The organism is Methylocystis sp. H4A, from assembly GCF_015709545.1.
GTDB classification, from domain to species: Bacteria; Pseudomonadota; Alphaproteobacteria; order Rhizobiales; family Beijerinckiaceae; genus Methylocystis; species Methylocystis silviterrae.
Genome location: NZ_JADNQY010000027.1, coordinates 95,867 through 150,837, shown reverse-complemented (window position 1 = coordinate 150,837; position 54,971 = coordinate 95,867). Strand labels below are relative to the sequence as shown.

At 62.3% G+C, this 54,971-nt stretch carries 59 protein-coding genes, 1 tRNA gene and 1 pseudogene (1 of these 61 cut by a window edge); 43 read left to right on the top strand and 18 right to left on the bottom strand.

Annotated elements, in window-relative coordinates; translation table 11 throughout:
* From IYW40_RS15355 to IYW40_RS15250, 22 genes are all read left to right on the top strand, one after another.
* Positions 1 to 382 carry the 3' portion of a phage virion morphogenesis protein gene (locus IYW40_RS15355; protein ID WP_196401186.1) on the top strand. The gene continues 104 nt to the left of window position 1, outside the view, so 382 of the gene's 486 nt are visible here — the last part of the coding sequence; the start codon falls outside the window, past its left edge; it ends in the stop codon at positions 380 to 382.
* Positions 379 to 900 carry a hypothetical protein gene (locus IYW40_RS15350; protein WP_196401185.1) on the top strand — a complete coding sequence of 174 codons (522 nt, stop codon included), beginning with the start codon at positions 379 to 381 and terminating at the stop codon, positions 898 to 900. Before IYW40_RS15355 ends, IYW40_RS15350 begins: the two co-directional genes overlap by 4 nt.
* Positions 897 to 1,553: a hypothetical protein gene (locus IYW40_RS15345; protein ID WP_196401184.1), complete on the top strand. Its 657-nt coding sequence runs from the start codon at positions 897 to 899 to the stop codon at positions 1,551 to 1,553. The genes IYW40_RS15350 and IYW40_RS15345 overlap by 4 nt, the downstream gene beginning before the upstream one ends.
* An 11-nt stretch (positions 1,554 to 1,564) precedes the next feature.
* Positions 1,565 to 1,798 (top strand): hypothetical protein, encoded by a 234-nt coding sequence (locus IYW40_RS15340; RefSeq protein ID WP_196401183.1) that lies wholly within the window; start codon positions 1,565 to 1,567, stop codon positions 1,796 to 1,798.
* Between the two features lie 11 nt (positions 1,799 to 1,809).
* On the top strand, positions 1,810 to 2,208 hold the full coding sequence (locus IYW40_RS15335; protein WP_196401182.1) for a GPW/gp25 family protein: 399 nt from the start codon (positions 1,810 to 1,812) through the stop codon (positions 2,206 to 2,208).
* Between the two features lie 49 nt (positions 2,209 to 2,257).
* Positions 2,258 to 3,184, top strand: coding sequence for a baseplate J/gp47 family protein (locus IYW40_RS15330; protein WP_196401181.1), 927 nt, complete (start codon positions 2,258 to 2,260; stop codon positions 3,182 to 3,184).
* A complete protein-coding gene (locus IYW40_RS15325; RefSeq protein ID WP_196401180.1) occupies positions 3,181 to 3,828 on the top strand; it encodes a phage tail protein I in 648 nt (215 codons plus the stop codon). Before IYW40_RS15330 ends, IYW40_RS15325 begins: the two co-directional genes overlap by 4 nt.
* A gap of 1 nt (position 3,829) precedes the next feature.
* Complete coding sequence (locus tag IYW40_RS15320) at positions 3,830 to 6,097, top strand: hypothetical protein (RefSeq protein WP_196401179.1); 2,268 nt, start codon at positions 3,830 to 3,832, stop codon at positions 6,095 to 6,097.
* Positions 6,098 to 6,109: 12 nt separating this feature from the next.
* Positions 6,110 to 6,325, top strand: a complete 216-nt coding sequence (locus IYW40_RS15315) for a hypothetical protein (protein ID WP_196401178.1) — start codon at positions 6,110 to 6,112, stop codon at positions 6,323 to 6,325.
* Positions 6,303 to 7,535 carry a hypothetical protein gene (locus IYW40_RS15310; RefSeq protein ID WP_196401177.1) on the top strand — a complete coding sequence of 411 codons (1,233 nt, stop codon included), beginning with the start codon at positions 6,303 to 6,305 and terminating at the stop codon, positions 7,533 to 7,535. Before IYW40_RS15315 ends, IYW40_RS15310 begins: the two co-directional genes overlap by 23 nt.
* Positions 7,536 to 7,603: 68 nt before the next feature.
* Entirely contained in the window at positions 7,604 to 8,035 is a 432-nt protein-coding gene (locus IYW40_RS15305; protein ID WP_210327315.1) for a DUF4376 domain-containing protein, read from the top strand.
* On the top strand, positions 8,032 to 9,036 hold the full coding sequence (locus IYW40_RS15300; protein WP_196401175.1) for a hypothetical protein: 1,005 nt from the start codon (positions 8,032 to 8,034) through the stop codon (positions 9,034 to 9,036). Before IYW40_RS15305 ends, IYW40_RS15300 begins: the two co-directional genes overlap by 4 nt.
* A complete protein-coding gene (locus tag IYW40_RS15295; protein WP_196401174.1) occupies positions 9,033 to 9,515 on the top strand; it encodes a hypothetical protein in 483 nt (160 codons plus the stop codon). Before IYW40_RS15300 ends, IYW40_RS15295 begins: the two co-directional genes overlap by 4 nt.
* 1 nt (position 9,516) lies before the next feature.
* Complete coding sequence (locus IYW40_RS15290; protein WP_196401173.1) at positions 9,517 to 11,211, top strand: hypothetical protein; 1,695 nt, start codon at positions 9,517 to 9,519, stop codon at positions 11,209 to 11,211.
* A gap of 112 nt (positions 11,212 to 11,323) precedes the next feature.
* Positions 11,324 to 12,598 carry a hypothetical protein gene (locus IYW40_RS15285; protein WP_196401172.1) on the top strand — a complete coding sequence of 425 codons (1,275 nt, stop codon included), beginning with the start codon at positions 11,324 to 11,326 and terminating at the stop codon, positions 12,596 to 12,598.
* Between the two features lie 23 nt (positions 12,599 to 12,621).
* The gene (locus IYW40_RS15280) at positions 12,622 to 13,152 is read left to right on the top strand and encodes a phage major tail tube protein (RefSeq protein WP_196401171.1); all 531 of its coding nucleotides are present in this window, start codon (positions 12,622 to 12,624) and stop codon (positions 13,150 to 13,152) included.
* Complete coding sequence (locus IYW40_RS15275; RefSeq protein ID WP_196401170.1) at positions 13,149 to 13,592, top strand: phage tail assembly protein; 444 nt, start codon at positions 13,149 to 13,151, stop codon at positions 13,590 to 13,592. Before IYW40_RS15280 ends, IYW40_RS15275 begins: the two co-directional genes overlap by 4 nt.
* Positions 13,593 to 13,636: 44 nt before the next feature.
* Positions 13,637 to 13,780, top strand: a complete 144-nt coding sequence (locus tag IYW40_RS15270; RefSeq protein ID WP_154451532.1) for a hypothetical protein — start codon at positions 13,637 to 13,639, stop codon at positions 13,778 to 13,780.
* Positions 13,781 to 13,841: 61 nt separating this feature from the next.
* Positions 13,842 to 16,037, top strand: a complete 2,196-nt coding sequence (locus IYW40_RS15265) for a phage tail tape measure protein (RefSeq protein ID WP_196401169.1) — start codon at positions 13,842 to 13,844, stop codon at positions 16,035 to 16,037.
* A gap of 2 nt (positions 16,038 to 16,039) precedes the next feature.
* Positions 16,040 to 16,453, top strand: coding sequence for a phage tail protein (locus IYW40_RS15260; RefSeq protein ID WP_154451528.1), 414 nt, complete (start codon positions 16,040 to 16,042; stop codon positions 16,451 to 16,453).
* The gene (locus IYW40_RS15255; protein ID WP_210327314.1) at positions 16,450 to 16,656 is read left to right on the top strand and encodes a tail protein X; all 207 of its coding nucleotides are present in this window, start codon (positions 16,450 to 16,452) and stop codon (positions 16,654 to 16,656) included. The genes IYW40_RS15260 and IYW40_RS15255 overlap by 4 nt, the downstream gene beginning before the upstream one ends.
* A 9-nt stretch (positions 16,657 to 16,665) precedes the next feature.
* Positions 16,666 to 17,682 carry a contractile injection system protein, VgrG/Pvc8 family gene (locus IYW40_RS15250; RefSeq protein ID WP_196401168.1) on the top strand — a complete coding sequence of 339 codons (1,017 nt, stop codon included), beginning with the start codon at positions 16,666 to 16,668 and terminating at the stop codon, positions 17,680 to 17,682.
* A gap of 53 nt (positions 17,683 to 17,735) precedes the next feature.
* Here IYW40_RS15250 and IYW40_RS21420 read toward each other — a convergent pair whose 3' ends face one another.
* On the bottom strand, positions 17,736 to 18,398 hold the full coding sequence (locus IYW40_RS21420; RefSeq protein ID WP_210327313.1) for a hypothetical protein: 663 nt from the start codon (positions 18,396 to 18,398) through the stop codon (positions 17,736 to 17,738).
* A 181-nt stretch (positions 18,399 to 18,579) separates the two neighbouring features.
* On the opposite strand from IYW40_RS21420, the gene IYW40_RS15245 reads away from it, so the two are divergent.
* From IYW40_RS15245 to IYW40_RS15230, 4 genes are all read left to right on the top strand, one after another.
* A complete protein-coding gene (locus tag IYW40_RS15245; protein ID WP_196401167.1) occupies positions 18,580 to 19,392 on the top strand; it encodes a DNA adenine methylase in 813 nt (270 codons plus the stop codon).
* A gap of 156 nt (positions 19,393 to 19,548) precedes the next feature.
* A complete protein-coding gene (locus IYW40_RS15240; RefSeq protein ID WP_196401166.1) occupies positions 19,549 to 21,063 on the top strand; it encodes an AAA family ATPase in 1,515 nt (504 codons plus the stop codon).
* Between the two features lie 83 nt (positions 21,064 to 21,146).
* Positions 21,147 to 21,893 carry an HNH endonuclease signature motif containing protein gene (locus tag IYW40_RS15235; protein ID WP_196401165.1) on the top strand — a complete coding sequence of 249 codons (747 nt, stop codon included), beginning with the start codon at positions 21,147 to 21,149 and terminating at the stop codon, positions 21,891 to 21,893.
* Between the two features lie 1,141 nt (positions 21,894 to 23,034).
* The gene (locus IYW40_RS15230; protein ID WP_196401164.1) at positions 23,035 to 23,388 is read left to right on the top strand and encodes a RidA family protein; all 354 of its coding nucleotides are present in this window, start codon (positions 23,035 to 23,037) and stop codon (positions 23,386 to 23,388) included.
* A 66-nt stretch (positions 23,389 to 23,454) separates the two neighbouring features.
* On the opposite strand, the gene moeB is transcribed toward IYW40_RS15230, so the two are convergent.
* The 3 genes from moeB to IYW40_RS15215 form a co-directional block, all read right to left on the bottom strand.
* The gene (gene moeB, locus IYW40_RS15225) at positions 23,455 to 24,237 is read right to left on the bottom strand and encodes a molybdopterin-synthase adenylyltransferase MoeB (RefSeq protein WP_196401163.1); all 783 of its coding nucleotides are present in this window, start codon (positions 24,235 to 24,237) and stop codon (positions 23,455 to 23,457) included.
* Positions 24,238 to 24,340: 103 nt separating this feature from the next.
* Entirely contained in the window at positions 24,341 to 25,441 is a 1,101-nt protein-coding gene (locus IYW40_RS15220) for a glycosyltransferase family 1 protein (RefSeq protein WP_281432886.1), read from the bottom strand.
* Positions 25,441 to 26,274 carry a UDP-2,3-diacylglucosamine diphosphatase gene (locus tag IYW40_RS15215; RefSeq protein ID WP_196401420.1) on the bottom strand — a complete coding sequence of 278 codons (834 nt, stop codon included), beginning with the start codon at positions 26,272 to 26,274 and terminating at the stop codon, positions 25,441 to 25,443. Before IYW40_RS15215 ends, IYW40_RS15220 begins: the two co-directional genes overlap by 1 nt.
* Positions 26,275 to 26,535: 261 nt before the next feature.
* On the opposite strand from IYW40_RS15215, the gene IYW40_RS15210 reads away from it, so the two are divergent.
* Positions 26,536 to 27,153 carry an XRE family transcriptional regulator gene (locus tag IYW40_RS15210; protein WP_196401419.1) on the top strand — a complete coding sequence of 206 codons (618 nt, stop codon included), beginning with the start codon at positions 26,536 to 26,538 and terminating at the stop codon, positions 27,151 to 27,153.
* 57 nt (positions 27,154 to 27,210) lie between these two features.
* Here the strand turns inward: IYW40_RS15210 and bfr are convergent, their stop codons facing one another.
* The 3 genes from bfr to IYW40_RS15195 form a co-directional block, all read right to left on the bottom strand.
* On the bottom strand, positions 27,211 to 27,690 hold the full coding sequence (gene bfr, locus IYW40_RS15205) for a bacterioferritin (RefSeq protein ID WP_123174254.1): 480 nt from the start codon (positions 27,688 to 27,690) through the stop codon (positions 27,211 to 27,213).
* A 27-nt stretch (positions 27,691 to 27,717) separates the two neighbouring features.
* Positions 27,718 to 27,954, bottom strand: a complete 237-nt coding sequence (locus tag IYW40_RS15200; RefSeq protein WP_014891379.1) for a (2Fe-2S)-binding protein — start codon at positions 27,952 to 27,954, stop codon at positions 27,718 to 27,720.
* Between the two features lie 286 nt (positions 27,955 to 28,240).
* Positions 28,241 to 28,588, bottom strand: coding sequence for a hypothetical protein (locus IYW40_RS15195; protein WP_196401162.1), 348 nt, complete (start codon positions 28,586 to 28,588; stop codon positions 28,241 to 28,243).
* Between the two features lie 96 nt (positions 28,589 to 28,684).
* Here IYW40_RS15195 and glpK point away from each other — a divergent pair, with 96 nt between their 5' ends.
* Entirely contained in the window at positions 28,685 to 30,181 is a 1,497-nt protein-coding gene (glpK, locus tag IYW40_RS15190) for a glycerol kinase GlpK (protein WP_196401161.1), read from the top strand.
* A gap of 19 nt (positions 30,182 to 30,200) precedes the next feature.
* Here the strand turns inward: glpK and IYW40_RS15185 are convergent, their stop codons facing one another.
* Together IYW40_RS15185 and IYW40_RS15180 are read right to left on the bottom strand one after the other, a co-directional pair.
* Positions 30,201 to 30,467 (bottom strand): Imm74 family immunity protein, encoded by a 267-nt coding sequence (locus tag IYW40_RS15185; protein WP_018406673.1) that lies wholly within the window; start codon positions 30,465 to 30,467, stop codon positions 30,201 to 30,203.
* 22 nt (positions 30,468 to 30,489) lie between these two features.
* Entirely contained in the window at positions 30,490 to 31,554 is a 1,065-nt protein-coding gene (locus tag IYW40_RS15180; RefSeq protein ID WP_196401160.1) for an A/G-specific adenine glycosylase, read from the bottom strand.
* 62 nt (positions 31,555 to 31,616) lie between these two features.
* Here IYW40_RS15180 and IYW40_RS15175 point away from each other — a divergent pair, with 62 nt between their 5' ends.
* Positions 31,617 to 32,192 (top strand): DciA family protein, encoded by a 576-nt coding sequence (locus IYW40_RS15175; protein ID WP_196401159.1) that lies wholly within the window; start codon positions 31,617 to 31,619, stop codon positions 32,190 to 32,192.
* 60 nt (positions 32,193 to 32,252) lie between these two features.
* Positions 32,253 to 32,329, top strand: a tRNA-His gene (locus tag IYW40_RS15170).
* Positions 32,330 to 32,724: 395 nt separating this feature from the next.
* On the opposite strand, the gene IYW40_RS15165 is transcribed toward IYW40_RS15170, so the two are convergent.
* Positions 32,725 to 33,303 (bottom strand): DUF308 domain-containing protein, encoded by a 579-nt coding sequence (locus IYW40_RS15165; protein WP_123174260.1) that lies wholly within the window; start codon positions 33,301 to 33,303, stop codon positions 32,725 to 32,727.
* A 361-nt stretch (positions 33,304 to 33,664) separates the two neighbouring features.
* Between IYW40_RS15165 and IYW40_RS15160 the strand changes: the two genes are divergently transcribed.
* Together IYW40_RS15160 and IYW40_RS15155 are read left to right on the top strand one after the other, a co-directional pair.
* Positions 33,665 to 34,705 (top strand): MBL fold metallo-hydrolase, encoded by a 1,041-nt coding sequence (locus tag IYW40_RS15160; protein WP_196401158.1) that lies wholly within the window; start codon positions 33,665 to 33,667, stop codon positions 34,703 to 34,705.
* Positions 34,706 to 34,808: 103 nt separating this feature from the next.
* Positions 34,809 to 35,711: an aspartyl protease family protein gene (locus tag IYW40_RS15155; RefSeq protein WP_196401157.1), complete on the top strand. Its 903-nt coding sequence runs from the start codon at positions 34,809 to 34,811 to the stop codon at positions 35,709 to 35,711.
* A gap of 66 nt (positions 35,712 to 35,777) precedes the next feature.
* Here the strand turns inward: IYW40_RS15155 and IYW40_RS15150 are convergent, their stop codons facing one another.
* The 3 genes from IYW40_RS15150 to IYW40_RS15140 are packed head-to-tail and all read right to left on the bottom strand — an operon-like array spanning position 35,778 to position 40,611.
* Positions 35,778 to 38,000 (bottom strand): TonB-dependent receptor, encoded by a 2,223-nt coding sequence (locus tag IYW40_RS15150; RefSeq protein WP_246720834.1) that lies wholly within the window; start codon positions 37,998 to 38,000, stop codon positions 35,778 to 35,780.
* A 14-nt stretch (positions 38,001 to 38,014) separates the two neighbouring features.
* Positions 38,015 to 39,313, bottom strand: coding sequence for a di-heme oxidoredictase family protein (locus IYW40_RS15145; RefSeq protein WP_196401156.1), 1,299 nt, complete (start codon positions 39,311 to 39,313; stop codon positions 38,015 to 38,017).
* Positions 39,310 to 40,611 (bottom strand): extracellular solute-binding protein, encoded by a 1,302-nt coding sequence (locus IYW40_RS15140; protein ID WP_196401155.1) that lies wholly within the window; start codon positions 40,609 to 40,611, stop codon positions 39,310 to 39,312. Before IYW40_RS15140 ends, IYW40_RS15145 begins: the two co-directional genes overlap by 4 nt.
* A 370-nt stretch (positions 40,612 to 40,981) precedes the next feature.
* Here IYW40_RS15140 and IYW40_RS15135 point away from each other — a divergent pair, with 370 nt between their 5' ends.
* From IYW40_RS15135 to IYW40_RS15120, 4 genes are all read left to right on the top strand, one after another.
* A complete protein-coding gene (locus IYW40_RS15135; RefSeq protein ID WP_196401154.1) occupies positions 40,982 to 41,851 on the top strand; it encodes a xanthine dehydrogenase in 870 nt (289 codons plus the stop codon).
* 74 nt (positions 41,852 to 41,925) lie between these two features.
* Positions 41,926 to 42,717 carry a TOBE domain-containing protein gene (locus tag IYW40_RS15130; protein ID WP_196401153.1) on the top strand — a complete coding sequence of 264 codons (792 nt, stop codon included), beginning with the start codon at positions 41,926 to 41,928 and terminating at the stop codon, positions 42,715 to 42,717.
* A 102-nt stretch (positions 42,718 to 42,819) separates the two neighbouring features.
* Positions 42,820 to 43,152: an acid-activated periplasmic chaperone HdeA gene (gene hdeA / locus IYW40_RS15125; RefSeq protein WP_196401152.1), complete on the top strand. Its 333-nt coding sequence runs from the start codon at positions 42,820 to 42,822 to the stop codon at positions 43,150 to 43,152.
* A 32-nt stretch (positions 43,153 to 43,184) separates the two neighbouring features.
* Positions 43,185 to 43,334, top strand: a complete 150-nt coding sequence (locus tag IYW40_RS15120; protein ID WP_196401151.1) for a lmo0937 family membrane protein — start codon at positions 43,185 to 43,187, stop codon at positions 43,332 to 43,334.
* On the opposite strand, the gene IYW40_RS15115 is transcribed toward IYW40_RS15120, so the two are convergent.
* Positions 43,331 to 44,995: an adenosine deaminase gene (locus IYW40_RS15115; protein WP_246720833.1), complete on the bottom strand. Its 1,665-nt coding sequence runs from the start codon at positions 44,993 to 44,995 to the stop codon at positions 43,331 to 43,333. The two genes, IYW40_RS15120 and IYW40_RS15115, sit on opposite strands and share 4 nt — an antisense overlap.
* Before the next feature lie 167 nt (positions 44,996 to 45,162).
* Between IYW40_RS15115 and IYW40_RS15110 the strand changes: the two genes are divergently transcribed.
* The 5 genes from IYW40_RS15110 to IYW40_RS15090 all read left to right on the top strand — a co-directional run bounded on the left by IYW40_RS15110 (position 45,163) and on the right by IYW40_RS15090 (position 49,443).
* Positions 45,163 to 46,320 (top strand): SGNH/GDSL hydrolase family protein, encoded by a 1,158-nt coding sequence (locus IYW40_RS15110; protein ID WP_246720832.1) that lies wholly within the window; start codon positions 45,163 to 45,165, stop codon positions 46,318 to 46,320.
* A 101-nt stretch (positions 46,321 to 46,421) separates the two neighbouring features.
* Positions 46,422 to 46,838 (top strand): SxtJ family membrane protein, encoded by a 417-nt coding sequence (locus IYW40_RS15105; protein ID WP_196401149.1) that lies wholly within the window; start codon positions 46,422 to 46,424, stop codon positions 46,836 to 46,838.
* 12 nt (positions 46,839 to 46,850) lie between these two features.
* Complete coding sequence (locus IYW40_RS15100; RefSeq protein ID WP_014891398.1) at positions 46,851 to 46,997, top strand: DUF5989 family protein; 147 nt, start codon at positions 46,851 to 46,853, stop codon at positions 46,995 to 46,997.
* Positions 46,998 to 47,003: 6 nt separating this feature from the next.
* Positions 47,004 to 48,839, top strand: a complete 1,836-nt coding sequence (locus tag IYW40_RS15095; protein WP_196401148.1) for a carbamoyltransferase — start codon at positions 47,004 to 47,006, stop codon at positions 48,837 to 48,839.
* Positions 48,840 to 49,119: 280 nt separating this feature from the next.
* A complete protein-coding gene (locus tag IYW40_RS15090; protein ID WP_196401147.1) occupies positions 49,120 to 49,443 on the top strand; it encodes a hypothetical protein in 324 nt (107 codons plus the stop codon).
* 87 nt (positions 49,444 to 49,530) lie between these two features.
* Here IYW40_RS15090 and IYW40_RS15085 read toward each other — a convergent pair whose 3' ends face one another.
* Positions 49,531 to 50,469, bottom strand: coding sequence for an isoaspartyl peptidase/L-asparaginase family protein (locus IYW40_RS15085; RefSeq protein WP_196401146.1), 939 nt, complete (start codon positions 50,467 to 50,469; stop codon positions 49,531 to 49,533).
* 67 nt (positions 50,470 to 50,536) lie between these two features.
* On the opposite strand from IYW40_RS15085, the gene IYW40_RS15080 reads away from it, so the two are divergent.
* Positions 50,537 to 51,019: a cupin domain-containing protein gene (locus IYW40_RS15080; protein WP_196401145.1), complete on the top strand. Its 483-nt coding sequence runs from the start codon at positions 50,537 to 50,539 to the stop codon at positions 51,017 to 51,019.
* A 497-nt stretch (positions 51,020 to 51,516) separates the two neighbouring features.
* Positions 51,517 to 52,107, top strand: coding sequence for a response regulator transcription factor (locus IYW40_RS15075; protein ID WP_246720831.1), 591 nt, complete (start codon positions 51,517 to 51,519; stop codon positions 52,105 to 52,107).
* Here IYW40_RS15075 and IYW40_RS15070 read toward each other — a convergent pair.
* The 3 genes and pseudogenes from IYW40_RS15070 to IYW40_RS15060 form a co-directional block, all read right to left on the bottom strand.
* A complete protein-coding gene (locus IYW40_RS15070; RefSeq protein WP_196401143.1) occupies positions 52,100 to 53,917 on the bottom strand; it encodes a S8 family serine peptidase in 1,818 nt (605 codons plus the stop codon). The two genes, IYW40_RS15075 and IYW40_RS15070, sit on opposite strands and share 8 nt — an antisense overlap.
* A gap of 62 nt (positions 53,918 to 53,979) precedes the next feature.
* A complete protein-coding gene (locus tag IYW40_RS15065; RefSeq protein ID WP_175093991.1) occupies positions 53,980 to 54,225 on the bottom strand; it encodes a hypothetical protein in 246 nt (81 codons plus the stop codon).
* Positions 54,226 to 54,329: 104 nt separating this feature from the next.
* A pseudogene (locus tag IYW40_RS15060) lies at positions 54,330 to 54,971 on the bottom strand (hypothetical protein); the annotation flags it as partial.

The window sequence follows — 54,971 nt, the reverse complement described above, 5'->3', positions numbered from 1 at the left end:
GATCGTGCAGCTTGGCGAAAACCAGACGCGCAAGCGCATCGAGAGCGGCGGGCCAGGTCCTGACGGCACGAAATGGCCGCCGAATAAGGAAGGCACGCCAATCCTTTTTCGCACCGGCCGCCATCTGCATGACAGCATCGCTTCCACCTCATCGGGAACGAGCGGCGAATGGGGCGCGGCCTGGGAATTTGCGCATGTCCACCAAGACGGCGCGGTCATTACGCCAAAAACCGCCGGCCGCCTCGTCTTCATGCTCGGCGACAAGCGCGTCTTCGCCAAGAAGGTGACGATCCCGGCGCGTCCCTTCGTTGGCGTGTCGGCGGAAGACGCCGAAGAGATCAAGGAGCTTGTCACTGATTATTTCGGGAGGCTCCTGCCTTGACGACGCTCACCCGCGCCGAGCTTCTAGCCAATGCCCGCGTCAAGGGATTGCGCGACGCGATCGTTTTGAGGCTTAAGTCGCGCTTCGTCGATCTCGACGTGAAGTCGCATCTCGGCAAGCTCGACATCAGCGACGTGCTCGAAAAGGGAATTTTCAATCCGCCCTCGATCGCCGTCGCGGCGACGCGCACGAGGCCCGATGGGCGACTGTCTGGCGCTGACGATTTCGTCGTCGACCTCACCGCCTATGTCGTCACCGAAGATCTGCTCGTCGGCGGCCGGCGGGTCGAGCGCGACGAAATGGCGCTCGCGATCTGCGAAGGCCTGCTGCTGTCGCTGACCGATGACGACTTCACGCGTTGGAACGTCGAGGACGTCGGGCCGCCCGAAGACGCCGAGGGCAAGCCGCTCTTCACCATCAAGGCCGTCGCACAAGGCGTCGTCTATTACGCCGTGACCTGGAAGCAGACGCTCTTCCATGTCGCGCCGGCGAACTTCTTCACTGGAGGCGACACGTGAGCCTTTACGCCTCCGAGATCCGCCGCCTGCGCCGAGAGTCGGTGCGCGTCAATCGTCGCCTGGCGCTCGCTCATGTCGAGGGACATGTCGCCGAGCGCGACGAAGAGAAGTGGAAAGTGCGGCTCGAACTCGGGACCGACGAGGAAGGCAAGAAGATCCTGTCGCCCTGGGTCAAGCCGCATTCCAACTCTTCGGGCGCCTATAAGAATTCTCCGGCGTTGCCGGCCGTCGGCGACCGCATGCGGCTGCATTCGCCTTCCGGCATCATCGGCGCGGCGTCCTATGCGATCCCTTCGGCCTTCGACGACGAGCTGAAGCGGCCGGACGGCCAGGGCAAGGACGAGGCCGTGCACGAGTTTGGCAAGACCCGCGTGTCGCAGACGCAAGAAAATCTCACGCGCAAGACCGAGAAAACGAGCGTTGCGCAGACGAAGGAAAAGATCACGTCAACGACCGAGAAGACGAGCGTCGAGCAAAGGAAGGACGAGATCTCGATCAAGGGCGATAAGAAATTCGAAGCTGAGGCCGACGAAGCGCGAATTAAGGGCAAGACCACCCGCATCCATGGCGAGAGCATCCAGAATATCAAATTCGTCGCCGGCGACATGACTTATTACATCAACCCGCTCGCGCTCATCGAGACCAGCGCGTGAAGGAGGAGAGGATGAAAAATCCGCAAGCGCCCGAAGAGTCGAAGACCTATGTCACCACCGAACGCGCCGGCTTCGTCGTCGCCGGCCGCCGCATTCCGCCTGTCTATGAGCAGGGCGTACCCGCGCGGCCGACGGTCGGCTTTGAGCTGAAGCTCCTCGACGCCGAGGCCGAGTATGAGCTGGCGCAGAGAACGATCGCGCTCAAGAAAGAACCCAAAAACCCGAAGGCTGAAAAGACCTCTTAAAAGGTGTTCGCATGGTTCGCTATCGGAACGGGATCGACGCGAGAACAGGCAGGCCGCTTTCTGGCCGCGCCCATCTCGAGCAATCGATTATCAAGATCGTCATGACGATCCCGACCGAGCGCGTCATGCTGCTCGACTTCGGCATGAATCCGACGCACCACATCGGCCGCAATATCTCAGCGGCGCTGGCGGCGCGCTTCTACCGCGACGTCATCGTCGCCGTGCACGCCTACGAGCCGGAATATCGCATCCGCCGTCTGCAGCTCGTCGTGCTCGACCGCGTCGGCGCTCTCGGCGTGCTGTTCGAGGGGTCCTATTACCCAGAGGGCCGTTTCGGCAATTACGCGATCGTCGAAGGCGTCGATCTCAACCTGCCGCTGTCCGTCGCCGAATTGCGAGGGGTGGCCTAATGCGCATGGCCTCATCTCAAAACCGCTACGCACTTTTGAGGACCATGCGATGATTGTCCTCTCCGCCGGAACGATCGACCTCTCCCGCCTTCCGGCGCCGGACGCCATCGAGCCGCTGGACTATGGAACGCTGCAATCGGCCTTCTTGGAGCGTTTCCTCACGGTCTGGGCCGCCGCGCGCGCCATCGATCCGAGCCTGCCGCAATATGACGTCCAGACGCTCGAAACAGATCCGGCCGTCATCACCAGCGAGGCGTGGTCATATCTGCGCCTGCTTGATCGCGCGCGCGTTAATGACGCAGTGCGGGCGGTGCTCGCGCCGCTCGCCAAAGGCGACGATCTCGACAATGTCGTAGCGCGCGTCAATATCGCGCGTCTCACCGTCATCCCGGCGAACGAGTCTACACCCGCGGTGATGGAGTCCGACGAACGGCTCCTCCTGCGCTATCTGCTCGCCTTTTCGCGCCCGGCGGCCGGCACGCGGGAGCGTTATCTTTTTGAAGCCTATACGGCGCTCCCGATCCTGCATCACGCCGCCGTCAATGGCCGCGCCGTTCATGGCCGTCGCGGCGACATCGACATCGTCCTCGCCGGGCCCGACGGGCGCGATCTTACCGACGAGGAGATGTTTACCGTTGGCGATCGCCTGCTCGCGGAGGACGTGAAGCCAGAGGCCGTCTCCGTCATTTGCCTGAGAGCCCAGCGCAGGCTCTATGATTTCGCCGGCGCCCTCGTCGTCGCCAAGGGGCCTGATCTGACGGCGGTCACGAGCGAAGCCGAGGCGCGCATTCGCGCCAGCGCCAAGGAGCGCATGAAGATTGGCGATTTCGTGCCGGTCAATTCGCTCGCCGGCGCCGCCTATGGTCCCGGGGTCCTGCGCGCCAGCGCGACGGCGCCGGCCGCCGACGTCTCCGCGAATCCCTATGCAATCCCAATCCTGCGCGACGTCGCTCTCGATGCGGAGGCGCAGACATGAGCCAAAGCATGAGTTCCGTCGGCGATCTCCTTCCAGGCGCGCGCGGACTCTTTGAAGAGGCCGTCGCCGCCGGCATGTCCGACGTTCTGCCGGTTCCGATCGAAGACATCGTCGAAGCGGCGCGGACGCCAGTCGCCTTCCTTCCCTGGCTTGCCGTCCACTATGGCGTGCGGCTGTGGTTTCCCGATTGGCCGGAAGCGCTCAAGCGGTTCGTGGTGGAAGAAGCGCCGGCGGTCAGTTTCACGATCGGGACGCGCGCCGCCGTTCCAGTTTTGCTCGCCTATGTCGACGCCACGCTCATCGACGCCAAGGCCTATCCGCAACGCTTCGTCTTCGGTAGCGCCGTGATCGGCCGCACATCGGTGCGCCATCCGGCCTTCATGGCGCGATATCTCATTCACGTCGAAACGTCGACGCCGCGCATGGGCTTCGTCTACGGCCGCGCCGTTCTCGGCCGCCACGCCGGCCGCGCACCTTCGCGTGAGAAGTTCAAACGGGCGCGCGCGGCGCTGCGCGCGGCGAAGGCGCTCGAGACCGAATATCGCGTCAGTTTCCAGACCAAGCGGCAAATCACCGTCGCCGACGCCATCCCGCTCGACGGGACATATGCGCTCGGCCAATTCATCTCGCGCACGAGGCTTTGACATGGATGTCATGAAATTCAACGAGGCGGAAGTCGCCGAACCGGACGATTGGACGAATATCGGCCTCAGCGCGAGGGCATCTGAAGACGCGCTCGTCGCCGGCGCGATCGACTATCCGGCGCATTGGGCGGACTTCACCGTCTCCAATCCTAATGCGCTCGAACTGATCGTTTCGCCAGGCACGCTCTTTTCCGACGGCGCGCTCTACCGCAACGCCGCGCCGACGACGATCAACATTCAGCAATATCTGCCGATCGTCGCCGGCGACAATCGCTTCCTCGCCCTTCTCGCGGACGGCGCCGTGGAAACGACGACTGAGGAGCGCCTGTTCGAGACGGACGCCGAGACGGAAGCAACCATCTCGCAGCAGGCGCCGAAGGTCGAAAAGCGCAAGATTGATTTCACGATCGCGTTCGGCGCGACATCGCCCACGCCTCTGAAGCCGGCGGTTCCGGCTAATCGCTGCTGCATCGCCTGGGTCGAACTGTCGACGGTCGGCGTCGCCGCGATCGAGCCCAATCACGCCGCGCGCGTGAAAACGCTCTACGAACATGAAGGACGGCTTGTCAGCGTCGAAGGCGAGATCGGCCAAATCTCGGCCTCGGTGCGCACGATCAAAACGGACATCGCCAATATTCAGGCGCGGCTCGGCGACATTCCGAGCCCTGCGATCGTCCGCCAAATGAAGCGATCAATCGCGCAGCTCCTGATCGAGTCCAACGTGCCGCCGGAGGCGCTCGCCTATGATTATGATCCAGGACTCCTCGGCGACAAATGGGATCATCTGCACGCTTCATGGCTTGCGCGCGTCCGCGAGGGCGTGCGTTTTGCCTACGCCGCGGAGAGGGACATGCAGCTCGCGCTCATCGACGACCAGGCGTCGAACATTAAGAAGAGCGGCAATCTCTTGCTGCCGGAATGGACCGAGGAAACGCGGCTCGAGGTCTCCGGCGACGGTGGATCAGTCAATATCGCAGGCGCCGCGCATACGATCGTCACCGCGGTCCAAAGGACGCTCTCGCGGACCGTCACGGAATATGGACCAACAATTACAGGCTGCACTAACGCACAGGAGTGGGCGCGTTACGCGGCGAGTCTGGGCATCGGGGCGCTTTTCACCCTGAACGGCGAGACGTTTGAGGTTGTTTCGTTCTATAACTACGGTCATGGCGGTCATCATTGGGTCGACGCCCGTAAAATCACAAAGCGTCAGGTCACGGAGACCTATTGGGAATACATAACCTCGACGGTCGGACTCAATGGCTCGATCTATGGACAGACGTGGCTGAACACGCAGCCGTCAGTGATCACCAGCATCGATCTTAACTTCACGCTGGCGTCCCTCACCGGTCCTGTGCATTTGCTCCTGTGCGAATGTCTCGAAAACGGCGCGCCGGATTTCAATTACGTCATTGCCCGCGTCGAAAAGCAGCCCGAAGACCTCGTCGTCGGCTGGAACAAATTCGCGCTCGCGCCGACCCTGCTCGACGGCGGCAAGCGCTACGCGTGGGTGACGGTGACGACCGGCAATCATGCGCTCGCCACGGTTTCCGGGAACGTTTTCGCGCAAGGGTCGCGCTTCGTTTGTTCCGACGGCGCCTGGGCGCAGCCGTCTATCGACAGCGATTTTTCCTTCCGCCTCAATTGCGCGAAATTCGCCAGAACGCGCACGACTGTCGACTTCCAGCCGCTCACGCTCGATGACGGCATGACCGAGATCAGGCTGCTGCACGCCGGTTGGGAGGCGGCGGGGACGAATCTCGTCTGGGAGATCAAGGTTCCGTCGATCCCCGACGCGCAATGGCGCCCGCTCACTTTCGACAACGCCGATGGAGCCGACGATCTCAACGGCCTGCCGGCGCTCGTCCAGATTCGCGCCGTCTTCATGGGCACAACCGATTTGCAGCCGGCGATCGTGCTCGACGCCTATGCGCGGGGCATGACCTTCCGCAATCGCGGCGATTATGTCGCGATCGGCGAAATCATCGATTTCGGCGTCGCGACGACGACGGTGCAGACCGACTCGGTGATCGACGCCTTCGATCCGGTCAAGCACACGGCGGCGCCGAAGCTCGTCGTCGGCGCCGTGGTCTACACGCCGGGCGTCGTCACGATAACCGACGAGGAATCGGACAATGGCATTCGGCGGCGTATCCTCGCGACCTTCACCGTCCCCTCGACGTCCCAGGCGCGCTACCGCCTCGATATGACGACGACGGAAGTGACCGACGTTCCCTTCCTCCAGAATCGCGCGGTCTACGCGCTGTAAGGAACCTCGCCCATGGCAAAACAAGCGCAAAGCACGGACGCAGCCTCGCCCGAGAGCGCGAGCATCTATGAGCCCGAGAGGATTTACGACGTGCGCCTGTCGCGCGCCGTGAAGGTCGGCCGCGCCACGATCAAGCCGATGGGCGTCCATCAGATGACGGGCGCGGCGCTCATCGACATCGTAGCGCGCGAGGGAGAAGACGCCATTGTCTCTGCCCAGCCCAAATAACGACTATGCCGCTCCGGCCAACATGACGCTGAACAAGGCGTCATGGGACGCTGCGATGACGTCGATTGGCGAGCGGCTCCGTGCGCGGGAAGAGCTCGAAGCCTCGTTCCAGAACCTAATCAGTCTTGGCGTCGGTCAGGCGATCGCGGCGGTCCAGAACGAAATCGCGCCGACCGCCGCCCAGGCGCAGGCCCATGCCCAGCAGATTGAGACGCTTCTCGACATTCTGCTTGCGACGTCCATTCCGGCGACGTTGATCTCCGTCACGCCATCGATGCGCTTTACGTCGGACGCTGAGATGGCGTCCAAGGCGTCCGCCTCCGGCCTCACCGATCTCATTGCGGCCGTTGCGCTCAAAGCGCCGCTCGACTCGCCTGAGTTCAGCGGCGTTGCGACGGCGCCGACCGCCGCGCCGGGCGCGAATACGCAGCAGGTCGCCAACACGGCTTTCGTTCACGGGGAGATCGCGGACCTTCTCGGCGGCGCGCCTGGCGCGCTCAATACGCTGAACGAGCTGGCCGCCGCGCTCGGCGACGACGCCAATTTCGCCGCGACGATGACGATGGCGCTCGCCGCGCGCCTGCGCTTCGATGCAGCGCAGTCGCTTAGCGCGGGCGAGAAGACGCAGGGGCGCGCAAATCTCGGTTTGGGGTCGCTTGCGACGCAGAGCGCGGTGAATGCAGCCGATCTACCGGCCGGCGCGCGCATCCTTTTGGCAACGCTCACTGCGTCAAATTCCGCAGCTCTGTCCGACTCGTCACACTTCACCTCTGACTATGACGACTATGAGATAATCATCGACGATATTTTGCCGGCGACGAACGCTGTGAGCCTCGAATTGCAAGTTCACTCAGGCGGCACATACAAGGGCAGCGCTTATTATGCGGGAGGGACCGTGTCCTATTCCAACGCATCTGGGTCCGCTGTAGCCACGAACAATGGCACGAGCGCGGGATTAACGATCGCAAATATCGCCAATACGCGAGGCGGCGTTTCTGGATTGATCCGCTTGCATAAGATCAATCAGACGGCCAACCCGAAGAAAATTGAATCCATGCTTTCGTTCGCCGCAGGCTCAACCGTTGGGTCCGGAGTTTGCCAAGTTGGCAGCTTCTGGGATGGGAATGGAGCGGTCGACGGCATCCAGCTTTTCATGAACAGCGGAAACATAACTAGCGGCTCAGCGCTCATTTACGGGATCAAAAAGTGACCTATAAATCTCGCCCTGGATCAATATCAGTCATTCGAGAATCTGACGGCTTGATCATCGGACCCGAGATGACGAATGATTGGTCCGAATATCAGGCTTGGGTCGCGCTCGGCAACACGCCGGCGCCCGCGCACACGCTGGCCGAGCTCATCGACGCAGCGCTGAAGGCGCTCGCCGATCGTCGCTGGCGCGCCGAGACAGGCGGGGTCAGCGTCAACGGTTCGCCTGTCGCGACGGATGACAGATCTCAGGCGAAACTCGTTGGCGCATGTCTCGCGGCGACGCTCGACGCCAGCTATTCAATCCAGTGGAAGATCGCCGACCGCGGCTTCGTGACGCTCGATCGCGATCAGATCATCGCGATCGCACAGGCCGTCCGAACACATGTGCAGGGGTGCTTCGATCGCGAGGCGGCGCTCGCCGAAGAGATCCAGGCGGCGCCAGACGAACAGGCGCTCGCGACGATCGATATCGAAGGGGGCTGGCCGTCGTGGGCATGAGACGCATCTACCTCTCCAACAATGAAGCGATTTCCCGAAGCTGCGTGGTGCGCATGCCTGGCTACGCCATGCCGCCAACTGGCGAATGGAAGATGGAGCTGCGGCGCAGGACGATCGCGACAGGCGCGCCGGCGTTCGCGTTTTCGAGCGAGACGGGCAATCTACGCGTCATCGCCTATAACGCGCCGGCCAGGAAGGCGGTTCTCGCCCTGCTTGCGCCGCAGCAACTCATCGCCGATCTGACCGACAGCTATTTCGCCGATCTCGTTTATGTCGAGGACGGCCTTCCCAAAAATCTCGGACAGTTCGTCTTCAACTTCAGGCGCGGCGTTTCGCAGGTCGGGTTGCCAGGACCGGCGCCGGCTTATGAGGATCTCGCCTCATGGGAGCCGATAATTGACGTTTCCGGCAACGACGCCGCGACCGTTCTCAGCATGGTCGAGCGCGGACTGCCAGGCGCCGCCGCCGTTCTGCCCGCGGGACCATGGATCCATCTTGCGACATTGACCGCAGCGGACGTCGCTGAGCTAACGGATGCGACCCATTTCACTTCCGACTTCGACGAGTATGAGATTGTCCTCGAAAATCTCGTTCCGGCGGCCGATGGCGCCAACTTGAAGTTGGAGCTGCAGATCGGCGGCTTCTGGATGATCGACGGCTATTCCAGCTTGGCGCGCTTGACGAATTCTGCCGGCTCTGTCGCCTCGCATCAGACAACGTATATCGACCTCTCCGGCGCTACGAGTCCGCGGTTGAAAAACAGTGGGGGCGCAGGGCTAAGCGGCTTTCTTCGCTTCTTCAATCCTGCCGAAACGGCGAATGTGAAGCGTATCGTTGGACAGACGGGCTTTGGCGATTATTCCGACAGCGGGCAAAGCGCCGTTGTCGACGTATCCGCGTCGAGAAACACGACGACGGACCCCGTCACCGGCATGAAGTTCTTTGTCGACAACGGCAATCTGGCGACGGGCAAAATCCACATTTTCGGCCGGAAGAAATGACGGCGAAATCGATCGCGCAAATAAAGGCGGACATCGACGCGCATCTTCAGGCGCATGGCGCGTCGATCGATCCCTCGCCGGTCCTGCGCAAGACGCTCTTCGACATCCTCGACTCGCTGAAGGCCTATAATGCACCGGATCCGCATTTGATCCGGCTGACCTACCCTGGCATTCCCTCGCCGAATGCGCTGGTGCTTGGCGAAGTCTTCGTCGTCGACGTGGCGTTCCCTGCAAATTTCGCGGGATCGCAGTTTCGCTGCCTCGTCGCCCCGCACGAGGCTTACATGCTCCGCATCCTCAAAAACGGCGACGAGGTTGGCGCAATCGAGTTCGCGGCCGGTCAAACAAGCGCGACGATCTCGACCAGCGACGGCGAGAGTCTGCAGTTCGCGCCAGGAGACATTCTGCAGCTCGTCACACAGGCGAGCCTCGACGTGATCTTAGGCCTATTCGGCGCGCTCGCCGGAACCCGCGTCTGACATGCGTCGCTTTCAGCCAGAATATTGGACTGTTAATTCCAACATCGAGGCGTCGACGACGCTGACGACGCCCGCGCAGGACGCGCTAACGGTCGCTCTGATCTTTCGCTCGACCAATGACCTCGTCGGACTCATCTGGGAATGCGACGACACGATCTCGCATCCGCTGTGCCGCTATGAGAGCGCCCACGATTTCAGCGGCGCCGCTCTCGAGTTCGATTTCGAGATGGCTGGCGTCGCTTCCATGCTCTCAGAACGCCCGCCAACCTTCACGGTCGAGCACCTCGACGGATCGGTGAGCTATGTGCGGCCGGCGGCCTATGCGACGGACATGGCCGACGACGGCATGTCCGGACATATCAAATTGGAGTTCTCGCAGGTCGGCGGCGGCTGGGAAGGGACGGAGCCTGTCGACTGGACAAGCGTCAAGCGGATGTTTCTCTCGCTCATCCCAGAGGATTTCGAACTCCCGGCCGATCCGCCGGTGCTCACGCCGCTCTCAAGCGGCGAGGTCGTCGCGTATTTCTCCATGACCAACATCGGCGTCGAAGGTCCTGATCTCTTCAAATGGCGCGCTGGGGTCGCGCCGCATAGGCTCGGCATGACCGACGGCTATGACGACTCCTATCATCTCGCGCCAAAACGCATCGTCGATGCCGCTCATGATCTCGGCTATCGCGGCTGGTATAACGTCTATATTGGGCTCTCGCACCATCACGCGGTCGCCTGGTCGGAGAGCGAAGAGCGCTTCATCGTCGATATAGGCAAGCCGGTCATCCATTCGGCGGCCCGCGCCTGGTGGGATGATCTCGTCGTCAACTTGGTCGCCAAAGGTTTCGAGAAGATTGTGGTCTCGGTCTCCTATGAGATCATCCATTATTTGATGCCAACCGACTGGTATCAGCGCGATCATGCCGGCGCCCCAGGGGAGTCCGGCTGGGACCCGCCAAGCCGGTTTATCTCGCCGTGCAGAACCGATGCACTCGACTATTTGGCAGGCGTCGCGAACTATCTGGTCGGACGCATCATCGCGCTCGGCGGCGAGGCCTATTTCCAGATCGGCGAGCCGTGGTGGTGGGATAACTCCTATGTCGAAGGCGGCGGCGGACCATGCTTTTACGACTACGCCACGCTGCTCGCCTATAACGCCGATACGGGGCTCTATGCTCCGATGCCTTATCTTACGAGCGTGACGGCGGATTTCAGCTCGCCAGAGCAGACGGCTTTCGTCAATTGGCTGGGCGACAAGCTCGGGCAATCGACCAATTACATCCGCGACGCCGTGAAGACCGCGCATCCAGCCGTCAAAACGGCGATCCTGGTCTACACGCCGCAGGTGTTTTCGCACCCGATGCTCGAGATCGTCAATTTGCCAATCTCCTATTGGGAGGCGCCGGAATACGACGTGCTCCAGATCGAGGATTACGATTGGGTCATCGGTCGGGACTGGGCCCGTCACGCGACGACCTGGGACACCGCCTTCACGACGCTCGGCTACACGCCGGAGACGACGCAGTTTTTTAGCGGCTTCAACAAGGACGCGATCAACGCCAGCACGGTCTGGCCGGCGATGTTCGTCGCCATCCGCGAGAGCTACCAAAAATGCTCGCAGACTTACGTCTGGGCGCGCCCGCAAATCTGGCGAGACCGGATCATTTGGCAAGACGCCGAGATGATCACCGTCCAGGGCGACTAGGCGTCGTCCTTCCTCTCATGAAAAATTTCGTGGCCAAGAGCGACGGCGAGCCCTCGTAGGGTGCGGCGCGTTTGATCGGGCGTCAAGCGAGGTTTTGCAAGCGAGGTTTTGAATGCCTGCGACCACCCCCAATATCGGCGTGAGGACGTTCCTCGACCGGGGCGACAAGGCTCCTTTTCTCATCGCCGACATGTCGACGATCGGCGGCGTCTTCACGCCGGGCACGGGCATCGACCGCTCGAAATTTCCCGTCGACACGCCGGTGCATTTCACGACGAGCGACACCGAGATGGTCACCGCGGCCGGCACCGGCACGCTGAAGCAGGCCATCGAGGCTTGCAATTACTCCGGCATCGTCGCTTCGATCGTCGCCTGCGTGCCCGATATTCTCGTCGGCGACACCGACGATCAGAAGATGACGAAGATGGTCGGCGACTCGGTCGCCAAGACCGGCGCCTGGGCGATGATGGCGGCGCAGGCCGAGACCGGCGTCGTTCCCGATCTTCTCATCGCGCCCGACTTCGCGCATCTGCGGCCGGGCGACGCCGCCAATCCGATCGTCGCAGCCTTCGACGCCATCTGCGAGCGCCTAATCACGCCGGTCGCGATCGCCGACACGCCCTCGGCCAACAAGACCGTCGCCGTCGAATGGGCGGCGGACTGGGCCGATACGCTCAACGTCATCTGCTGCGGCCAGGGCGCGCGCGTCTCCGAGGGCGGCGTGCCGGTCACCCGCGCGAGCGCCCCCTATATCGCCGCGCTGATGGCGAAGACCGATAAGCAGATGGGCGGTCCCTACTACAACCCCGGCAATCGGCCGCTCGGCATTCTCGGGCCGTCGCGCGCCGTCGAGTGCAATTACACCGACCCGGACAGCGAGCATAATTGGCTGGCGCAGCGCGGCGTCAATTCGATCGTGCAGTTAGAGAAGAACCGCACCTCGCGCAGCGTGAATTCGCCGCAGGGCAAGATGTTCTGGGGCTTCTTCAACACGTCGAATGATCAGCTGTGGCGGCTGATCAATGTCGTTCGCACGCGCAAAGCGGTCCGTGAAGTCATTCCGCGCACGCTCGTGCGCTACCTCGGCCAGAATGTCGGGACCAATCTCGTCGTCACGCTGCGCCAGTCGGTGATGGATTTCCTCGGCGAACTGGCGACACTGCCCGAGCCGGCGATCCTGCCCGGCTTCGACGTGATCTGGGATCGCGATCAGAACTCCAATGCGGTGATGCGCGTCGGCGGCCTCATCTTCAACGCTTATTGGGAAGAGAGCCCGGCGCTTGTCGATCTGCAGCTCTACACCGGCCGACGCGAGCAGAGCTTCGACATTCTCGCCTCTGAAATCCAAGCGGCGATGGCGCAATACAACGTGTCGGGAACGCTCTGACCGCGCGCGAAAGGACGTGAGAGATGGAAAATATCGTTCGCGGCGGCAACTGGTTTTTCGGCCAGCTCAACGCTTGGCGTGTGCTCGACGAAGTGACCTTGCCCGAGCTCACCTTTTCGACCGAGGATTTCACGCCGGGCGGCCACATGATGGGAGTGGACTGGCCGGAAGACATGCAGCCCTTGAAGGCGACGATCAAACTCAAGAGCGACGATCCGCGCGTCCGTTCGCTCTGCGGCAAGCAGCCGGGCGATTACGTGACGGCGACCTATTACGAAAATCTGCGCTCCTTCCGCACCGGCGCCAACAAGGGCCGCATCATCACCATGAAAGGCCTCTTGAACTCGGTGAAGGCGGATGTCCGCAAGGGCGTCAAATCGTCGATGACCGAATATGGATTCTCGACCATCGTCTATTACGAGGACATCGTCGACGCCGTCGTGGTGCATCGCTTCGATCAATTCATGGGGCCGGGCGCGACCGTCATCGGCGGCGCCGCGCTCTTCGCCGAGATGGCGGCCAATCTCGCGATCAATGGAGGGACAGCGCTGTGAACGAGGCCAAAAGTGGCGTTGAAAGCGCCGTGAAAGCCGATTTTGCGCAAGTGCCGCTCCCTCCCGATGGCGCCGAGGGCGAGGTGAGGGAAGCGAGTGCCCCGGCCGGCCCCTCGCAGCCGCAGGCGGAAGTCGCCATCCTTGAATTCGAAGATCCGGCGGGCATGATTGAGGAGGTTCCGCTGAAGCATCCCTTCCGCTGGAAGGGAGAATGGCTGCGCACCGTCTCGATCCGCCGGCTCACCTTCGCAGAAGCGATGCGCGTCAACGAAGAGGCGCAGAAAGCGGGCCGCGAGGTCACGTCAATCGACCTGTTTGCGGCAATGACGGCACTGTCGGCGCCCGTGATCCGCGGCATGGAGGCTACCGACGCCGATCGCGTCACAAAGGCCTGCCTCCCTTTCTTGCCCCTGACCGAGGAGGATCGCGCCTCTCCGTAGACTGGTCCGATCTGCGGCGCATCGGCCTCCTAGCGTGCCGCTTCATGAACGAGCCCTGGAGCCGCGTGCTGCGCATGCCGCTCGACGAAGTGATCCGCAACGTCTTCGAGGGACAGCAGATCGAAGATGAGGACGGCGCCGGCGCGCAGATCAGGCTGCTCAACGAGCTGATGACGAAATTGATGTGAGGCGGGAACCGGCGGCGCGAAGTTGCGGCGGCGCAGAGCGAGCGACGCAGGAGCTAAAATCATGGCCGATCTCGACGTCGCCGTAAGGCTGAAATTCCTCACCGACGGCGAAGGAAAGCTGAAGGCGGCGGCGAAGAGTCTCGCCGACTTCAGCAAGAGCGCATCGAGGCTCTCCGGGCGCGCGACAGGCCGCTTCGGCGGCGATCTCAACAAGGCTTGGCATGCGAGCGTGAAGCTCGGCGGCGCGCTCGACAAGAGCGCCAAGTCCGCCGGCAAGACCGCGACCGGGTTGCGCGCGATCGGCGGCGGCGCGAGGGGCGTCGATCATGCGCGCAGCGCGGTCGACCGGCTGACGAAATCGACCAACGCGCTGGGCGCGGCCGAGAAGAAAGTGCGCGCGCGCAAGATCGGGTTGGGCGCGAGCGGCATGTTCGCTGCTGGGGCGATCGGCGGCGCCACTGCAAGGCGCAGGGAAGCCTTCAAGGAGGGGGCCGCCGAAGCCGCCTCGCACGTCTCTCCTGGAGCCGGCTATCTCGTCGGCGCGGGCGGGGCCGTGGCTGTTGGCGCGGCCGTCGGCGGAACCGTCGCAACGGTCGGCGCGGCGATGGCCTATGGAACCAAACAGGCGATCGACTTCGAAAAGGCGATGGCCGATGTGAAAAAGAAGGTCACGCTCGATCAAGGCGAGAGTTGGCTCGATGTCGAGCGAGCGATCAACAGGGTGTCGCGCGAAATGGGCATGGCGCGCACCGATACGGCGGCGCTGACCGCCATGGCTGGGCAGGCTGGAATTGCCTACAAGGACTTGGGCTCATTCATGCGGCTCGCCGCCAAGGCGGCGACGGGCTGGGACGTCGCGCCGAAAGAGGCGTCGGAGCGTCTCGCGAAAATAAAAGCGCAGACGCAGTGGACCATTCCGCAGCTTGAAGAATTTGCGGACAAAGTGAACGCGCTCGGCGACTCCTCTGCCTCCGCAGAGAAGGACATCGTGGAGATGTTCCAGCGCGCGGCCGGCGCAGCGAAAGCGGCCAGTGTTCCGCTCGACACGTCGCTTGCGGTGACGACGGCGCTCAATTCGATCGGCATGCAGGAGGAGGTTGCCGCGCGCTTTTGGAACGCCTTCTCCTCCAAGATGCGCACGGCGGCGTCAGGCGGCCGCGGCGCGAAACAGGCCGCGGAAGGTTACAAGATGCTCGGCTTGACCCTGAAACAGGTCGAGCAGGGCATGAAGACGGACGCGACGAAGACGATCCTCGACGTGCTGGAACGTTTGGAAAAGAGTTCCGAAAAAGCGTCGGCGGCGGTGAAAATCTTCGGGCAGGAATGGTGGGACGAGGCGGCGCGTAGCGGCCAGGCGCTGCCCGAAATCCGCAAGAACCTTGAGATGCTTGCCAGCGGCTCATGGAAGGGCTCGCTCGACCAGAATCTCAAGATTGATCTCGACACGACCGCTAACCGCCTTAATCGCTTAAAAGCGTTGGTTTCCGAAATCGGCGACGGGCTGATGCGTTGGTCGCTGAAGCCCATCGGCGACGCTTCCGAGAAGTGGCAGGCGGCGGCGGAGCGCTGGGAGCGCGCCGCGGAAGCCGACAGGATACTCTCCAAGGCAGGCAAGGAAACGTTGTCGGCAGCGGAAGCGAGGCGCGTGGTCAACGATCCGGATCTGCGCGCGAGAATCGAGGCGCAGGAGCGCGCCAGAACCGGCACTGGCGAGTCGCTTGCGGCCTATGAGCGGCGACTTCGCCTCGATCGGCCGGTCAAGGCGCCCGCGCCGATGATCTCACAAATCGAGGGCGCGACGCCTCATATCGACGCGCAGCAAATCAATCGGGCGGCGGCTGAGAGCGTCGCCAAGGTCAACGATCTCTATGACGCGCTGCAAAAGCTGAATGTGACAGTGAGACCGAACGTCGACGGCGCGGGCGCTATCGCACAGATGGAAGCGCTCAAGCAAAAAGCGCAGGAGACGGCCAGCGCCATGCGCGCGCTACAGAACTTTGGCGCGCCGACCTCAGGAACGCGCGTCAATCCCACATTGACAGGTGCGCCTCGAGGCGGCGGCGGTTCGACAGGCGGCGGCGGAAGCACGCCAGCGACGCCAGGAAAGCAGTCGCGCCTCGGGCACGGCGGCCCCATTCAGATCGGAACCGCGCATTTCCACGGCGTCAAGGACGCTGGCGCCATGCGCCGCCAGCTGACGGCGCTCGATCGCCGCATCCGCAGCTCCCGCGACAACGCCCTGCATGACATAGGCTGAGCATGTCGCAACCCATCGCCCTCATCGGCTCTGCGATCGTCGACGTGATCGGCATTACGCCGCTCGGTTTCGGCGAGATCATGGAAGCCAACTGGGCGCGTCACCCCGTCTTCGACAGCGATCCCTATTACCAGCCGACGTCGGGCGGCGACCATATCGAGACCCTCCATCTTGCCTGTCGGCCGCATATTTTCGGCGGTCTCGACAATTTCCAGTCGCTGAAACGCCACTGCAAGGCGCGCGAGCCGGTTCCCTACATCCGGATGAGCGGGATGGTCGGCGGCTATCAGGGGCTCGTCGCGGTCCAGACTGTTTCGCGCGAGGAACGCCGCATCGCGCCCGGCGGCGTCGGCTGGCGCTGGGAGTTCACCATCGAATTGCTCTTCATCGGCGAGCATGCGGGAGGCGGGTTTTGAAACGCCTGATCATCGAGCCCGTGCGGCTCGACATCCTCGCCAAGGAGCAGATGGGAACGGAGCGGGACGGCGCCATGGAGGCGCTGCTCGACGCCAATCCCGGCCTCGCCAGGGAAGGCCCTTTCGTCGTCGCGCCGCGCTTCGTCGAAATCCCGCCGACGCCGGAGAAGCCGACCGTCCCCACCGTCAATCCCTGGGACTGATCTCTCCCCATGTGGCGCAAGCCGATCCTCATCATCAACAACGGCTCGGGACGGAATATTCTTCCCGGTCTCTCGGGTCTTTGGCTGTCCTGCAAGGTGACGGAGCAGGCCGGCGACGAAAGCGACGAAGCCGAAATCATCTGCGTCGGCCCGCCGTCGAAATTCGGTCTCCCAGGCCGTGGCGAGAAATTCACGATCCTCGGCGGCTGGGAGGACGAAGGCCCCGTAATGCAGGGCGAGTTCACCGTGCAGAAAATCGTCTGCAGTGGCGATCCGGAGGACGGAGACCGGATCACAATTGTGCTGCGGGCGGCCGACTATGTCGACAAGCTGAAAGCCCACGCCTCGAAACATTACGACGACAAGACCTATGGCGATATCATCGAGGACGTCGCCAAGCAGGCGGGGCTCGAAGCCGAGGTCGACTCCGAGGTCGCCAAGATCAAAGTGCCCTATCGGCTGCGCTGGAACCAGTCGCATATCGATTTTGCAACCGAGCTTTCGGAGGAAGTGGGCGCAATCTGCAAGCCCGCGGGCGGCAAGCTGATCGCGGTGAAGCGCGGCGCCGGCAAGAGCGCCTCTGGCAAGAACCTCACGCCAATCGAGATCAAACGGCGCAAAGGCTTCGCCTATGAGATCGAGATCGAGCCGCGCCCGGAGGTGGGCGATGTCGCCGCCAGCTGGCACGACGAAAAGGCGGGCAAGCGGAAGGTCGCGAAGCACAAGACCGGCCGTAAGGGACCGCTGCACGCCATGCCGCACCCGTTCCGGAGCGAGGACGAGGCGAAGAAGGCGGCCAAGTCGGAAGCCTATGAAATGGGAAACGACACGGGCTCGGGGCACTTCGAAGGGCCCGGCCTGCCGCACGCCCATGCCGAGGCGCCGGTCAATGTTTCGGGCTTCGGCAAGCCGATCGACGGCCGCTGGAAGGCCGAGACCGTCGAAAAGGTCTGGGAGGCGACCGGCGGCTTCTACACCACGGTGCATGTGAAGGCGGGCGACGACGAGAAGGGGAAGAAAGGGTGAGGGCGTCGGACCGAAAATTTGACTCGAATAATCGCCGAAGGTCTCCGCAGCTCCTACTTAGCTGGGCGCTCGGAATTGTGCTCTGGGCAACTAGTGAATCTGTCGCTTCCGTCGATTTTGACGGGTTGATAGACCCAGCAATACTGAGATTCCCACTCGTCTCCGAACACATCCTCGTAGTTGAACGTGCCATAAACGATCAGACGTTTTTCTCCCGCTTTGGCCGCGGAAAAGAGGGAAACGTCTACGGCCTTGGTAAAGACCGCCGGCTCTCCTGGAGCGACTGCGATCCTAGACTCTATGGCTCGGCCGCTGCTCAAGAGAAAACCGTAGTCCACGTCGCGAGGGTAGACCACGTTCGATGGTATAACCCTCCAGTGAATTTGGGCGCGAACCCCGTAGGCGGGAGTTTGCCCAGTGATCTTTGCTCCAATTTTAAGAAGGTTCTTAAGCTCTACGAACCCCTGGCCGGGCACGGGAGCGACATATCCGCTGTTCGTGCAATCGGGACATTGAAGAACAATGTCGTTCGGCACCAGATACGCACGCAAGGTTCGCTTCGAGGCTGTCTCATTGGCGACGTAAGTGATCCAGTTCGCAATGCACGCCAATACAGCGATCAACGTTGCTGGTTCGAATATCCCTTTGGTCCACCGAGCAATCTGAGCAGCGACCGGTTGAAAAATCTGGAGCAGCCAATCTGGAGGAGCAGGCATATGCGAAGCCCTGTCGAGAGCGCACGAATAAATTCTGTTTAGCAGGATTTGTAGCGGGGCCGGGTCGCCCCGGACGCGGGTCAGCCGGCAAGCAAGTCCCGCGCAGCGCAACCAACCGATAACGCTCCCCGCCGCCGTCGTCGACGACACGGGGAGGATGCGGACTCGGGATTAACGAAGAATGGACGATCTAAGCGAATGGCGCGACGTTGCGCCCGTCTCGCCGGCCGCCGGCTGGATCGGCGGCAAGAAGCAGCTGGCGAAGCGTCTCTGCGCGCTTATCGAAGCGACGCCGCACAGGGTCTACGCCGAGCCCTTTGTCGGCATGGGCGGCGTCTTCCTGCGCCGCCGGCGGGCGGCGCGCGCCGAGGCGATCAATGACGCCGACCAGGACGTCGCGAATTTCTTTCGCATCCTCCAGCGCCACTACCAGCAGTTCATGGACACGCTCAAATGGCAGGTCGCGAGCCGCGCAGAGTTCGAGCGCCTAGCCGCACAACCTCCAGAGCTGCTCACCGATCTGGAGCGGGCGGCGCGCTTCCTCTATCTGCAAAAGCTCACTTTCGGGGGCAAAGTAAGGGGCAAGAGCTTCGGGATCGACACCCACGGCCCCGCGCGCTTCGATCTGAACAGGCTGGGCAGTGCGCTGGAGGCCGTGCACGAGCGACTGGGCGGCGTCTGGATCGAGTGCGCCGACTGGCGCGACTTTATCGCCCGTTGGGACCGGCCAGAGACCCTGTTCTATATCGACCCGCCCTACTACGGGACCGAGGGCTACTACCGGGCCGCCTTCCCTCGGGCCGATCACGAGGCCTTGGCGGCGCTTTTAAGGGGCATTAAAGGGCGCTTCGTGCTGACGATGAACGACAGCAAGGAGACGCGAGCCATCTATCGCGAGACCGGCGGCCAAATCGAAAGGGCGGAGCTGACCTATACGGCCGCGGGCGGCTCGGGCGCGAAGCGCGCCGCCGAGATCATCGTGAGGCGGTTGTGACTGGAGGCGCTGGCGTGAAACGAGCTCCTCGCTTCTCGGCGGGAGACGCGAGGTTTGCCCCGATGGCTGGACGCTCTACGATGCCCCAAGGTGATCCGGCTAGGCGCGGAAGACGATTATTGTTAGGCCGCCCGAGGGTGACGTTACAGGCAGGCAATGCAGCTTCTGATTTACCATGGAAAGTCAATTCCTTCGCTAAAGGGGCTAAAGTACCCCTTTATCAGCCTCTATCAGGACAATTGGAACGACTTCGGCTGGAAGTGCCGGTTCCTCGCTAAACTCCACCGGTCTGAGGAGGAGGAGATCGACCTTGGCGCTGTTCGGATCTCCACGAATGGAAACGAGTTCCGTGCTCAGCAAATTCCGGCCTTGCTCAAAGCGCTGCCGCCTAAGAGCGCCTCATTGGGCGAGTCCATCGCCTACTACCGCCGCATTAGCAATCTGCCTCATAAACTCAAAACGACCTACCTCTCAGCAATGCGTGACATAGTGGTCAAGCCCGAGCGGAGGGCGCGCATCACCGATCGGAACCTTTGGGATAAGTCTTTCATGCGAGAGGCGTCATCTCGCCATGCCCTGAAGCGGGGCGGCTTCTACGTCGGAGCGAGTTACGACGAGGTGGAGCCGCCGGTCTTTGAGTTTGAGATGACGCTACGAGGTGCCGCAGGGCCACACGTGGTTAATTTTGATTTCTCCTGCCACGGCGGTCTGCCCAATCGCACCATATTGTTGATCGGACGCAATGGAACAGGCAAGACACAGCTATTGTCGAGTTTGGCTACCACGGTGTTCCCGCCGCAGGTCTTCACAGACAAAAGTCGCAAGAGCGTGCCAACCTCGAAAATCACACCTCCTCCCGAGCTTAGTCGCGTGATCACTATCTCATACAATGCATTCGATGAGTTCCCCTTGCCGCGAGAACCCACGCGCACTCCACCATCATTGGGTATCGCCTATAGGTCCCGAGGATCCTACAAATACTGCGGTCTTCGCGGGCCTGATGGTACAATCAACGCCGACGAGATCGGACGGATGCTCGGGGAGGCGCTGGAACCCGTCGTTGAGAGCGAACGCACTGACGTACTACAACAAGTGCTGTCGACTCTACTGGACCCCGCGCGCGCCGAAGCGTTGACGTCGGAAGACGAGGACACGCGCGACGCCGCGCTGCTCGCGCTCAGCGCCGGTCAACGCTTGGTAGTCGCAATCTTCAGCAACATCATCGGCTTTATTGAGGAGGGTTCGCTCCTTCTGATCGATGAGCCGGAGACCAATCTGCACCCTGGCCTTCTCACCAGCGTCATCGCCGCCCTGAACGAAACGCTCTGTGAGTTCGACTCCTACGCCATTATCGCGAGCCACTCTCCAATTCTGCTTCAGCAGATCCCGAGCCGTTCGGTTCGGGTATTTACGCGGAACAACATGGATGTCGCCAAGGTCAAGGAGTTGGATTTTGAGAGCTTTGGCGAAGACCTCGGAGAGTTGTCTCGCCGGGTCTTGGGCCTCGCGGATCCAGAGCGCGATTTCACTCACGTGCTGAGCGAACTTTTCGAAAAGCATGGCAGCGTCCAGGCTGTTCAGGAGCTGTTTCCCTATCCGCTGGGCATTCCCGCTCAGGCGCACCTTTATGCGCTAGAGGAGCGTTTTGGCGACGAGACGGACGAGCTTTGAGGCGTATCGGTCCCTACGAAACGACGAAGGTGCCGTCTTTCGCTACCCTCGTCTCTGAGTCTACCCCCGCCCGACGCACCGCAATGCAGCCAGTTCAGAGTGCGGTTGCTGCGGCTTGCGCCGACTTTGATGCCGCGGCTCCGGACGTCCATAATCTTCGGCCGATCAACATCGCCAAAGCAACATGCGACGCCTTAATTGACGGCTATGACAACCGAACGGTCGCCATCAAGCGACTGCTCGCGGACATGGTGGCCTCTCTGCCGCCTGAAGACGCTGACCTTTGCCCATATTGTTCGCTGGACACCAATCCGGATTTAGATCATTTCCTCCCGAAAAAGCGCTTTCCAGAATTCGCACTATACGGCCGCAATCTGGTGCCGATCTGTACCCCCTGCAATCGAAAAAAGTCGGGCGCAGTCAAGACCAAGGTCGACGGTCATAGATTATTTCTGAACCCGAGCTTTGAGCCGACAAACAACTCATGCGTACTTGAGGCAGAGTTGACCTTTAAAGGCGATAATCTGCTAGTTCGCTACCTTATCGATGATGGCGGTCGACTGCCCGACGGTGAGCGGGCGTTGGCACAGCGGCACTATAATCGACTTAACCTCGGCACGCGTTACTCTCGTAGGGCGCATAGTTTTCTTGCGTCCTTCAAGGCATCCGTCACCGGAAAACCCGAGGCTGTAATCGCGCGAACACTAAAGAGGCAGATTGAGACCGCATCCATCGGCGAGCCTGCGAATGGCTGGCGCCCAGCGCTCTACCGCGCGATTGCCTCCAAAGAAGCGCCGACGCTGAGATGGTTGTTAACGCCTAAGCCATAAGCGCGGCTGAGCACTGGCAGCGCTTGCTGCAGCGGCGGATACCCCCGTCGACGTCAGATCTGAGCCCAGGAGCCATCATTCGCTGCTAGCTGGGGAGCCTAATCCTCATGGCTAGGGAGGGTCTCAACCTCGCTTTAAGGGCGCGGCCATTTGATCTGTCACGAGAGGCCATTCGTTTTGTCGCGCTACAAGAGATCTGTAGCGCGACAAAACGAATGGCCTCTCGCGACAGTTCAGATTGCCGCACTTCTGTGGCGCGGCCTTGCGACCGGCTCCTACGATAATCTCGACCGCGCGCTTCGCGCCCGATACGCCGGCGGCCGTGCGGGTCAGCTGGGCCCTCTCTATCCGACAGCCCCTGCCGCGATAGATGGCGCAAGTCTCTTTGCTGTCATTAATGGTCAGCACGAAGCGCCCTTTAATGCCCCTTAAAAGAGCCGCCAAAGCCTCCTGATCGGCGCGAGGGAAGGCCGCGCGGCAGTAGCCCTCGGTCTAGGGGCGGATCGACGTAGAACAGGGTGTCCGCCGGACCCAGCCCAGAGATCTTGCACAATCAATGGACTTTAAAGTGTTCGGCCGCGTGATATAGTTGACAATCGCTTGTGAGGCCTTTCGAAGAGGTAATTGAAGTTGCTCGCCCTTGTCGCCGAGCGCAATGCGTTATCTGAATTATTAGGAGGCTTGCATTATGCATTTCCAGCTCACAATCGAATGTAGCGCTCCGGCGCTTGGCGGGGATTCTATCTCGCGCAGCCAGGAGCTCGCCAACATTCTATTCGCCGTCGCCGCGGATTTGTTGGACCAAGGCTTGGCGCCTGGCGGCAGGCTGCCTTTGCGTGACCGCAACGGCCACTCAGTCGGAATAGCGCAACTGACTGAACAACCGCATATGCTCGCGTCGAGCACGCCCCTAAAGCAGGACGCGGGAGGCGGCGCTGATCATCTACGCCAAACAGGCGGCCAAGCGCGGCCCTTGCGTCGGGAGCTTTCGGTGGCCAGACGCTCGCAGCGCGACTAATTCGCTGCACTGGCTTGTGCTTCGCCAAACTCGACCCGCATCCGCTTCCTAGTATACATACCGCTGCCGCCGCCCGGTTTTCCGAGGGTTCGTCCCGACCGGCGCGGCACGCATGGAGTCGAAATGAGCAGCATCAAAAGGATCGGCGCGGGGCCGCGTATGAGCCAGGCCGTCGTTCGCGGCAACGCCGTCTATACGGCCGGCCAGGTGGCCGACAAGACCAAGGGCGGATCGGTCACCGATCAGACTCGCGAAATCCTCGCGCAGATCGACGCGCTTCTCGCCGAAGCCGGCAGCGCCAAGGCGAATATCCTGTCGGCGACGATTTACCTTGCCGACATTGCGACCTTCGCGGAGATGAACGGCGTCTGGGACGAATGGGTCGACAAAGCCAATCCGCCCGCGCGCGCCACCGTCGAAGCGAAGCTGGTCGCGCCGGCCTACAAGGTCGAGATCGCCGTCATCGCGGCGCTTTAGGGCATTTTCCGACGAAGTGGACGCCGGTTCGGCGTTGAAAATGCGCCCTTAACAGATGGCGCGCATTCATAAACGCGCGCCGGCGCCGCTGAGCGGATTTTCCGGGTCAAAGGCGTAGCGGACGGTCTCGAACCGCATGCCGCGCGTATCGATGAGCAGCAGACGGCCGACCAGCCCCTCGCCGAAGCCGACGATCTCGCGAACGACTTCGAGCGCCATCATCGCGCCGACGATTCCGGCAAGCGCGCCGAGAACGCCGGCTTCTTCGCAGGTCGGGATTTCCCCCGCCTGCGGCGGCGTCGGAAAGAGACAGCGATAGGTCGGGTTAGGGCCGCCGTCGGGGCCGCGTTCGAAGGGCCGCAGCGTCGTCAGCGACGCGTCGAAGCCGCCGAGCGCTGCGGTCACGAGCGGCTTTCTTTCGTAATAGCAGGCGTCCGAGACGAGGTAGCGCGTGGCGAAATTGTCCGAACCGTCGGCCACGACATCATAGCGCCCGATCAGCGCGCGGGCGTTCGTCTCATTGAGTCGCAGCGCATGCGGCTCGACGAGGACATGCGGATTGAGGCGCGCGATGGCGTCCCGCGCGCTTTCGACCTTGGAACGGCCGATGTCCTGCGTGGCGTGGATCACCTGACGCTGGAGATTGGACAGCGAAACGGCGTCGTCGTCGACGACGCCGAGCGCGCCGACGCCGGCCGCGGCTAGATATTGCAAGAGCGGCGCGCCGAGCCCGCCGGCGCCGACGACGAGAACCCGCGCATGTTTGAGCTTGCCCTGGCCCGGCCCGCCGATGTCGCGCAGCACGAGATGTCTTGCGTAGCGTTCGATCTCTTCAGGCGAAAGATTCAAAAGGCGCTCCGGCGCACGCTAGGATTGCGGCGGGGCCGACCATAGCGGCTTCGCCCGCCGGTCTCCAGCCATGGCGACCGCGCGCGGGGCGACGACACGACGTTTATGGCTGGACAGGCTGGCGCTTTTTGGCGGAGCGGCGCTCGTCCGCCGATTCTTGGCTTGTCGCGCGCAGCGCCTCTATACCGACGCCGCCGAGCGCGGCCGCGCCGCGGGCGTAAGCGATATTGTCGAGGAACTGCCGTGCGCAATTCTCCCAGGTGAAGGTCAGCGCATGCGCCCGCGCCGCCTCTCGGCTGATGTCGAGCGCGGCGAGCGCCGCCGACCGCAAATCTTCGTCCAGCGCGCCAGCGCCGCTCGCGCCGACGACATCGAGCGGGCCCATGACCGGATAGGCCGCGACCGGCAGGCCGCAGGCCATGGCTTCGAGCAGCACAATGCCGAATGTGTCGGTGCGGCTCGGAAAGACGAAAACGTCCGACGAGGCGTAAAGCGCCGCAAGTTCGGCGCTCGATTTCAGGCCAAGGAACCGGGCCTGCGGAAATCGCGCTTCGAGCCCGGCGCGCGCCGGGCCGTCGCCGGCGACGAGCTTCGTGCCCGGCAGATCGAGCGCCAGGAAGGCCTCGATGTTTTTCTCGACGGCGAGTCGCCCCGCATAAAGAAAAATCGGCCGCTCAAAGGGGAGCGGCGCCGCTGCGTCAGGCGTAAACAGCGCGTGGTCCACCCCGCGCGACCAGCGCAAAATCCGGCGAAATCCGCGCTCCGACAATTCGCGGGAGAGGCTCGGCGTCGACACCATCACGCCGGCGCCGGCGTTATGAAAGCGGCGCAAAGCCGCATAGGAAAGCCCGACGGGCAGTCCGAAGCGCGCCTGAATATATTCGGGGAAGCGCGTGTGAAAGCTCGTGGTGAACGAGCGGCGCGCCCGCAAGAGGACGGCGCGGGTCACAAGGCCGATGGGGCCTTCCGTCGCGATATGGACGTGATCATAGCCATCCTCGAGCCGCCGCCGAACGGCGCGCGGCGAGGCGAGCGCCAGCGCGATTTCGGGATAGGTCGGCATCGGCAGCGAGTTGAAGTCGCGCGGGGTCAGAAAGTCGATTTCGGCGCCCAGCGCGCGGGCTGACTGCGCCATGGTTTCAAGCGATCGGACGACGCCATTCACCTGCGGACGCCAGGCGTCCGTCGCCACCAATATTCTCATCAGGCCGCCACAGCTCTCTCGTTTTGCAAGGCCTTGGCGCTTTCTGCGGCCTCCGCCGCCTCGCGTTCAGCCGCGGTATTATGCCAGCGCAAAATCTCGAATGCGCCGTCCTGATGTTCGGCGATCGCGGTGCAGCTTTCGACGAAGTCCCCGGTATTGACATAAAGCTTGCCGGCGATGGTCTTGATCGTGGCGTGATGGATATGGCCGCAGATCACGCCGTCGACATTGCGCCGCGCGGCCTCGGAGGCCAAAGCGTTTTCGAAATCGCCGATGAAATTGACGGCGTTCTTGACCTTCAGCTTCGCCCAGGCCGAAAGCGACCAATAGCCGACGCCGAACATCCGGCGCGCACGGTTGAACCAAGTGTTGAGGACAATCGCAAAATCATAGGCCCAGTCGCCAAAGAAGGCGAGCCAGCGGGCGTTGCGCACGACAATGTCGAACTGGTCGCCGTGAATGACGAGCATGGTCTTGCCGTCGGCGGTCTCATGCAGCGCGTCGTCGACGACTTCGACGCCGCCGAAATTGAGCCCCGTGTAATCGCGCGCGAATTCGTCGTGATTGCCCGGCACATAGATGACGCGCGCGCCTTTTCTCGCCTTGCGTAGGAGCTTCTGGACGACGTCATTATGCGCCTGCGGCCAATACCAGCCGTTCTTCAGACGCCAGCCGTCGACGATGTCGCCGACAAGATAGAACGTGTCGGCGTCATTATGTTTGAGGAAATCGACCAGCAGTTCAGCCTGGGCGCCGCGCGCGCCCAGATGCAGATCGGACAAAAACAGCGTCCGATAGCGCTTGACTGCATGTTCACTTGCCGGATCCGACATCTGCGCTGTGTTGGAGCGCACCGCTTGGGAGACCTTCACCCTGGCGTTTCTGTCGAGCATGAGCTGTTCGCCTCTCGCCTTCGCCGCTTGGCCTGATTGACCAGATTCGCATCACAGCCAGATGACATGGCCGTCTCGGGCTCGAGCAAACGCAAGGTCGGGGAGAGGCGGGAAGGGTTCGCTGTTCGATATTTCGAACGCAGTCGGCTATCTTGCCGGTCGATTCTGAAACGAATGGGCGCGGCTGAAGCGCTGGGGATGATGGGCGTCGAAGGTCAGGACAAGCAAAAAATGCTGGAGGCGGGCGCGCTGGCGCTTTCTGGGCAGCTCGGCGCGACCGTGCAGCGCCTGCGCAAGGCCTATAATTTGTCGCTTTCCGAACTCTCTCAGCAGTCTGGAGTCGCCAAATCGATCATCAGCCAGATCGAACGCAATGAAACCAATCCGACGCTCGCCACCATCTGGCGTCTCGCGCAGGCGCTCGATGTCTCGATCGAGCGGGTTTTGCAGACGACGGAAGACGGACCCTTCCTCGAGAAAACCAGCAAGGCCGATACGCCCATCCTGGTGTCCGACGACGGCAAATGCCGGCTCGAGATCATCGGCTGGATCAAGACGGTCGAGTGGCTTCAGTGCTATGAATTCGCCGCCGCGCCGGGCGGCGTACTGGAATCCGAGGCGCATCAGCGCGGCTCGGTCGAGAGCCTGTCTGTGCGCGACGGCGAGCTTGAGGTCGAGGTCGCCGGAACGAAATCGAGCGTGAAAGCAGGCGAAACCCTGCGCTATCGCTGCGACCGGCCGCACATTATCCGCAACCTCGGCAAAACGCCGGCGCAGGCGACGATGGTGTGCATTCTAAAGGCGGCGGCGATGGAATGACTCGCCGCCGCATGGCGCCCGGGAGCGTTTGCGGCGGCCGATGACGCGCTCCGTGCGTCAGGAGTGCAATTCGCCGACGTGCTTTTGCGAGTAAAGCTGGACGCCGAGCTGCTTGATCAACTCAAGCTGCGTCTCGAGGAAGTCGATGTGCTTTTCCTCGCTCTTCACCACGCCTTCGAAAAGCTGCTCGGAAACGCGATCGTTGATCGAGAGACAATAGGCCGCAGCTTCGAGATACAGGTCGCGGGCGCCGAGCTCGGTCTCGAGGTCCGCCTTGATGATCTCCTCGACGGATTGGCCGATGCGCAGCGGATCGAGCACCTGCATATTCGGGAAGCCTTCGAGGAAGAGGATACGCTCGGCGAAATGATCCGCGTGATGCATTTCCTCAATCGACTCTTCGCGCCATTTCTTGGCGAGCTCGAGGAAACCCCAATTGTGGAAAATGCGGAAATGCAGCCAGTATTGATTGACCGCGGTCAATTCTGCGCGCAATCCGCGATTGAGATAATCGATGACCTTCGCGTCACCGCGCATGTCCGCATCCTTTCCATGAAAATAGACTTACGCCGCCAATTCGTCGGCGCGACAGCCTTCACAATCGCCGCTCCCCGAGCACTCATCCAATCCTCTCGCGGCGTGCTGGTCGACGATGGCGACAATGCTGCGCACGCAGCGCCCGCATTTCGCCTCGCAGCCCATATGCCGGAACACAGCTGAAACCGAAGGCCGGTCACCGCGTGGCCCAAGCGTATCGCGCACATCGCGGTCCGATAGGACGTTGCACGAACAGACGATCATTACTTAGCCCAGTTTGGAAAGGTTGCAAACTACTTTCTGGAAAGGTTGCAAATTTCCTTCTTTGGAAAGATTGCAAACTACCTTTCGTATCAGTAGGTTACAACACCTCCTCTCGTTTGCCAACTCTCGCGTGTCGCTTTTCGGACAGACCCGCGCCGATGAACTTTGATTGGCAAGGACCATGCCGGTTTATCAAATACATTTCGGACGAATTGGTCGCCCGGCAAGTGTCAAAAATGAGCCGCGAACGACGTCCGCGGCTCATGTTGTTTTGGTTAATCCTTTCTTACCAGTGACGGTGTCCCCAGCCTCCGCCACCCCAACCGTCGCCAGGTCCGCCCCAGCCAGGTCCGCCCCAGCCTGGGCGCCGCCAGCCCGGGCCGCCACCCCAGCGGGGACCACCCCAGCCGTAGCCGCCACCCCAGCCGTAGCCGGGCCGCCACCAGCACCGGTAAGGTCCGCACAGCCAGCGCGCCTTCTCGACGCCCTGAGCCAGCTGAGCCGCAGGGCCGCGATCAATCCCCGGCAGCGCGGAAGCCTCTGGCGCGAATGGGCTCGAAGCGAGAACGAAAAGAAGTGCGGCGAGGGCCAGCTTGATTGGCGCCGATAGGGTTTTGACGGCTGCCGATCTCATGGAGCATCCTCCTTTTGAGAAATGGTGGAACCGTTTTCAAGTTGCGGCGAACGCTCTGAACCCAGGCTGAAACTTCCGTTCATCAGAGGGTTATGAATGTCCAAACTCCTGGGCGCGCTCGATCAGGGCACGACGAGCACTCGCTTCATCGTCATGCACAGTCACGGTGGGATCGTCGCCAAGGCGCAGCGCGAGCACCGGCAGATCTATCCCCGCCCCGGCTGGGTCGAACATGACGCCGCCGAGATTTGGCGCAATGCGCAGGCCGTGATCGCGGCGGCGCTGGCCGAGGCCAAGGTCTCGGCCAGCGACCTCTCGGCCGTCGGCGTCACCAATCAGCGCGAGACGACGGTCTTGTGGGATGCGGCGACCGGCGCGCCGCTTCATCACGCGATCGTCTGGATGGATACGCGCACGCAAGCCGCCGCCGACCGGATCGCGGCGCAAGGTTTGGGAGATCTGGTCCGCACAACGACGGGACTGCCGCTCGCGACCTATTTTTCCGCGCTCAAGCTCGCCTGGCTTCTCGACGAAATCCCCGGCGCGCGCGAAAGGGCGGCGCAGGGCGCGGCGCTTTTCGGCACGATCGATTCCTGGATCATTTGGAATCTGACCGGCGGCCCCAGCGGCGGCCGTCATCTCATCGACGCGACCAACGCCTCGCGCACGCAGCTGATGAATCTCGAAACCCTGCAATGGGATCAAGAACTGCTGCGGATCTTCGACATTCCCGCGGCCTGCCTGCCAAAAATATGCTCGTCGAGCGAGGTCTATGGGGAATGCGTCGGCGCGCTCGTCGGCGTTCCGCTCGCCGGCGCGCTCGGCGACCAGCACGCCGCGCTGCTCGGGCAAGCCTGCGTCAATGTTGGCGACGCCAAGAACACTTATGGCACCGGCTGTTTTCTGCTGATGAACGTCGGCGAGACGCCGCGCATCTCGACCAAGGGCCTGCTGACGACGCTCGCCTATCAGCTTGGAGACGCCAAACCCTGTTACGCGCTGGAAGGCTCGATCGCGATCGCCGGCGCTCTGGTGCAGTGGCTACGCGACAATCTCGGGATCATCAAAGAGAGCCGCGAGATCGAGGCGCTGGCGAGAAGCGTTCCCGACAATGGCGACGTCTATTTCGTGCCGGCGTTCTCTGGGCTTTTTGCGCCACGATGGCGGGGCGACGCCCGCGGGATCATCGCCGGGCTGACGCGATTCTCCAACAAGGGCCATATCGCCCGCGCGGCGCTCGAAGCCGCGGCGTTTCAGACCCGGGAAGTGCTGGCGGCGATGATCGCCGACGCGGGCGTCGAGATCAGCGCGCTCAAGGTCGACGGCGGCATGGCGGGGAGCGATTTGTTGATGCAGTTTCAGGCCGACCTCATCGACGCGCCGGTCGTCCGCCCCAGCCAGCTGGAGTTGACGGCGGTCGGCGCCGCCTATGCGGCGGGACTTGCTGTCGGAGTCTACAAAAGCCTGGATGACATCGCCGCGCAGACGCGAGCATCACATCGCTTTACGCCCCATATGACGCCGCAGGAGCGGGCGCGCCTGATCGCATCCTGGGAAAAGGCCGTCGAGCGTTCGCTCGGCTGGGCGGTCTGACAAGTTTGAGAACGGCGCGCTATTCGAAATCCGCGCTCAAACCGTGCTTTTCGAGCTGCTTTTCGACCGCGTCGAGGATTTTCTGCAGCTCCTCGATGCCGATCGGCGTCTCATCGTCTGGCGCATCCCAATGTTCGAGGTCGTCGAGACGCACGATGAAATCGGCGTCCTCTTCCGATTCGCCGTCCGGCGGCGCGGCGGGAATGGTGAGCGTTTTCCCGGCGCGGCGCACGCGAATCGCGCCCTCCGTCACTTCGACCTGATAGCCGCCTGCGCGTCGCGCCATCGCTCCCTCCAGCCTCGCAGTCTCATGCGTCGATAAGTCCGGCGCGAGCGGCGGCCTTGCGCATGAGGGTGGGCAATCCTTCTTTACCCAGATTGGCGCGCGCCGCCCAGCGGCAATCCGAGGGCGCCGCTTTGCCGCGCGTATGCGCGACGAACACCGTCGCCTCTAGCGCGAAATGCGTAAAGATATGCGTCACCGGCTCTTCGAGCGCGCGCCACCGCGCTGGCGCGGGCGCGAAACGCGAGAATTCGGCGGCGGCGATATCCTGCGTCAAAGGCGTCGACGGAAAGGCGTTCATGCCGCCAAAAAGCCCGCGCGGCGGCCGGCGCAGGAGCAACGCCTCGTCGCCGCGCCGCAGGATAAAGATCGCGCCGCGGCGCTTCGGCTTTGGCCCCTTGGCCTCCCGCGCTGGGTAGTCGCTCTGCGCGCCAAGACGCCGCGCGGCGCAATCGGGCGACAGCGGACAGGCGGGACAGTCCGGCGTTCGCGGCGCGCAAACAAGCGCGCCGAGCTCCATCAGCGCCTGGACGGAATCGCCGGGGCGCGAGGGGCTCATGAGCGCTGCGGCCTTTTCGCGAACGAGCGGCGCAACCTTGCGCGGCGGCGTCTCGATCGCGTGAAGACGCGCCATCACGCGCTCGACATTGCCGTCGACGGCGACGCAGGGCAGATCGAAAGCGATGGCGGCGATCGCCGCCGCCGTATAGGGACCGACGCCGGGAAGCCGGCGCAGCGCCGCTTCGTCGCGCGGAAAGCGCCCCTGATGCCCGTCAACCACCGCACGGGCGCAGGCGTGCAGGTTGCGCGCCCGGGCGTAGTAGCCGAGCCCCGCCCATTGCGCGAGAACGTCGTCGAGCGGCGCGCGCGCCAGATCATCGATCGCCGGCCAGCGCGTCAGGAAGGCCGCATAACGCTCCTTCACCGTCGCGACGGTCGTCTGCTGCAACATGATTTCGGAAAGCCAGATCCGATAGGGGTCCGGCGCTTCGCCGGCCCGCGCGCGCCAGGGCAGTTCGCGCCGATGGGCGTCGTACCAGGCGAGCAGCGCCGCGCCCGGTTTGGTCGATCTCGCGCGAGGCTTTATCATGAGAGCGATTGATAGAGGGCGAAGCCTCGCCCCGGCAAGGAGGGCGGCGTCGCCGCAAGTCCATGAGCGTATCTTCGAGCGTATCTTCGCGCGCCAAAGGCTTCAAAGCGCGCTCGCTCGCGGATTACGTTGCGCGCGAACTCGACCCGCTCATCGCCGCGCGCGGCTTCGGCGAAGCCTCGCTGCTCTTGTGCTGGCGCGAGATCGTCGGGGCGCGAATCGCGCGAATCTGCGCGCCCGCCTCGCTGCAGTGGCCGCCGCAGCGGCGGGCGAAGCCGGCCGACCCCTCGCCGGGCAAGCGCCGCGAAAAGACGCCGCGAGAGCCGGCGACTCTCGTGCTGCGGGTGGACCCCGGCTTCGGGCTTGAGGCGCAGCATCTCGTCCCGACCATTATCGATAGGGTCAATGCGCATCTTGGCTGGCGCTGCGTCGCGCGGATCGCGCTGCGACAGGAAGCCATAATCCCCGCAACTGCGTCTCGGCCGAGCCTTGCCCGGGCGCCCAAGCCCGACGCGGCGGCGCGCGCGCGGGCCATCGAGGCGGCCAAGGGCGTCGCCGAGGAAGGCCTGCGCGACGCGCTCATCAGGCTCGGCGAACGCGCGCTCGCCGGCCCGAGCGGCGCGGCTGGCGACGCTTGAGGGCGCCCCTGCAAAGGCTTGCAATCGCGAACGCTTGCTTTTAGGTTCGCGCCGCTAAACGCCGCCATAGCTCAGTTGGTTAGAGCACCAGATTGTGGATCTGGGGGTCCCCCGTTCGAGCCGGGGTGGCGGTACCATGCTCTCAGCGGCCGCAAATAATGCACGCCGACTCCGCGATGGTCCTATTAACCGGAGCTTTAAGACGCGCCGCCGGAACGCGACCCGCGGCCGATCTATCTGGCGACCTTCGGTCTGCTGATGTCGGCTGCGAGCTACGCCATTCCCGATGAACGCATCGCGGGAGCCCTTTTTGGCTCCGGCCTGATTACCGCGGCCTTTTGCGCGGTCTACTGGCCCACCCGCGGCCTCGATTAAGCCGGTCCATCGAAGGCCTCTGCTCAAATCGGGCTGTCATTCCCGGCAGGCCGGAGGCCTGACCGGGAATCCAGAGCAACTTTCATGATGTTTGTCGTGACCCTGGATTCCCGATCGCGCTTCGCGCGTCGGGAATGACATCCAAGCCGTTGCGAGCCTACAGCAGAGCGCCTTCTGAGATCGCCCGAAGGCCAAAGCCGAGAGCGATGATTCCCCATCCTTTGAACAGCAAATCGATGCCCAGGAAGGTTCCGATCGCCCAAAGCCCGGTGAACGGCCAGCCGGTCACCAACAGCGCGCCAAGCAGCAGCGCGACGCCGCCTTGCAGGAGATACATCCACAGACCGTCGATCTGGGAGGTCAGCGCAAAACCGATGACGAGTATGCCTTCGGCGATGAAATAGAAGGCGATGAGAAGCGTGATCGCCTCGGCGCTGATCGCCGGGCGCGTCAGCAGCATGATTCCGACGATCGCCAGAAGAACCGCCCAGAGGACGTGGACGAAGAAGTCTGTCCACAGGCCCGCGGCCGAAAAGGCGAATATGAGAACCGACACCGCGCTGACGATGAGCAGCGCGCCAAGAAAGCCGACCGCGATGAACGTCGCCATCCTGGCTCGGATGATCGCGAGGATTCCCAGCGCCCCGATCAATATTCCCAAGGCGATGACCCAGCCCCAGTGAACGGCAAGGACGTCGGGGGCGCCTGAAACGAAAGAGTCAAACTGTCGCTGCATCTAAGGCTTCCATGGTGAGATGAGGAAAGCGGAATCTTTGCCGATTAGGCGCAAATAGCAAGCCGATAATTGTGACCGAATGATTTGACGGATGGCGGCGTTCTGGTCCGCGCCGAAATCTCGAATAGCGCGGACTTTGGCCGCTCCGTCTCGGTCGAAACCCGCCCGCCGCCGCGCGGCGCCAGCATCCAGAGCGGAATGGATGGTTGCGACGCCTTCCGCGCGATCCGACGCGCCGTGGAGGTCCGACATGCCCATGCGGTTACCTGCTTCTCACTCGCGACTATATTCTCCCGCACGGCGCTGCGCGCGCGAGCGCGCATGAGCTTTCGCTGAGCGCGCCGATGAGAGCAAAAGAGCCGTGCCGCGCCATTTCGACCCCGCGCTGATCAACGATCCGTTTGACGATCCGGGTCTTTACGTCGATCTCGTTTTCGAAAAGCGGGCGCTGCTGTTCGATCTTGGCGATCTTGGACGGCTTTCGCCCCGTAAGACGCTGCGAATCAGCGATGTCTTCGTCACGCATCTGCATATGGATCACTTCGCGGGCTTCGATCAGCTGCTGCGGCGCCTGCTCGGGCGGGAAATGACGCTCGGCGTTTACGGACCCCACGGCATAATCGATGCGGTCGAGCATAAGCTCAAGGCCTATTCCTGGAACCTCATCGACGGCTACGAGGGCAATCTGACATTCAAGGTGACCGAAATGGACGAATCCGGGCGCGCTGCTTCCGCTTCATTTTCAGGTCGAACGCAATTTGCGCGTCGCGACGAAGAGAAGCGCCAATCGAGCGAGGGACTGCTGCTGAAAGAGTCCGGAATACAGGTTCGCGCCACGACGCTCGATCATGGCCTTCCGGTGCTGGCGTTCGCTCTGGAGGAGCGCGCGCATATCAACATTTGGCGCAACCAGCTCGACGCATTGGGGCTCGCCGTGGGCCCATGGCTGCGGGCGTTCAAAGAGGCAACGCTTCGCGGCGCCGATGACGCGGACCTCATCAAGGTCGCCTGGGCTGACCCGGAAGACAGGAAACCCCAGGCCCTGCCCTTCGGAATGCTCAAGAAGGAGATCATGAAAATCTCCTCGGGCCGCAAGATCGCCTATGTCGTCGACTGCGCCTATACCGAATGCAACATCGAACGAATCGTGAAGCTCGCGAAAGGCGCGGACACGCTCTTCATCGAAGGAGGATTTTTGGAGCGCGACTCGGCCGCCGCGTCCAAGCGGCGACATCTGACGGCGCGTCAGGCGGGAACGATCGCGCGCCGCGCCAGCGTGAGGCGGCTCGTGACCTTCCATTACTCGCCTCGCTACAAAGGCGAGGGCGCGGAGCTTGCGCGGGAAGCTCAGGACGCGTTCCTTAGAGCAGGTTCCGAAAAAGTTGACAGACTTTTTCGATGAGAACCTGCTCCAACGTTTATTTTGGGCGATTCCTTATCGATCACATGATTCCATGTGATCGGGAAGCGCTTAGCGCTGAATGTTCGGGAGCGGGAAGCGGTCCATGAAGCCTATTCGAGCGTCGGCTTTTTTCCTTTTTGCAGCGCTGTTGATTTCGGACGCCGCCATTGGCGCCGAGAGGAGCCGTTCCGTCATTCCGCTGACCTTGACCCAGGATGAATATCTTGGCGGGCGCATCTATCTGCCGGTTCGCATCGGCAACGTCATGGGAAACATGCGCCTTGACACTGGCGCCTCGAGCACGCGCCTCAGGCTGGCGCCCTGGAACAAGGACCTGCCGGTTCTGGGCGCAAGCCTCTCCACCGGGGCGTCCGGCGCGACAATGCGCTGTGACGATGTCGAAGCGCAGAATGTCGAACTCGTCGCCGATCAAGGAAACAACGTCGCGCGAGCGAAATATCAACTCACCCGATGTCCGCCTGGCGACGGTGACGATCTTTTGGGGCTGGATTTTTTCAAAGGCGCGCGATTCAGCCTCGACATCGATCGGCGTGAACTCACCTTTTTCGGCGACGCGACGGCGAGCGGCCGTCCGAAGCCGTTTCGGCGGCTCGGACCCGATGAGCGTCTTGTCGGCATCGACCTGCGCTTGGGCAATACGGCGGCGGTCGGCCTGTTCGATTCGGGCGCGGAAGTCTCGGCCGTCGATCAGCGGTTCATACGCAAGCACAAGGGGCTGTTCACGGCCGTGAAGGCCAAAGCCCGGGCAAGCGGCGTCGGCGGAAAACGCATTTCCTTGAAGGTCTACAAGATCAAGTCGCTTGACCTCGGCGAAGGCGGCGTCCTGCGCGACCTCTACGCGATCTCCTATGACTTCGGCGCCTTGCGCGCCGCGCTTGGCCGCGATGTTTCTTTCCTGATCGGCTATAATCTCATCCGCAGATTTGCCTGGGACTTCGATTTTCGTGCGCCGGATTCGCCGACTTGGGACGCGAAGCTGAAATAGACGATCGCGCGGCGCCGCGCGAACGCAGCGCAGCCGATATGTGGTGCGTCGCAGCGGCGAGCGCGTCTAGAAGTTCACCTTCGACGCGAGATAGAATGTGCGGCCCGGAGAGGGATATCCGTCAGCGAGCACATAGTAGTCATCGAATGCGTTTCGCACGCCGGCGCTGAATTTGATGTTGTCGCCCGGCGTATAATCAGCGTTGAAGTTCGTCAGGCAAAAGGCGCCCGTCCGATAATACCAATTGCCATTTGTTATGGACGTCCAGCGAGCGCCGGCCACTTCAATGCTTGGCGTCAAGGTCAGCTGGGGAATGGGACGGTAGCCGGCGTAGAGAAACATCTTGAGGTCGGGCACCCCCGTCGGCTGAAAATTGACGATCGACGGCGAATTGACCCGGCGCCGAATCAGCGTGACGTTGCCGCCGAGCGAGAAATCCTCGCGCACGAAGTAATCGGCCGAGATTTCCGCGCCCCAGAATCTGCCGCCGCCGACGTTCTGAGATTGCGTGACGTTCACGCCGAACTGCGGCGCCGGCACGCTTTGGATGAGATTGTCGACGAGGCTGTAGAAGACGTCGATCGACACCCGGCCGCCGGGCGCAAAGAGGCTTGACCAGCCGAGATCGAAATTGGTTGCGCGCTCCGGCTTGAGCGTCGGATTGGACGTCGCGCCGCCAAAGCGGGTGCTGAAACGCTCGAAGAGCGTAGGATAGCGCGTCCGGCTCGAACCGTTGAAGTAAACGCGGTCTGTATCGTTGTAGCGCCAGATGGCCGCGCCCTGATAGTTCGGCGCCTGCACGTCGATGGGCCGATAGTCGATGACGCCCTGCGGAACGGCAAAGCCTTGCGCCTGGCGCAGATGCCGCCAGTCGTAGCTAAAGCCCGCAACGATATCGATGTCTTGTCTCGGGTGAAACGTGTTCTCGACGGCCGCCGAATAGGTGTCCTCGATGCTCGAAATCACCGGCTGGGTGTAGCAGGGGACGCTGGTCACACAGCCGGAGCGCGTGCCGCGAAAATTCTGCCCGAAATTCTCCTGCCACTCGGAATGATTGTCGAGGCGATAGAAGAACAGCGCCTTCAACGTGTCGATATCGCCGATCTGCGTGCCCACTTCGGCCTCGGCGCCGAGCGCATAATCGGCATAAGCGCTGTTGAACGATCGAGGCAGCGACTGCTTGATGAAAGAAGGGTCGTCGTAGCTGACGAGGGAATTGTCGAATTTGCTCCAATAGCCGCGCGTCTTCACATAGGAGGAGTCGCCAAGCTGCGTCTTCGACAGGAAATAAAGGTTCTGGACCCGCCAGTATGGCCATCGCCAGAAGCGCTGCGTGGAGATGGGATCGGTCGTATGCAGCGGCGCGCCCTTTTGGCCTTCTTGGCGGCTGAAGCTTAGGGAATATTCGTCGGTCGCATTGGGCGTCACGCCCACGCGCGCATTGATATTGTAGTCCTGTGTATGGGATTGACCGCGAAATCCCCATCCTTGAGCGAGAGTCGAGCGATAGCTCGCGGGTAGCATCCAGCCGTCGTAGTTCTGAAAAGTGCCGCTGAGCTGCGCATAATACATGTCCTTTTTCGTGCCGACGAAGCCGTAGGTCATCGGCCCCAGGAATGTGCCGTCGCGACCAAAATCGAATCGCGTGCGCCATTCGGCTTCAATCTCTCGGGTGGGTCTGCGCGTCACCAGATTGATCTGGCCGCCCATGCCGCCAGGGCCGTCGAGCACCGAGACATAGCCCTTGGCGATCTGCACTTCGGCAATGTCGGCGGTCAGAAAGCGCGCGAAATCGAGTCTGTTGTCGACCGGCAGATAAACGCGAACGCCGTCGACTGTGAGCGGCACCTGCCAGCGATCGAAACCGCGCACATAGATATTCTGCTCGTTGCGGGAATTGCCGGAAATCTGACTATTGACGCCCGGCGCGATATTGACTGCGCTGTCGAGCGACGGGCGGGCAAATGTCTCCATCTGTCTGTTGGTGATGGTGTAGCCGCCGAAGGCGTCCGTGTGCTGACTGGGCGTCGGACCATTGTCGGTTTTTTCCGACGGGACCCACGCGGGGGGCGGAGCGCCTACCCCGCCGCCGCCGGCGCCGGCGCCGGGCTGAGCGACCTTGGTCGGGACTCCAAGACGACGTTCCCCGACTTTGATCTGGCCGAGCTCGAAAGCCTTTGGCGCACGCACCTCGATCGGCGGCAGCGGCGTCTGCGCGTTCATAGGAATTGATAGCGCGAGAAGAACGCCGCCTGAAATCGCCGTCGTCGTCAGCAGCCTGGTCATCATTGCCCCCGTGAACTTCAGAGAGAGTTGAGGAAAGCGAGCAGCGCGTCGCGCTGGGGTTCGGGTAGATTGCGGAAGGCGTCGGCGGAGGATTGCGCTTCGCCGCCGTGCCAGAGGATCGCCTCGACGAGCGTTCGCGCCCTGCCATCGTGCAGAAAATCGGCGCCGTCTCCGCCTTTGCCGGCGAGGCCCAGTCCCCAGAGCGGCGGCGTGCGCCAGTCCCTTGGACCAGCCTCGAAGTCGTCGCGGCCGTCGGCGAGCCCGTCGCCCATGTCGTGCAGCAGAAGGTCGGTGTAGGGATGAATCTCGACGCCGTTGAGCGCGGGCTGCAGCGAGAAATCCGCAACATGCAGCGCGTCGCGATGGCAGTTCGAACAGCCGATCTCATGGAACAGAACGTCGCCGTCCTTGACGCGCGGGTCCCCGAGATTGCGCCTGGCCGGCGGCGCAAGCGCGCGGATGTAATTGACGACCGCGTCGAGCTGGGCGTCGGTCAATTCCGGCGTCGAAGCGCCGCGACGGCATTCACTTTGTGACGGAGGGCAGTTCTCGACAGGAAACAGCGACGAGGTGACCCCGATGTCTTCGACGAAGGCGTTGGCGATCTGCTGCTTGAGATTGGGCTGATTTGCTTTGAGTCCGAAGCGGCCGAGCGTTCTCTGGCCGGTCTCAACGCTGAAGACGAAATTCGGTCTGCCCGCGCCGGCGAGAATTTCGGCCTCAGGGACCGCCTCGAGCAGACCCAGGCCGAAAACCGGCGGCGCGTTGCGCAGCGACGTCTTCGTCTCGAGCCCGAGCGGACCATAAGCAAGATTGCGGAAGGAGAGCGTCGGCCGACGAAGCCTTACCGTCGCGCCATCAGAGAGCGCCACATCGAATTCGGCGTATTCGACGACGGCCTGGCCTTCGCCAGCGACGCCGGGAACGCCTTCGGGATTGAGCTGAGCGCCGTAATCAGGATGAACGCGCGGTCCGCCATGCGCGTCCCTTCCCTCGACGCTCAGCCTCGCCGCCATCGTGCGCGCGACGCCATTTTCGCTGTCTGGCGCGGCGCCGCGGCCATTCTTGACGTGGCAGGCGATGCAGGAAAGTCGATTATAGAGCGGACCGAGACCGATAAAGTCGGGATGGTCCTGCGACGGCCCGATGACCCAGGCTTGGCGGAAGATTCCGCTCCCCTTGAGAAAGCTTGCGGCATGTTCGCCGTCCAGTCCCTCCATCGGCTGGATGAAGGCCTCGGTGTCGGGGCCGCTCGTCTCATAGCGCGCGGCGCCCGCGAGCAGCACTGCGCATAGAAGGACGCCGAAGCGTTTCATGGCGCCGGCTCCAGGCTTTTGACGAGGTCACGCGCCTGTCGCCGCGCCGCGCCGATCTCCTCGCGCCATTGTGCGATTTGCTGCGGATCGATGGCGTCGCGACGCGTGAAGCGCTCGAGGAAGGCGGTTGCGCGCGCGTCGCTTTCGGACACCGGAATGAAGCCGGCGAGTCTCTTCGCTTCGCCCAGCGCCGCCATGGCTTTCGCATTGCCGGCGAATTTTTTCTCGGCGTCGTGAATCTTGCGCCACAGTTCGGCGCTCTCGGCATGGCCTTCGACGATCGCGAGATCGAAGAGCAGCGCGATCAGCGGCGTGCGCCAGCGGCCGACCTCCGAGCCATAATCCAGTATCGTTGACGCCGGCAGCGCAAAGGGATCCGCAAAGCCCTGCGGCGCGCTCTGATAGGCGTCGGGTCGCGCCGGATGCCGGCGGCTGTCCCGCTCCATCATCAGTCGCTGGCCGTCCGTCGACAGCAGGAAGTCGATGAAGGCCTGCGCGCCGGCGACATGCTTGGAGGCGGCGGTCATCGCGACATGGGCGGGCAGAAACGCCGTGCGCTGGGGATAGATCATCTCGACCGCAGCGCCACTGGCTTTGGCGATCTCGGCGAAGAAATCGATCGTCAGCGCGAGCGCCGCTTTGCCTTCGCGCACAGAGGCCGTCGGCGCGAATCCGGAATCGAGCAGCGTCGCCTCGCCGGCCATCTCGCTGAGGAGACGCCAACCAGCGTCCCAACCTTCGCTCTGCAAAAGGATGTCATAGAGCGCAGGCGAGAAGCCGACCTTTGAGGCGATCGGCATAGCGAGCTGGCGCGCATAGTCGGGCGACGCGAGGTCGCGCCAGCGGCGCGGCGCGGAAAGGCCGGCCGCCGCCAGCGCGCTTGGATTCGCGACGATCCCATAGCCGGCGACGTCATAGGCTTCGTAGAGGCCTGCGGGATCGGACAATTGCTGCTGGCCGAGCCGGCCGGGAAGCACGGCGCGGTCGACCGTTATCTTGCGGAAGGCGCCCCGGTCGCGAAGACGCGCGAAATTCGCCGGCGCCGGAGCCCAATAGACGTCCGCACCGCCCTGTTCGGGCTTGGCGAGTTCGGCAAGCGCGTCGCGGGACTGCTTCCAGATGAATCGAACGTGGCTTTGCGGATGGCTGCGCTCGAACTCCCGCTCGTAACGGGTCGTCAGTTCTTCGGGAAAGCTTGTGACGACGATGATCGCCTCATTGTCCGACGCGCCGGACGGCGCAGCGCATAGAATGCTGAAAAGGCTTGCGAATGCAGCGACGGCGACAGCGCGGATCATGTGATCGAGGACCGTTATGTAGTTAGCTTACATATTGCTTGACTACAAAGGAGCGGTATAAAAGTCAACATCCGAACTTTAAGCAGCGAATGATCAGTATATGTGCAAACGCCATAGGCCTATCGGTAATTGATATATTATCTGAAAACATATCGCTTTTTGATAAAATGGTGCTGTTTTTCAATAGGATAAACTGCGTCAGTCCAGCGCTGCGCGCGTCGTTGGCGGTTTTTGTCCGTTTTTGTCGACTTCAATACAAGATGTGTGAAACGAGGAGTCTCCCGTCGCTTGGCCGGCGCCGGATTCCCCTGCAACGCAAAGGGGTGCGACTTGGCGCGTCATTTGCTGAAAAGGCGCCGGAGGGCGCCCCATGCCAGGCTTTTCAGCAAAAGAATTCCTCTCCGACTGCAGTGAGCATTTCGTCATCATCCTCGGCACGAACGAGATCGCCTCCGCGGTCGCGGCGCGATTGACATGGGAGCGGCGCCGCGTGGTTCTCAGCCATGACGCGTACCCGCCGGTCATCCGACGGGGGATGGCCTTTCACGACGCGCTTTATGGAGATCGCGCGGAAGTCGACGGCGTCGTCGCCGATCTGACGCAAACGACGCTGGATGTGGTCGACGTCTTGTCCCGGCCGGGACGCGTCGCCGTTTCGCCTCTGCCCTTGACGGACCTCATCACTCTGCGCGCACCCGACGTTCTGATCGACGCCCGCATGCAAAAGCACCGCGTCACGCCGGATCTGCGCGGGATCGCAGGTCTCGTGATCGGGATGGGTCCAAACTTCAGGGCGGGCTGGAACTGCGACGTGGCGATCGAGACTCATCCGGCGCATACGGGCGAATTGCTCGAAAACGGCGCCACGCTGCCTTCAGACGGCGTCGCTCGCGTTCTCGGCGGCGTCGGCAAGGAGCGCTTCATCTATTCGGCGCGGGATGGCGTCTGGCGGACGCCGCTCGACATCGGCGCTCGGGTTTTCAGGGATTATCTGCTCGGCCGACTCGACGGCCTTCCCATCCAGGCGCCGATGGACGGCTTCCTGCGGGGGATCGCGCGCGACGGGGTGCATGCGGCGCGGGGCGTGAAGCTCGTGGAAATTGATCCGCGCGGACGCGCCTCGAACTGGACCGGAACCGACGAGCGCGGTCGCGCCATCGCCGAGGCGGTGGTCAGAGCGATCGCTCAGTCGCCGGCGCGGGGACGGAGACCATCGCGGACCAGAGTAACGCTCCACTAACCGATATTCATCCTTAGCCGCGGTTGCCTCCGGCCTTCCCACCCTGTATCCGGGCGATGAGGCGGGACGCTGACATGGCCGAAGGCAAGATCGATGCTTCACTGGCGCTGCGTAGCGAGGGCCGACTCCTTGTCGGCCGCGACCGCGTCAAGCTGTTAGAGGCCGTCGCGGCCCACGGCAGCATCACCAAGGCCGCCAAGGCCGTCGGCTTCAGCTACAAGGCCGCATGGGACGCGGTGAACGCGATCAACAATCTCTTGCCCACGCCAGCCTTCATCACCAAGGCTGGAGGTCGCAGCGGCGGCGGCGCCGAGGTGACGGAGGAAGGGCGCCGGCTGATCGCCACCTTCCACCGCCTCGAAGAGAAACTTGCGCGCATCTCCGAGACGATCGCCGAAGAGGGTCTCGCGGGCGCCGAGGATTTTCTGCTGTGGACCACGGGCATGACAATTTCCGCGCGCAATGTTTTTCGCGCCGAAGTGACTCAGGTCAAGAAATGGCCGGTCGACGTCGAAGTGACCCTGCGGGTGTCGGAAAAGGATACGATCCTGGCGATCGTCACCAACGAGTCAGCCGAGCGACTGGGCCTTTCTCAAGGGCGCAAGGCGCTGGCGCTGATAAAGGCGTCCTTCGTCAATCTGGCGCCCGCGGGCGACGCGGCGCCGCTGCAGCGCAATTGCTTCCGCGGCGTAGTCACGCAGCGGATTGACGCCGAACGCAATAGCGAAATTCTGCTCGACGTCGGTTTCGGAAAGACGATGACCGCGGTGACGCCGCGCCACCTCGTTGAAGATATGGGACTGAAAGAAGGGGACGCCGCGCTGGCGACCTTCGACGCTGCGGACGTCATTTTGGCGGTGGAATAGCGGGTCTGCGACGGCGCCAGCTCCAACTGGATACCGGCTCAATTCCGCAATAGACTCTCGCCGGCGCTTTTCGCAGAAGGCGTGGACTCGAAGGAGCATCCTATGAAGCCAGTTTATTTCATTGCCGCGGCCGCATTGTCTTTTTACGCGACGAACGCGCTCGCCGAAACGAAGAAGCCGACGTCCAAGTGGACGTGCGAGGATTTCCTGGCGGTCGACGACCAATTTCAGCCGAAGGTGATCTACTGGTCCTCTGCGCAGAGCAAGAAAGGCAAGCCGCTCGCAACGGACGTCGATATCGAAGGCACGGAGAAGGTCATTCCTATAATCATCGATGATTGCAAGAAGGCGCCGCAAGAGTCTTTCTGGAGCAAGCTCAAGGGCGCTTGGAAAAAGGTCGAGACCGACGCAAAGTCGCTTGGCAAAAAGTTGTGAACCTCCTTGCTGGCCAAATGGAAGGCTGAACAATGCTTGAAACGATCGCGGTCATCCTCATCATCATGTGGCTGCTCGGGCTGGTCTCCTCATATACGCTCGGCGGCTTCATTCACATTCTCCTTGTGATCGCAGTCATCGTGATCATTCTGCGCGTCATTCAGGGCCGCAGCATTCTTTAGCGAACGCCGCGCGAGGAACGCTCACGTTTGGCCGACGACCGAGGCGGGGAAGCGAGCGCAACGCTGTTCGCTGGCTTTCCCTCGCCCCCGCTCCATTTCGACTCGAAGCGCGCGAAACGCGTCTCGAGCTCCCATTGCCGTCTGGCTTTTTCGGAACCTGCCAAGAAACGACGGCACTCGGCGGAAGGCGAAGTCCCGCCAAGCCGAGCGTTGAGGCAAACCGAAACGGGGCGCGCGGCCGCAGGATCGCGCCACAGGCTCTCGCCGGGAAGAAAAGCGTACGTCAGGCTGTTTCGAGAGAGCTGTTTCAAGTCGCGGTAGGAAAGTTGGTAGACGCGCGCGGCGCGCTGATATTCGTGCGTGAGATCGATTCGCGATACGCCCTCGTCGTCAGTCGATAACGCCGTCGGCACGCCCGCGTTGCGATAGAGCGGGAATGGATGGTCCGCGCCTTCGACGCCGAGAATTTGCGCATTGGACGTGAGATTGATCTCGACCATTATTCCATCGCGCGCCATTCTTGCCATCAGACCTTTGGCGTCGCGCTCGAAGCCGATGTCGACGCCATGGCCGATGCGCCCCGCGCCGGCGACCTCGACCGCCTCGCGGATATGGAAGGTCAGATCCCTGGGAGGAACGAGCCCCATTGTCAGTTCCCCCGCATGGAGACTGATCCGCGCCTTCGGGTGTCGGCGCCCGATGTCGCCGACGATCCGCATCTGATCGCTATAATTTCCCAGCGTGATTTCATCGTCCTCGGCTGCGACGAGGTTCAATCCGACAACCGGCCCGTCCCGTGAGGCGAGACGAGCGGCAAGCGCCGTCTGCGCAAACAATTTCGCGCGGTCGACATTGCGATAGACCTGGGCGAGAAACCGTACCGCGACATCGCATCCGGGCCGACGATGAACCGCGTCGCTGCAGGCGAGCCGCCGGTCCTTGTCGGCGACAACGGCGACGACGCCCTCCGCCGCGCGCTGGACGAGGTCGCCGAGACCTTTGCCGTCGAGCGCCGCAAGCATTGCGTCGGGATCGTCCTTCCAGCCGATCTGCTCGCCAAAATCGCGCGCCTCGCCCATCAGCGGACTGATCATCAATTCGAGATACAAGACGTTCTGCGCGGCGGCGCGCTCGACGACCTCGGCGAGGGCGGCGCCGACATTGTTCCCCGTCACGTCTGAGAACCGAAAGAAGCTGTTGAAGAACTGATCATGACCGCTCACGCGCGCGGTGATGACGTCGCGCATCGACCAGGCGTTGATCGCGTCTCGATAGGCCTGCGTCGAGCGCAGCGCTTCCGCGAGAGGCGGCTTCGACACAGCCTCGCAAGGCGGCGGCAGCGCCGCCTTGCTCTTGACGTCGAAACACCACCCCTCGGCCCGCGCCCAAGCCAAAGCGCTCTCCGCATAGACGGCGCCCGCAAGGTGATTGTGCAAATCGGCGCCTTTCGGCATTTCGACAAGAAAACTGCGTAGAGCGGCGCCATTGCCGCGCAGGCCTTCCAGCGCCGCAGACGTGTCGCGCACGGCGGCGGCGCTTAAAACTTCGCGCGCATGGACTGCGCAGCCGCCCCATGCGACGGCGAGGGCCGCGCAGAACATCCGCAACGACGCCGAGCCCGGCAGGATTTCAGCAAGCGAACGACTGAGACGCGGGGTCATGAGCAGCTCCGAGACGCGATTCACTGCGGCTTCTTAGCGCACCGCAAAGGCCTTCCGGCATTCGACGCCGCAAAACACTTTTTTGCAAAGGAAGCTTGCTCATTTCAGTCGAACTATGACAAGAGTGATGCTCACATTCTTGGGGAAGCCAAATTTGGCGAATGTCGATGTCGTGGTCGCGCAAAAACTCAGCGTACAAGCTGTTTCGCATTCTTTTCATCAACTTTGGCCTGCTCGTCAGTCTCGTCGTCGTTGCGGAGATTGTTCTTCATCTCGTCTACACGGGCGGCAATCCATTTCTGGCGCCTGTGAAAAACGAGTTGAGGGTTCGCGATCCGCATTACACCCATGGCCTGAAGCCCAATTTTAACGGCTTCGACGCCTGGGGCTCCAATATAGTTCCCATTTTCACCAATTCACTGGGCTTTAGAGACGCCGCCGTACGCAGCGTGCCGATGACGGTGGACCGCAAGCGCGTCATCTTTATCGGCGATTCCTTCACTGAGAGTCCCGGCGTCCCCTATGAGCAGTCTTTTGTTGGGCTTTTCGCGCAGGCTTTTCCCGCACTCGATGTGTTGAATGCGGGAGTCTCAAGCTATGCGCCGTCCGTCTATTACGAGAAACTCAAATATCTCCTCGACGCCGGCCTCAAGTTCGACGAGGCTGTGGTTTACATTGATATCTCCGACATACAGGACGAAGGCGTTTTCTATTCGTATGATCAAAATGGCGTATTGCAGATGGGCGTGTTTCAGCCCACGGCAAACGTTTGTTCCCCTGTCCCGCGGCCGCCGCTGCCACAACCACCAAAGAGGTGGTGGGAGAAAGTCTCTTATATGGGGGAGTTCCTTGGCCAGATGCGCTACTCAGCGGAGTTGGGGAGAGCGCTCGGGCGAGCGACCTTCGAGGAGCTTTCAAAATCGGGCGTCGTCTACAGCCCCGATTACACGCGTGCGAGCTGGACATATAGCGAGAATTCAAGCTGCTACGGCCCATTAGGGATCGACGCGTCTATCGAAAAGGCGAAGAAGCAATTGGATCGCCTCTACGAACTCCTGTCGTCGCGCGGGATCGCGCTTTCAATTGGGGTCTATCCATGGCCGCAGCAGCTGCTCTACGACGTTGAAAATTCGCGGCAAGCGCGCGTCTGGCGCGACTGGTGCGCCGGCAAATGCAGAAAATTTTTCGATCACTTTCCCGACTTTTTCGCCTATAAAACGCAAGATCCTGATTTCATTAGATCCTTGTATTTCTGGGGAGACTTTCACTTCAACGCGAAGGGCAACGCGCTCCTGGCGAACGGTCTCATTAAGAATTACGAATGAGGACGCGGGGAGCGAAGCCATCCGGCAAGTCATGGGAAATTTGCGGTTCGCCAGCCTTGCAGATAATTTGTTGTTGAGGCGACTTGGGGGGTCTCGTCTGAATGTCGCATGAGGACTATTCGAGAGACCGTTCCGCCGCCATGGGGTCCGATCGATCGTTCGGTCTGGTGATCGCCGCGGCGATCACGGTCATCAGCATGCTGCCGCTTCGGCACGGCGAGGCGCCTCATTTCTGGGGGCTCGCTGCTGCGCTTGGTTTCGCCGCCGCGGCGTTCCTCGCGCCCGCCAAACTGCGGCCGCTGAACCGACTGTGGCACCAGCTGGGCTTGGCGCTGCACAAAATCACCAACCCGATCATCATGGGCGTTTTGTTCTTTGGAGTGATCCTCCCGATCGCGGTGATTTTCCGACTGCGCCGCGCCGATCCGCTCAAACTTGCGTTCGACAAGAACGCGACGTCCTACTGGACCATGCGCAATACGCCCGAAGGGGCGAGCGACATGAGCAAGCAGTTCTGAGGAGAGAGATAAATGAGCTTCCTGCTCGAACTTTGGGATTATCTCAAGACCAGTAAGAAATACTGGATGGCGCCGGTTCTGGTTATCATGCTGCTGATCGGCGCGCTGATCGTTCTGCAGGGCACCGCGGTCGCTCCGTTCATCTATACGCTCTTTTAAAGCGCGATGCGGATACTTGGCATCTCCGCCTTCTACCACGACAGCGCAGCCGCCGTGGTAGAGGATGGCGAAATTATCGCCGCCGCTCAGGAAGAGCGATTCTCGCGCAAAAAGCACGACTCGCGCTTTCCGCGTCACGCGATCGATTACTGTCTTGAAGCGGCCGGAGTAACGCCTCAAGACTTAGATTTCGTCGCCTTCTACGATAAGCCGTTCATCAAATTCGAGCGGCTGCTGGAAACCTATATCGCCTTTGCGCCGCGCGGATTCCAGTCGTTCAAAATGTCGCTGCCTCTCTGGCTGCGCGAAAAGCTCTTTCAAAAGTCGCTGCTGCTGAAAGAGATGAAGGCCTATTCGGCGGATGTCGACTGGGCGAAAAGGCTGCTGTTCGCCGAGCATCACTTCAGCCACGCCGCCAGCGCCTTCTACCCCTCTCCGTTCAAGGACGCGATCGTTCTGACGATGGATGGAGTCGGCGAGTGGGCGACGACGTCGGTCGCTTTCGGCAGTGACAATCAACTGACCATGCAGCGCGAATTGCGCTTCCCGCATTCGCTCGGCCTGCTGTATTCGGCTTTCACCTATTACACCGGGTTCAAGGTGAACTCCGGCGAATACAAGCTGATGGGCCTTGCCCCCTATGGCGAGCCGAAATACGCCGATGTGATCCTGGACAATTTGATCGACCTCAAGCCGGACGGCACCTTTCGGCTCGATCAATCATATTTCGACTATTGCACCGGCTTGCGGATGACCAACGCCAAGTTCGACGAACTGTTCGGCGGCCCGGCGCGCAAGCCGGAGGAACTCCTGACGCAGCGTCACATGGATCTCGCCGCCTCGATACAGGCGGTCACCGAGGAGATCGTCCTTAGGCTCACCCGCGCGCTCGCCAAGGAGACCGGCGCACGCAATCTTTGTCTCGCCGGCGGCGTCGCGCTGAATTGCGTCGCCAATGGAAAGCTGCTGCGTGACGGTAGCTTTGACCAGATCTGGATCCAGCCGGCGGCCGGCGACGCCGGCGGCGCGCTCGGCGCGGCGCTCGCCGGCTACTATCACTACAAGAAAAATTCCCGAAGCCTCAACGGCGGCGGCGACGCCATGCGCGGCTCCTATCTCGGCCCTTCTTTCCCGCAAGCCGAGATCGAGCGCCGGCTGCACGCCGTTGGCGCCAGATTCGAGGCGATGGCGGAAGGCGATCTCATCGAAGCGGCGGCGCGGGACCTCGCCGACGAGAAAGCGGTTGGCTGGTTTCAAGGCCGAATGGAATTCGGGCCACGCGCGCTTGGCGGACGGTCGATTCTAGGCGACCCACGTTCCGACACGATGCAGAAAACACTCAACCTCAAAATCAAATATCGCGAGTCGTTTCGGCCCTTCGCGCCATCGGTGTTGCGTGAGGATGTCGCGGACTGGTTCGAGCTCGAAGGCGATTCCCCGTACATGCTGCTCGTCGCCGATGTCGCCGAAAAGCATCGTCACGCAATGACGGCCGAGCAGCAGAATCTGTTTGGCATCGACAAGCTCAATGTTCCGCGCAGCTCGATTCCGGCCGTGACCCACGTCGACTATTCCGCGCGGATTCAGACCGTGCATCAGGAGACGAACCCGCGCTATCACGCGCTGCTTTCGGCGTTCAAGCGAATGACCGCCTGTCCCGTGCTCGTCAATACGAGCTTCAATGTGCGCGGCGAACCCATCGTCTGCACCCCAGAGGACGCCTTCGGCTGCTTCATGGGCACGGAAATGGACACGCTGGTGATCGGCGATTGTTATTTGCGCAAAGACGATCAGGACGCATCACTCAAGCACGATTACAAAGAAAAGTTTGAACTGGACTGACCGCAACTTGCGTTTTTCCAGAGCGGATCGGACAGCGTTCCATGGCTGACTTCTGAACGCGCGCGCCGAATTTCCGCCAGGATCTCATCTCCAAATATCGCTAAGCGATCGCTGTTGATTTGATAGATGTCATTCGGCGCCGACGTCTTGGCGACGCCGTTCTATGCACAGGAAAGGAACGCCGCTCAGCTTGACGGATTGTTTAAAGCCGCGTCTCTTTTTCGGAGACTGCCTAAACGCCTGTGATTGCATCGATTTTTTTTCATTGATGGAGCGGCAAATGGATTTCGATCGCGTCAACCGGGAAAGTCTTATCCATAGTCTGCGCGACGCCCTGCCGCTTTCCGCTCGCCCCCGGCCGGCGCTCCTCGCATTTCTGCGCGCGCGCGGCGCGATCGGGAGAAGCGCGCCGCGGCTCGTCGTCGTCGACATCTTCGATGCGGGCGGAACGCGGGGTTTGATGTGCCGCTTCGAGATCGCCGGTGAAACCGACGCCCCAAGTTTCGTTGCGCAGTTGACGCAGCTTGCACTCGATCGGAGACACCCGCTGGCGCAACGGCTCGCCGAGCGTCGACGGCGTGCGCCGCGCACGGGGGCGCCCTGAGACGACTGCGCTTGGAGCAGGTTCCGAAAAAGTTGACAGACTTTTTCGATGAGAACCTGCTCCACCATTTTGATTTTGAGCGATTCCTTATCGATCACATGAGTCCATGTGATCGGGAAGCGCTCTAGTTGTCTCGACCCGAACGACGCCCTCGGCGAACGTCGCCGTCAACATGCCCGGAGTCGAGTGCGCCCGTCCGCATCTCCCCTCGCGATCGACAAGAATGAGGCCGCCGCGGCCGTCCACTCTGTCGACGAGATAACGTATCGCCGCGCGGGCGGCTTCTTCAGCCTGCATCGAGCGAAATTCGACGAAGCAGGCGGCGGTGCGCGCCAGTGTAGTGCGAATGAAATCCTCGCCGACGCCGGTGCAGGAAACCGCGCAACTGAGGTTATCCGCGAATGTTCCCGCGCCGATGATCGGAGAATCGCCGACGCGGCCGGCGCGCTGGTTCACAACGCCTCCGGTTGACGTCGCTGCTGCAAGATCGCCGTTGCGATCGCGCGCGACGGCGCCGACCGTGCCGAGTTTCGCATCCGTCGCGTCGGAATGATCGAGCGCGGTCTCATGCTTTCGCTTCGCCTTGGCGAGCTGCGCGACGCGTTCCTCCGTCCGGAAATAATCTTCGTTTTCGAAGGCGAACTGCTGCTCTCGCGCGAAGCGCTCAGCGCCGTCGCCGACGAGCAGCACATTGCCGCTCTTCTCCATCACCGCATATGCAAGGCGCACCGGATTTCTGACGCCGCGTATAGCGGCGACGGCGCCCGCCTTGAGGGTGCGGCCGTCCATGACCGATGCGTCGCACAATGCGGCGCCTTCGGCGTTGAGCACGGAACCCCGACCGGCGTTGAAAAGCGGATCGTCTTCGAGCAGCGCGACGCAGTGAACGACCGCTTCGAGCGCCGACGATCCCTCTGAGAGAAGGCCGGCGCCCGATTCGACGATCGCGCGCAAGGAAGCCTCATAGCGATGCGGATCGCGGATCGCGCCGGCGCCGCCATGGATCATCAAAGAAACGCTCGTCATCGCCCAACCAGCGGCTTGTCGATGCGTCTCGCGCCTGCGCTATAGTCTCGCGCCTCAAACCTCTGGAGTGAACGCCATGCGCAACACATTGGTTCTTTCCTTGATCTTCGCAGCCCTTGTGGCGCCGGCGGCGTCCGAGACGTCGATCATAGGCAAAAAGGACGGGAAGGACATCGTGACGGTGCGCGTCGGCGAAGCCTCACAATCCAAACAGGCGCTCCCGATCTTCCCTGGAATTTCCACAAAAACCGCCGGCGCAAAAGGGCTGTCTCTATTGAAGGTCGTCATTCCTCCCGGCGGCAAGGCGCAGGCCCACACGCACAAGGGGCACGAGTCCGCGATCTATCTGTTGCAGGGCCGTGTCGAGACGCGGTACGGAGAAAATCTGGAAAAGAGCGTCGTGAACGTCGCCGGTGATTTCATTTTCATTCCTGCTGACGTGCCGCATCAGCCCGTGAACTTGAGCGACAGCGAAGCAGCGATCGCAATCGTCGCCCGCAACGACGGCGACGAGCAGGAGCATGTCATTCTCCATCCGATGAAAAGATAGTCGACGCCAAACTTTTGCTCACTGCACACTGCGCCTTGGCTTTTTGAAAGCAAGCCTCGACAGGAAAGAGCCGCCGAGGCTTTTCGCACAAACCATTCATTTGCAGGAAGACAAGGCGCCAGAAAGCGCGCTTATGAAGTTCGTTATGTTGACGATCGCCTCATGTGTCGTCCGAAAGCGTCATGATGGCTCAATGACGATGCGGTTTAACGACATGAAGCTGAAGCCGAGAAATTGCAGGCGATGACGCTCGAGCGTCGCGCCTCTCAAAGCGCGCCAATTCTTTAGGCGCTCCCTTCGGACATAACGCTCAGGAGTAGCTCATGCCCCGGTTTGCGGCTTTCCGAAACGATTCCGCTCAGGAAATCGATTCGTCGGCGCAGAGCGCGTTTGTTTCTGCGTCAGAAAATTTGTCCCCAGATGCGCGCATCTTAATCGTCAGCGACACGCGCCTGTTTAGCGAAGCGCTTGGCTTACGTCTGAGCCAGCACGCGGGAATGTCCGTCGTCTCCGTCGTCGCGTGCGGCGCCGCTCTGGCGGCGGCGGCTCAATCTGAACTTGACATTGTGCTGCTTGACGTTGGCGAACTGGAAGCGCTCGCGATTGCGCAAGCTCTCGGCGCGCAACATCAAGATCTGCAGATCGTGGCCATCGGCGCGCCGGCATCGGCTGGCGCAGCATTGGCGGCCGCTTGTCCATCGATCGTCGGCGTCATTCCTCGCGAGGGCTCGATTGAAGACGTTGTCGAACTGCTGGAGCGACTGACCGCAGCGCCGGCGTTTCGATCGGTCGAGGAGCGTCGGGCTATCGGCAAGGCGCCGCATGCGAATGCAAAGGACGCGCTTACGGCGCGCGAGCGGGAAATACTCGAACTGATCGAGCGCGGGCTGTCGAATAAGGAGATCGCCCGTCGGCTACGCATCGAGCTCGGCACAGTGAAGAATCACGTGCACAATGTTCTGCAGAAGCTGCAAGTTCGCGGCCGCGGCGAAGCGGCGCACTCGATGCGAAAGCGCTCCTCCGCAAATCACGGAGGAGCGCTTCATTCGCCGATCGATCGAGAACCGCTCGTGCTTGCGACTAAATAAGGCCCGCGGCCCGTAGCTGCATTATGCGCTGGATGATCGCCGGATTGATCCTTTGCATCATGGCGGGATCAACGGCCCATGGCGCAGGCGCGCTCAGCGGAGCGAATCCATCGATCATCGCGCCCGCGGGCGCCAGACCCGCGCCAGCGGGCGCCGCTGCGCCCATCGGCTGAGTTGCGGCCAGACTGGGCACGCGCTCAAAATCCGGCGCGCCGACGCCTTCGCGCGTGGAGTCGCCGAGATAGCGGACGCCGGATGAGGCCAACAGCGAGAAGAGCTGCGCAACGCGTTGCTCATTGCGCGCCGTACGCGCCCCTGCGAGAAGCGGATGGTGCGCGAGAAGCAGCGCCGCCATGCCGGTGACGTGAGGCGTCGCCATCGAGGTGCCGTCCCAGGCCGCATATCCGCCGCCAGGCACAGTGGAGACGATCGCCACGCCCGGCGCCGCGACAGTGATCTGCGGCCCGAAGCACGTGAATTTCGGCGAGAACATCGTCCCCGCGACAAGTTGCGGGACAACCGTCTGAGCGTGATAGCTGTCGGAGGGAAACTCGTCGAGCTTGCCCATCGCGGCGACCGTCAGCACCGTCGGCAGCATGCCAGGAAATTGCACGGGTCCGCTGGAGTTTCCGGCGGCGACGATGCAGGCGACGCCGCTCTGGCGCGCTTCGGAGATTTTCTGCGCAACGAGTTCGGAAGGATCGCCGCTGCCAAGGCTCATATTGACGACGTCGAGCTGCCGTTCGATGCATTCGTCGAGCGCGTCGATGAGATCGCTGAAACGACCGCCGGGAAACACTTTCAACGCGTGAACTTCCGCCTTGGGCGCAAAGCCACGAATGCCGGCGACGCCGTCGGAGGCGGCCGTAATGATTCCGGCGCAATGCGTGCCGTGGCCGATTTGATCGTTCGACCAGCTCGTCTTGTCGCCGCCATTGGTGAGATCGGCGCCGCGCGTCACATGGCGCAGTTGCGGGTGCGCGCTGTCGCAACCGGAATCGATGATGCCGATCTTGACGCCGGCGCCAGTGAACGAAGGATCAAGCCGGTCGAGCTTCATCAGGCGCTGACCCCAGCCGACCATCCCGCTCTGAGGGAAGCCGTTGAAGCTTTCCGTCAGCGGACGCAACTGCACAGTGTTCATCGCGCCGGCCTGAAGCGCTGGCGCGCGCAGCATCCGATCCCAATGATCGGCGGAAGGTTTGACGTAAATCGCCTGGATGGTCTCGATCGGACCGCCGAAAACCGTCACGACGACTTCACCGCGCTCATTGGAGACGCCTTGGCCCGGAAAGCCCTGCCCATAGACATAGACCGTCGCCTTGGGCAGCGGCTTGCCGCCAACGCCCACGACGCGCAGCTGCACGTCGACTCCGACGCCCGCCGCGATCGGCATGACTCCGTTGAAGTCGAAGGGCCGAAAATCGTCCGAGGCGCGAAGAAAGGCGTCGCGCTCCACAATGACGTTGGGCGGCGCCGACGCCTGCAGTTTGGCGCCGCGATCAGGGTCCATCTCGGCGACGAGAATTTCCGGCGTCTGAGACGATGGCCCGCCGGCTGAAAAGGCGGTGAGCCCGCGCGGCTGAATCCGCCGCACGATCTTTACGTCGGGCAGCGCATTGGCGAGATCCATCGCCGAAGCGGGCGCGAATCCGGGCACGCGCCGCGAGGCGATCATAAAGCGCTCCGTTGGCGCAATCGCCATCGGCTCCACGCGCGTATCCGCGCCATTGGGCGAGGGCGCCGCACGCCCGGAACTCTGACCATTCGGCCCATTCGGCGCAGGATTAGCAGTATCGGGACCAGCCATTTCGACTCTCCTAATAAAATCAGGCCAGCCTGCGCATCGCTCTGAAGAATGCGGCGGCGGCGTTAAAATGCTTTCAACGGAGCGTTTGGTTCGATGATCAGGGTCGCGCCAAATTGTTCGCGCAATTGACTGGCGACCGCGGCGGGGAGAGCGACGACCAACCTCGGTTGACCGGCCTTGCCGGCGCGCTGAAGAATTGCGGCGCCGGGAACAGACTGCATCGCCTGTTCGAAAGCAGCTAAATCTCCTGCGCCCGCCGCATTCCGCGGCGCCACCAAAAATTGATCGATGCCGTTCGTTGCGCTCATGATTTCGCGATCCTGATCTCTCGAGGGCTTCCGGGCCGATGAATCGGCCCGGAAGCGGCAGCAGATCATCCTTCATGCGTCGCGTCGATTGCGTCGCTCAGACGTCAGCCGTACATCGGCGCCTGCATCTGCGGCACGTAGTAGACGGGCTGCGGGCCTGCTTCGAACGGCAGGAAGCGCTGGGCAAGTCCGCCCACCACATTGCCAACCGTCTGGCCAGCGCCGGCGTTGCCGAAGCGGCCGCCGATCCAGTTGCCAACCCGGCCCCCGACCGCGCCGAGCGCATCGCCGATGAAGCCCTGCGGAACGAAAACCGGCTCTGCTTCGAACGGCAGGAAGCGCTGAGCGAGACCGCCCACCGTGCCGCCGATCGTCTGCCCCAGTCCAGCGTTGCCGAAGCGGCCGCCGATGAAACCGCCGAGCGGCGCGCCGATCGCGCCAAGCGCATCGCCGACGATGCCCTGCGGCGCGAACACAGGCGCAGCCGTCTGGGGGACATAATAAGTTCCAGCCTGTGGGCCAGCTTCGAACGGCAGGAAGCGCTGGGCAAGTCCGCCCACCACATTGCCAACCGTCTGGCCAGCGCCGGCGTTGCCGAAGCGGCCGCCGATCCAGTTGCCAACCCGGCCCCCGACCGCGCCGAGCGCATCGCCGATGAAGCCCTGCGGAACGAAAACCGGCTCTGCTTCGAACGGCAGGAAGCGCTGAGCGAGACCGCCCACCGTGCCGCCGATCGTCTGCCCCAG

Coding starts and splice junctions, on each gene's coding strand:
- IYW40_RS15340 (WP_196401183.1), top strand. CDS start 1,565: ATGAAAAATCCGCAAGCGCCCGAAGAGTCGAAGACCTATGTCACCACC.
- IYW40_RS15335 (WP_196401182.1), top strand. CDS start 1,810: ATGGTTCGCTATCGGAACGGGATCGACGCGAGAACAGGCAGGCCGCTT.
- IYW40_RS15330 (WP_196401181.1), top strand. CDS start 2,258: ATGATTGTCCTCTCCGCCGGAACGATCGACCTCTCCCGCCTTCCGGCG.
- IYW40_RS15325 (WP_196401180.1), top strand. CDS start 3,181: ATGAGCCAAAGCATGAGTTCCGTCGGCGATCTCCTTCCAGGCGCGCGC.
- IYW40_RS15320 (WP_196401179.1), top strand. CDS start 3,830: ATGGATGTCATGAAATTCAACGAGGCGGAAGTCGCCGAACCGGACGAT.
- IYW40_RS15315 (WP_196401178.1), top strand. CDS start 6,110: ATGGCAAAACAAGCGCAAAGCACGGACGCAGCCTCGCCCGAGAGCGCG.
- IYW40_RS15305 (WP_210327315.1), top strand. CDS start 7,604: ATGACGAATGATTGGTCCGAATATCAGGCTTGGGTCGCGCTCGGCAAC.
- IYW40_RS15300 (WP_196401175.1), top strand. CDS start 8,032: ATGAGACGCATCTACCTCTCCAACAATGAAGCGATTTCCCGAAGCTGC.
- IYW40_RS15295 (WP_196401174.1), top strand. CDS start 9,033: ATGACGGCGAAATCGATCGCGCAAATAAAGGCGGACATCGACGCGCAT.
- IYW40_RS15290 (WP_196401173.1), top strand. CDS start 9,517: ATGCGTCGCTTTCAGCCAGAATATTGGACTGTTAATTCCAACATCGAG.
- IYW40_RS15285 (WP_196401172.1), top strand. CDS start 11,324: ATGCCTGCGACCACCCCCAATATCGGCGTGAGGACGTTCCTCGACCGG.
- IYW40_RS15280 (WP_196401171.1), top strand. CDS start 12,622: ATGGAAAATATCGTTCGCGGCGGCAACTGGTTTTTCGGCCAGCTCAAC.
- IYW40_RS15270 (WP_154451532.1), top strand. CDS start 13,637: ATGAACGAGCCCTGGAGCCGCGTGCTGCGCATGCCGCTCGACGAAGTG.
- IYW40_RS15265 (WP_196401169.1), top strand. CDS start 13,842: ATGGCCGATCTCGACGTCGCCGTAAGGCTGAAATTCCTCACCGACGGC.
- IYW40_RS15260 (WP_154451528.1), top strand. CDS start 16,040: ATGTCGCAACCCATCGCCCTCATCGGCTCTGCGATCGTCGACGTGATC.
- IYW40_RS15250 (WP_196401168.1), top strand. CDS start 16,666: ATGTGGCGCAAGCCGATCCTCATCATCAACAACGGCTCGGGACGGAAT.
- IYW40_RS21420 (WP_210327313.1), bottom strand. CDS start 18,398: ATGCCTGCTCCTCCAGATTGGCTGCTCCAGATTTTTCAACCGGTCGCT.
- IYW40_RS15245 (WP_196401167.1), top strand. CDS start 18,580: ATGGACGATCTAAGCGAATGGCGCGACGTTGCGCCCGTCTCGCCGGCC.
- IYW40_RS15240 (WP_196401166.1), top strand. CDS start 19,549: ATGCAGCTTCTGATTTACCATGGAAAGTCAATTCCTTCGCTAAAGGGG.
- IYW40_RS15235 (WP_196401165.1), top strand. CDS start 21,147: ATGCAGCCAGTTCAGAGTGCGGTTGCTGCGGCTTGCGCCGACTTTGAT.
- IYW40_RS15230 (WP_196401164.1), top strand. CDS start 23,035: ATGAGCAGCATCAAAAGGATCGGCGCGGGGCCGCGTATGAGCCAGGCC.
- IYW40_RS15220 (WP_281432886.1), bottom strand. CDS start 25,441: ATGAGAATATTGGTGGCGACGGACGCCTGGCGTCCGCAGGTGAATGGC.
- IYW40_RS15215 (WP_196401420.1), bottom strand. CDS start 26,274: ATGTCGGATCCGGCAAGTGAACATGCAGTCAAGCGCTATCGGACGCTG.
- IYW40_RS15210 (WP_196401419.1), top strand. CDS start 26,536: ATGGGCGTCGAAGGTCAGGACAAGCAAAAAATGCTGGAGGCGGGCGCG.
- bfr (WP_123174254.1), bottom strand. CDS start 27,690: ATGCGCGGTGACGCGAAGGTCATCGATTATCTCAATCGCGGATTGCGC.
- IYW40_RS15200 (WP_014891379.1), bottom strand. CDS start 27,954: ATGATCGTCTGTTCGTGCAACGTCCTATCGGACCGCGATGTGCGCGAT.
- IYW40_RS15195 (WP_196401162.1), bottom strand. CDS start 28,588: ATGAGATCGGCAGCCGTCAAAACCCTATCGGCGCCAATCAAGCTGGCC.
- glpK (WP_196401161.1), top strand. CDS start 28,685: ATGTCCAAACTCCTGGGCGCGCTCGATCAGGGCACGACGAGCACTCGC.
- IYW40_RS15185 (WP_018406673.1), bottom strand. CDS start 30,467: ATGGCGCGACGCGCAGGCGGCTATCAGGTCGAAGTGACGGAGGGCGCG.
- IYW40_RS15180 (WP_196401160.1), bottom strand. CDS start 31,554: ATGATAAAGCCTCGCGCGAGATCGACCAAACCGGGCGCGGCGCTGCTC.
- IYW40_RS15175 (WP_196401159.1), top strand. CDS start 31,617: ATGAGCGTATCTTCGAGCGTATCTTCGCGCGCCAAAGGCTTCAAAGCG.
- IYW40_RS15165 (WP_123174260.1), bottom strand. CDS start 33,303: ATGCAGCGACAGTTTGACTCTTTCGTTTCAGGCGCCCCCGACGTCCTT.
- IYW40_RS15155 (WP_196401157.1), top strand. CDS start 34,809: ATGAAGCCTATTCGAGCGTCGGCTTTTTTCCTTTTTGCAGCGCTGTTG.
- IYW40_RS15150 (WP_246720834.1), bottom strand. CDS start 38,000: ATGATGACCAGGCTGCTGACGACGACGGCGATTTCAGGCGGCGTTCTT.
- IYW40_RS15145 (WP_196401156.1), bottom strand. CDS start 39,313: ATGAAACGCTTCGGCGTCCTTCTATGCGCAGTGCTGCTCGCGGGCGCC.
- IYW40_RS15140 (WP_196401155.1), bottom strand. CDS start 40,611: ATGATCCGCGCTGTCGCCGTCGCTGCATTCGCAAGCCTTTTCAGCATT.
- IYW40_RS15135 (WP_196401154.1), top strand. CDS start 40,982: ATGCCAGGCTTTTCAGCAAAAGAATTCCTCTCCGACTGCAGTGAGCAT.
- IYW40_RS15130 (WP_196401153.1), top strand. CDS start 41,926: ATGGCCGAAGGCAAGATCGATGCTTCACTGGCGCTGCGTAGCGAGGGC.
- hdeA (WP_196401152.1), top strand. CDS start 42,820: ATGAAGCCAGTTTATTTCATTGCCGCGGCCGCATTGTCTTTTTACGCG.
- IYW40_RS15120 (WP_196401151.1), top strand. CDS start 43,185: ATGCTTGAAACGATCGCGGTCATCCTCATCATCATGTGGCTGCTCGGG.
- IYW40_RS15115 (WP_246720833.1), bottom strand. CDS start 44,995: ATGACCCCGCGTCTCAGTCGTTCGCTTGCTGAAATCCTGCCGGGCTCG.
- IYW40_RS15110 (WP_246720832.1), top strand. CDS start 45,163: ATGTCGTGGTCGCGCAAAAACTCAGCGTACAAGCTGTTTCGCATTCTT.
- IYW40_RS15105 (WP_196401149.1), top strand. CDS start 46,422: ATGTCGCATGAGGACTATTCGAGAGACCGTTCCGCCGCCATGGGGTCC.
- IYW40_RS15100 (WP_014891398.1), top strand. CDS start 46,851: ATGAGCTTCCTGCTCGAACTTTGGGATTATCTCAAGACCAGTAAGAAA.
- IYW40_RS15095 (WP_196401148.1), top strand. CDS start 47,004: ATGCGGATACTTGGCATCTCCGCCTTCTACCACGACAGCGCAGCCGCC.
- IYW40_RS15090 (WP_196401147.1), top strand. CDS start 49,120: ATGGATTTCGATCGCGTCAACCGGGAAAGTCTTATCCATAGTCTGCGC.
- IYW40_RS15085 (WP_196401146.1), bottom strand. CDS start 50,469: ATGACGAGCGTTTCTTTGATGATCCATGGCGGCGCCGGCGCGATCCGC.
- IYW40_RS15075 (WP_246720831.1), top strand. CDS start 51,517: ATGTCCGTCGTCTCCGTCGTCGCGTGCGGCGCCGCTCTGGCGGCGGCG.
- IYW40_RS15070 (WP_196401143.1), bottom strand. CDS start 53,917: ATGGCTGGTCCCGATACTGCTAATCCTGCGCCGAATGGGCCGAATGGT.
- IYW40_RS15065 (WP_175093991.1), bottom strand. CDS start 54,225: ATGAGCGCAACGAACGGCATCGATCAATTTTTGGTGGCGCCGCGGAAT.